We start from the raw sequence: 57,671 nt of genomic DNA, 5'->3' as shown, positions 1-57,671 counted from the left end.
ACACAGTCGTTTTACAACGCCCAGCCCCAGCCCAACGCCTTTGTTGTCGCCACTTTGAATGCGATAAAAGTCGTTAAATATTTTCTGTTGTTCTTGTTCTGTGATACCCGGGCCTGTATCCCAGACTTCAATGCGAACACTGTGGCTGCGGCGGCGACAAGCCAGCAGGACGCGACCATGCTCAGTATATTTGACGGCATTGGACACCAGATTCTGCACGATACGGCGAAGATAGGTAATATCGCTGTGGATCACCTGGTGGCTGGTTCTAACATGCAGCGCCAGACCTTTTTCCTGACACAAAATGGCATATTCACTGGCCAGGGGCGACATGATCTCATCGATGTCAAAATGACGAGGTGTGGGTGTCATCGCGCCCTGTTCCAGTTTAGCAATGTCCAGTAGCGCAGACATCAGATGAACGGTCGAATCCAGGCTGGCACCCAGCTTTTCCAGATTACTGCGGTCGTTACCTTCGAGCTTTTCCTCATTAATCGCAGCCAGGTAAAGGCGAGCGGCATTCAGCGGTTGTAAAATATCGTGGCTGGCCAGCGCCAAAAATCGGGTCTTACTGTCATTGGCGCGTTCAGCCTCTTTTTTCGCGGCAACCAGGGCTTGCTCCGTTTCCTCCCGGCTGGCAATCTGGGCTTTAAGATCCTGGTTTATCAGACGGATCTCTTGTGTTCTTGCCTCAATGCGGTTTTCGAGATCCATGTTGATCTCTTCCAGTGCGTTCTGCGTGTCGATGTGGCTGGTGATGTCAGAGAAACTGGTGACAAAACCACCTTCTGGCAGCGGGTTACCCGTCATTTCGAACACTTGCCCGTTGCTGCGATGTCGAATGAAATGGTGCGATGTGCCATTTTTCAAATGCTGCACACGTTTTTCGACCAGTTTTTCAAGCTCTCCCGGGCCACATTCGCCGCGTTCAGCGTTAAAGCGGATCACTTCCTCAATACTCTGGCCTACCTGTAAAAAACCATCCGGGTATTCAAACATTTCATGATAACGACGGTTCCAGGCAACCAGGTTGAGGTCTTTATCCACCACTGAAATTCCGTGGCTGAGATTTTCCAGTGAGGTGAAAAGCAGGTTCTGGTTGAACTGCAATGCCTGGGTGGTTTCATCGAAAAAGTTGACCACTTCTTCAAAGGCAAGCTGTTTACCTGAGGAAACGGCATGGATCAACGCACGGGCAGAAGAGGCACCCAGCACGCCAGTGAGTGCTCGCTCACAAAAAGCAATAAAATCCGCGCTCGGATAGGCATTGCTGTCTTCAATATCGTGATTGATGGCATAGTGGCTGAGTAACTGCTGACTGCGCTGGATCCCTAAAAAGGTTTGCAGTAGCACGGTAAAGTCATACACCGTCGCTTTGACGTCTTTGTTGAGACGTTTGGCGGCGCTGGCCTGTTCCCAGGGGCTGACAAAGGCGGCTGCCTGAATTTTATCTATCAGACGCTCATATGCACCCAGAGAGAAGCTGATATAACAGCTGATATTGGCCAGCAGTGCTAGCAAGGTGCCGCGGGTGATGATGGTCTGACGGGTTTCAAAGTCCAGACTGCTGCCGGCTTCTATCACCGGAAACATCAGGAATAACATCCAGCATAAAAAGCCGGCCAGCAATCCGGCATACACGCCATAGGCGTGGCCTTTACGCCAGTATAGTCCGCCCACAATGGCCGGAAGTAACTGAGTCACCAGAGAAAAAGCCACCAGGCCCATGTTTGCCAGGGCTTCACCATGGCCAAACCACTGCTGATAGAGGAACGCCAGGACCAAAATGGCGGCAATGATAAAGCGTCGGATCAGCAGAATACGGGTTTTATAGTTGCTGGTAAGGCGATTCTTTTTAAACTTACGTTTTAGCAGCAGCGGCAGCACGACATCGTTAGAGAGCATGGTACTGAGTGTCAGTGTTGCCACCACTATCATGGCTGTGGCGGCGGATAATCCCCCGATAAACACAAAGGTGGTGATCAGCGGGTGACCCTGCATCATGGGCAGTGCCAGTACAAAGCTATCCGCAGCCACGGCCTGACCAATATTAGGATGAATGGCGGCGCTTGCAATGGGCAGTATCATCGCCGCTATCAGGATGAGGTACAATGGGAATGCCCAGCGTGCGGTACGCAGATGACGACTATCCTGATTGTCGACTACGGTTACATGGAACTGCCGGGGCAGACAGATGATGGCGGCGGCGGCCATCAGTGTCTGGCCGATAAAGTTGAAATTGGAAAAATCAAACCCCTGCCAGTGTGCAAACAACGTCATATCGGCGCTATTTTGTGACAGTAATGCCTGTATGGCTATGACGGCAACGGCCATCAGTGCCAGCAATTTAATCAAGGATTCAAATGCGACGGCGAGCATTAATCCGGAGCGATATTCGGTCACATCGACTTTGCGGGTACCAAAAAAGATGGCAAACAGTGCCATCAGCAAAGTCCCGGTCATGGCCAGCATACCCCCTGAGATCGGGGTGCCCTGTTGTAACAACAAAAAGCTGCTGCTCAGTGCTTTGAGTTGCAGTGCAATATAGGGAATGGTGGCCAGCAACGCTATCATGGTCACCATGACCGCTGTGGTCTGACGCTTACCGTAGCGTGCCGAAATAAAGTCGGCGATAGTGGTGATATTCTGCTTTTTACTGACCAGGATCAACTTGCGCAAAAAGCCCTGACCAAACATAAAAAGCAGCGCTGGGCCCAGTAAAATGGGCAGATAGTGCCAGCTGCTGGTTGCGGCGGTTCCTACTGAGCCATAATAGGTCCAGGAGGTACAATAGATGCCCAGGGCTAAGGCGTAGACAAAAGGATGGTGACTGATCCGTGTCGCAGCCGGCGTGGTTTTATCTCCCCAGTTGGCCAGCCAGAATAGTAAGCCGATATAGGCGATGGCAACGAGGATCAAGGCAGCCGTCATAATGAACCCTTGTGTTAATGCTTGTTATTGTCTTTATGTCCTTAAAGTAGCATCACTTGCAGAGAATCCAAAGTGGCATAATCATCTGATTTTAAAAAATTATTCGATTTTTATTGAGTTAATTAGACTAATGTCTTATCTCCTGAATATGTGTCCCTGAATTTGCTAACTTCCCCTGTTATAATTGTTTAACTATTTGAATTTATTTAACTTAATGGTATTTGAAAAACCTTTATTCAGCAGTTTACGTAAACGTAACTTAGTCGTTACGACTAAGGTCTCAATTTCATCTTGACGGGCCATTGCTACAGTCAAAAGGTCATTAACACCAGCACATCGGCGACAGGTGTGTGAAAGGGGACTTATCATGGCTTTTAAAAGTGAAGAACAAGCAAAAGCATATTGGTCAGAGAATCTAGCCTTAATGTTTAAGCTATTAGTAGTGTGGTTTGTGGTGTCTTTTGGATGCGGCATTCTGCTGGTTGATGTACTCAACGAGGTCCGGTTCTTCGGATTTAAGTTGGGTTTTTGGTTTTCGCAGCAGGGCGCAATTTATACCTTCGTTGCTTTGATTTTTGTCTATGTATTCAAAATGGATGCGCTGGACAAAAAATACGGCGTGGATGAATAAGGAGCGCTATGATGGATGTTCAAACTCTCACCTTTATAATTGTTGGGCTCAGTTTTGCCCTCTACATCGGCATTGCCATCTGGGCCCGTGCCGGTTCAACCAATGAATTCTATGTTGCCGGCGGTGGTGTACCGCCTGTGGCAAACGGCATGGCAACGGCCGCGGACTGGATGAGTGCTGCGTCGTTTATCTCTATGGCCGGTATAATCTCATTTGCCGGTTATGATGGCGGCGTTTATCTGATGGGCTGGACCGGTGGTTATGTACTGCTGGCATTGTGCCTGGCGCCTTATCTGCGCAAGTTTGGTAAATTCACTGTGCCCGATTTTATCGGCGATCGGTATTATTCACAGGTGGCACGGGTTGTGGCCATTTTGTGTGCAATTTTTATCTGCTTCACTTACATCGCGGGACAAATGCGTGGTGTCGGCGTAGTGTTCTCTCGCTTCCTCGAAGTTGACATCGAAACCGGTGTGTATATCGGCATGGTTATCGTGTTCTTCTACGCCGTACTCGGTGGCATGAAAGGCATTACCTATACTCAGGTTGCACAATACTGTGTACTGGTCTTTGCCTACTTAGTGCCTGCTATCTTTATCTCTTTGATGATGACAGGTCACTTACTGCCGCAAACCGGCTTTGGTGGTACTCTGGCGGATGGTTCCGGAACCTATTTGCTGGATAAACTCGACGGGCTCAGTACCGAGCTCGGCTTTGCGCAATACACCGAAGGCTCCAAGAGTATGATTGACGTGTTTGCTATCACAGCGGCGCTGATGGTCGGTACTGCTGGTCTGCCACATGTTATCGTACGTTTCTTCACCGTACCCAGAGTAAAAGACACTCGTATTTCTGCGGCCTGGACCTTAGTCTTTATCGCCATTGTATACACCACAGCACCGGCTGTTGCATCATTTGCTCGCGTGAATATGATTGATACGATCAATGGTAAAGATGGCAGTGGTACGGCGTATGCCGAGGCGCCACAGTGGGTGAAAAACTGGGAAAGAACGGGTCTTATCACCTTCAATGATAAGAATGGCGATGGCAAAATGTTCTACTCAGCAGGTAAAATTGACGACCCGGCGAGCCGCAATGAAGTGAAAATTGACCGTGACATCATGGTACTGGCGAACCCGGAAATTGCCGACTTACCAGCCTGGGTGATCGCACTGGTGGCAGCGGGTGGTATCGCAGCGGCACTGTCGACCACAGCGGGTCTGCTACTGGTTATCTCGACCTCGGTCTCTCATGATTTACTCAAACGCACCCTCAAACCGAATATCAGTGATAAGCAAGAACTGCTGGCGGCACGTTTGTCGGCAATGGTGGCCATTGCAATCTCTGCCTACTTTGGTATTAACCCGCCCGGATTCGTGGCGTCGGTGGTGGCCTTTGCCTTTGGTCTGGCGGCGGCAAGCTTCTTTCCGGCGATCATCATGGGGATCTTCTCCAAGCGTATGAATAAAGAGGGCGCCATCAGCGGTATGGTGTGTGGTATCGGTTTCACCGCGGCTTACATTATTTACTTTAAGTTTGTCAGCCCGGAACTAAATACGCCTGCTAACTGGTTGTTTGGTATTTCACCAGAGGGGATTGGCATTATTGGTATGTTAGTGAACTTTGGTATTGCTGCCATAGTGATGAAGCTGACGGCTGAGACGCCACTTGAAGTGAAGCAAATGGTTGATGGGATCCGTAATCCGAAAGGATCTTCTGCAGCACACGCGCATTAATACTCACTCTATCGGATAGCGAAGAAACCAACTACTTCATGGCGAAAGCTGTGGAGTAGTTGTCATTTTTGGGAGGGATTATGACGGCTCATGTTCAGGATGTGCTGACCTTTGTGCAGCAGCAGGCGCCATTTGGTCAGTTGGCCGACAGCGCGACGGAGTACTTTGTTGAACATCTGGAAGTCATCTACGTCAGCGCGCAGAATCAGGCACAGTGGTTCAAAAGCGATCTGCCTCAGCTGTATCTGGTACGCTCCGGTCATTTCGATCTGCGCTCCGAGAACGCGGAGCTGATCACCCGGTTAGCCGAAGGGGACTATTTTGGCTACCCTTCGTTGCTGACGGGTGAGCCGATCAGCAATCAACTGGAAGTGGTTCAAGCCGGGCTGGTGTATGTGTTGCCACAGGTGGCGTTTGATTTTCTGCGCCGAGAGTACAAACCTTTCGAGCAGTATTTTGTGCGTGCCCACGCCAAACGCTTATTGTCCAATCATTATAAAGAGTCGACGACTAGCTGGTCGGAGCGTCCGGTCAGTGGGCTGATGAGCCGGGCGGCGGTAACGCTGGATCCGCAGGCCAGTATTCAGGATGCTGCCAAAGTCATGAAGAAAAATCGGGTTTCTTCAATCATGGTGACGCAGGACAAGCAGCTCGTGGGGGTTGTGACTGACCGCGATTTGCGTAATCGGGTGCTGGCAGAAGGGGTCGATCCAGCCAGGGCGATCCGTGAGATCATGACGGTCAAACCTAAATATATTTTTGAGAACAACCGCATCTTTTCGGCACTTCACCTGATGCTGAAACATAATATTCATCACCTGCCGGTGCTCAACGAAGATCGCACCCCTATGGGTATGATCACCAGCACCGATCTTTTACGCCAGCAAAAAAGCGATCCGGTACAGTTAATTGGGCGGATCTATAAAGCACGCAGCTATAGTGAAGTGAAGCAACTAGCCAAGGAGATCCCGGATCTGTTGAGTGAGTTTGCCAATAAGATCGAAGATATTTCTTTGATAGGGCAGCTACTCAGTGGGTTGAGTGATGCTTTGACCGGGCGTTTGATCGACTTATACCAGCAGCAGCATGGTACTGCACCCACCCCATTTGCCTGGATCTGTTTCGGCTCTCAGGCTCGTGAAGAGCAAACCCTGCATTCCGATCAGGACAATGGCCTGTTGCTGCCCGAGGGTGTTACCGATGAGCAAAGAGCGTATTTTGCGCAGCTCGGATCGTTTGTATGTCAGCAGCTGGATGAATGCGGGATCCGCACTTGTCCGGGAAATATCATGGCGAGTAACCCGGCGTGTCGGGGCACACTCAGTGAATGGTGCGAGCGATTTACAACCTGGATCCATGAGCCGACACCCCAGGCCATGCTCAATTGTAAAATCTACTTTGACCTGCGATTTATCACGGGCTCTGATCTGCTATTCGGACAATTTTTGCATCACCTCAACGACATCCCAAAAAACCAGCTGTTTTATGCTGCCATGGCCGCTGATATCAACGTGAATACTGTCCCGATTGGCTTGTTTCATCAGTTTAAACTGCAGCAAGACAAGCATAAGCATAAATACCTGGATCTGAAAAAGCGCGGTGTTGTGATCATCAACGATATTGTTCGTCTTTACGCGCTTCAAGCTGGGATCAGCAAAGCCAATACGTTACAGCGCTTAAAGGCGCTGAAAGGACGCAAGCTACTCAGTGATGAGGATATTGCCAATTTACAGGACTGCTGGCGATTTTTGACTCAGCTGCGTTTACGCACTCAGATTGATCGAGAAGGATTACCTGAAAACTGCATCAATCCTGGCCATCTGGGCTCACTGGAGCGGCATCAACTCAAAGAGGCCTTTCAATTGGTCAAACAAGCCCAGCAGGCATGTGCGTTTAAATTTGCCAGGGGCAGCTTGTGAACTGGTTATCACGGTTGCGAAACTGGCATGCCTATCGCCAGTTGAGGTTGACAGAGGCCAATTTGGTGGTGCTGGATCTTGAATTAACTGGCCTGGATCCGAAACGCGATGAGATTGTCTCGGCTGCCTGGGTGGAGATCCGACAAGGCCGGATCACATTGAACTCAGCGCGGCACGTGGTTAACAAGGAGGTACATCAGTTGGGACAAAGTCCGGTGATCCATGGTGTCGATGAACAGGCATTGCAGCAGGGTGATACGTTACGGGCTATATTGCAGCAACTGGGCAGCTTGCTTGAACAGCGCGTTTTGGTCTGTCATAACGCTTTGCTCGACTGGGGGTTCATCAAGCGGGCATTTGTCCAACACGACATTGAGACGCGGCCAAAGCTAATCCTGGATACCATGCAGATAGAGCGGGATCGATTGCTCAGACAAGGACAAACGCTTACGGCAGATTGTTTAACCCTGTCCGCCTGTCGCCAGCGTTATGGGTTACCACACGCTTCTGAGCATCATGCGCTGAGCGATGCGCTGAGTACGGCTGAACTGTTATTGGCACAAAATAGTCAATTTGGCGGAGCCCATGGCGCGTTGGTTAGACAACTGACATAATTATTTTTGCATATCTCTTACACATTTTTGCCTGGTCGATTACAATAGCGCCATCTTAATACGGAAGACTTGGGATTTTTATTCGTGTGCCGCGTATCAAAGTCGGCGTGCCACGCAATTGCCCCAATTTTTCACAACGAGGTGGATCTTCAATTTAATGACTATCAAACTGGCAATAAATGGTTTTGGTCGTATTGGTCGCAATATAGTGCGGGCTCTGTATGAATCTGGTCGCCAGCGAGACATTCAAATCGTCGCGATAAATGAACTTGCCGATCCGCAAGGTATTGCCCATTTGCTCAAATACGATACTTCGCATGGGCGTTTTTCTTTCCCTGTTCACCTTGACGCACCTTACCTGACAGTCGGCGACGATAAAATCCAGCTGTTTAGCGAAGCAGATCCTAGCCATTTGCCCTGGCATGCCCTGGATGTTGATGTTGTTTTAGAGTGCACCGGGGTATTTCATTCCCGTTTTCATGCTCAATCGCATTTGCGCGCAGGGGCAAAGAAAGTGCTGTTTTCTCATCCCGCCGACGCAGATGTTGACGCAACCATAGTGTTTGGTATCAATGATCAAGAGCTTCTCCCTGAGCACACCATAGTATCTAATGGCTCTTGTACAACTAACTGTATTGTCCCTGTCATAAATGTGTTGGATGATGCTTTTGGCATAGGCTCTGGCACCATTACGACGATCCATGCATCAATGCATGATCAACAGGTGATCGATGCATATCATCCAGATCTTCGTCGTACCCGTGCGGCAAGCCAGTCTATTATTCCTGTAGATACCAAGCTGGCGAGAGGGATCGAGCGGATCCTGCCAAAATTTCATGGGTGTTTCGAAGCGATTGCCGTTCGGGTGCCAACCATTAATGTCACCGCGATGGATCTGAGTGTTACGCTAAACAGTGATGTGACTATTGAGCAGGTGAATAATGCATTACAACAGGCCGCCAGAGGCCCGTTGCAAGGGATACTGGACTACACTGAGGAGCCATTGGTCTCGGTGGATTTTAATCATGATCCACATTCCAGTATCATAGATGGTACCCAAACACGCGTCAGCCAGAAGCGGTTGGCGAAATTGTTGGTGTGGTGCGACAACGAGTGGGGATTTGCAAACCGTATGCTCGATACCGCAGCAGCAATGACACAAGTTAATTAAAAACCAAGTATCGTTCTTGAAGGAGATGTCAATGTCAGTCATTAAGATGGCGGATTTAGATTTAAACGGCAAACGCGTTCTGATCCGTGAAGATCTTAACGTACCGGTGAAAGAAGGCAAGGTTACATCAGATGCCCGTATCAGAGCGTCTTTACCTACCATCAAACTAGCCCTTGAAAAAGGTGCCAAGGTCATGGTGATGTCTCACCTGGGTCGCCCAACGGAAGGGGAATACGATGCGCAGTATTCATTGCAGCCAGTCGTAGATTACCTAAACGATGCACTTGAGCAAAACGTGCGCCTGGTAGATAACTATCTGGATGGCGTAGATATCGCAGATAACGAAGTTGTGGTTTTCGAAAACGTGCGCTTCAATGTGGGCGAGAAAAAGAACGATGAGGCCCTGTCGAAAAAGCTGGCAGCGTTGTGTGACGTCTATGTAATGGATGCATTTGGTACCGCACACCGTGCACAGGCATCGACACATGGTGTTGGTTTATTTGCCGAAGTGGCTTGTGCAGGTCCGCTACTGGCTGCTGAACTGGATGCGCTGGGCAAGGCCCTTGATAATCCGGCACGCCCTTTGGTTGCTATCGTTGGTGGTTCTAAAGTGTCGACTAAGCTGACGGTACTGGATTCATTATCAAAAGTGGTTGATCAGTTGGTCACCGGTGGTGGTATTGCGAATACCTTTATTGCCGCGGCAGGCAACCCTGTCGGTAAATCTTTGTACGAACCGGATCTGATTGCTGAAGCGAATAAGCTCAGCGAAGCGGCACGTGCAAATGACGGTGATATTCCTGTTCCCACTGATGTGGTTGTTGGTGACGAGTTCTCTGAATCTGCTGTGGCCGAAATCAAAGATGTGGCGGAAGTGCGCGACACAGATATGATCTTTGATATTGGTCCGGAGACTGCCAATACTCTGGCTAAAATTATTGCCAACGCGGGTACTGTGGTCTGGAATGGTCCGGTAGGCGTGTTCGAGTTTGACCAGTTTGGCAATGGTACTGAAGCGATTGCAAACGCAATTGCTAAGTCTGGCGCTTTCTCAATCGCTGGTGGTGGTGACACATTAGCTGCTATCGATAAGTATGGCGTAGCCGATGAAATTTCATATATCTCGACGGGTGGTGGTGCGTTTTTAGAGTTCCTTGAGGGGAAAAAACTGCCAGCAGTCGCTATGCTTGAACAAAGAGCGAAAGCTTAATCAGGCAAATTGCTGTGGCCTGTGCCACAGCATCATGTTTTCGGGCCGACGTATTGGTCCGGTTTTGGGACTCTCTCACATTTAACTCCCGAAACAAATTGAGTGTGTAGCACTTAACATCTATCCCGTTCAAATCGATGAGTATGAACGCTGAACCGACAATATCAGCCTCACTCATCAACAATTGGAGAAAGCACAATGGCTTTAATCAGTATGCGTCAATTGCTGGATCATGCCGCAGAGCATGGTTACGGCGTTCCTGCCTTTAACGTAAATAACCAAGAGCAAATGCGCGCTATCATGGAAGCGGCAGACAAAACCAACAGTCCGGTCATTGTTCAGGGTTCGGCAGGTGCGCGTAAGTACGCAGGGGCACCGTTTATTCGCCATATGATTTTGGCCGCAGTCGAAGAATGGCCACATATTCCGGTTGTTATGCATCAGGATCACGGCACGTCTCCGGGTGTGTGTCAGCGTTCAATCCAGCTTGGTTTTTCATCTGTCATGATGGACGGTTCTTTGCTGGAAGATGGCAAAACACCCTCAAGCTATGAGTATAATGTTGATGTAACACGTCGCACGGTTGATATGGCACACGCATGTGGCGTATCTGTGGAAGGCGAGCTGGGTGTACTGGGTTCACTGGAAACTGGTGAAGCAGGTGAGGAAGATGGTATTGGTGCGGTTGGTAAGCTCACGCACGATCAGCTATTGACTGACCCAGAAGAAGCGGCTGACTTTGTTAAGAAAACGGGTGTTGACGCATTGGCTATTGCCTGTGGTACATCACACGGCGCCTACAAGTTCACACGTCCACCAACAGGCGACATTCTGGCAATCAACCGTATCAAAGAGATCCACGCCCGTATCCCGAATACACACCTGGTAATGCACGGTTCCTCATCAGTGCCTCAGGAGTGGCTGGCAGTGATCAACGAGTTTGGCGGTGAGATCCCAGAAACTTATGGTGTGCCTGTTGAGCAGATCGTCGAAGGTATTAAGCACGGCGTACGCAAGGTAAATATTGATACCGACTTACGCTTGGCTGCAACCGGTGCTATCCGTCGTCACCTGGCGCATAACCCGAGCAATTTTGATCCTCGTAAGTATCTTGCTGAAGCAACCAAAGCCATGACAGAGATTTGTGTTGCACGCTACGAAGCGTTTGGTACAGCAGGCCAGGCGGGTCGTATCCAGCCTATCTCACTGGACGATATGCATCTGAAGTATCTGTCTGGCGAGCTGGCGCCACAGATCAAATAAATACTAACTATTTAAACCCGGTTAGTAGCAAATGCCGCAGCCTTTTTGACTGCGGCATTTTTGTATCTACAGCCTGTGTCGCTCAAGTCGTGTCATTCACTTCATCGCGTAACAATGTTGTTCTATGATCACGCTGGGATCAGGATTATACCTAGTCGTCAGTGTTGGGATCAGATCTTGACTAAGTTGGAGTCTAATCTGGATCCTGAGATCGAGATCTTACTAAGTGACGTCTGGGATCTGGGTTTATCTGGCATTGGAATAGATCTAAAATCAATGAGTTAGTAGGTTTGCCTGTGTGGATCCATCAATTTAGTTAGTAAAAAAATGATCCCTCGAGGATCCGCTTGGTATAAATTTGATCTCAGGCAATCCAGCTTAGAAAAACTCTGATCCGGCGGTACGTCACTTGATCTCTGAACTAGAGCGTCTAGCTTTAAAGGATACTCTATTTTGCTCACATTCTTTTTATTGGGGTCATAGTATGAAGAAATGCTATATGGCAGCCCTTATAGGCTGTTCGGCGCTAATAGTTTGTGCCCAAACACAAGCTGAAGAACTCAAAGTATACGGACGTGCACATTTGGGTGTGGAAAACAGTGATACTGGCAGTGGATCAGACACTTCGGTAGAAAGCTATGCCTCCAGAATGGGGATCAAAGGGAGTGCAGATATAGACACCGGGATCTCAGCTTTCTATAAGCTGGAATTTCAGGTCGAAATGTCTGAAAACGACAATGATGGTAAGTCAGAAGAGAACATCACGGCACGTTCGCAGTACGTTGGGATTAAAGGCCGGTTTGGTCAGCTCTTGCTGGGTCGGGACGACACGCCAATGAAGAAATCTCAGGGCAAAGTTGACCTGATGAATGATTTCACAGCAGATATTAAAAGCTTCTTTGTGGGTGAAAATCGCCTCGGCGACACTTTGCAATATACGACGCCGTCACTCAATCATCTGAAATTCACAGTCAGTTACATTGCAGAAGATAACAGTAAGCAAAATGGTGAAAGCGGGTTGTCTATGGCGGCAAGCTACGGCGACAGCAAGCTGAAAAAAACCGCTATCTACGCCAGTGTAGCCCGTGATGAAGAGGTCGCAGGTCAGGACATTACCCGTGTCACGGTTCAGGGTAAAGTGGCCAAGGTTACTTTGGGGGCCAGCTATCAGCAAAGCGAGGCGGTTGGTAGTAACGAGACCGTGGACAGTTATATGGCCAGCGCAGCACTCAAGCTTGATAACGGCTATAAGCTGCTGGCGCAGTACCAAAATTCTGACGGTGCATCGGGTAAGCTGAAAGATTCCGGTGATGCGGCATCTATTGGGGTTGAGAAGAGCCTGTCTAAACAAGCCAGGATGTATCTGTGGTATACCAAGATAGACCTGGACAACAACCCTGATCAGGACCATATGGCGTTGACGCTGCGGTACGACTTTTAGAATTTCTTGCTGGCTCTGCATCGGTAAGGCGGAGCCAGACATAGTTACCTGGCACTTTGCACTGCTGTGTCGGTCCAGGCAAAATGAGCAGTATAAGAAGGCTGGTCCAGGCTTGATGAGCCCAGTTTAGGGGTTTTTATGGTGATAAGACCCCAGCGCAATGTAAATGAACTTAAATGGCCTGTATGTCATGCCTTACGCATCTTTTACAGCAGCACAACTGCGTTTGTCTTTGTAGTTAGCTTGAAACAAACCTGACTAAACAAGGATTTAAACGATTTCTCGTTTGAGTTTAAGTATAATTGCAACGAAACTTACGTTTTTTCAGTGTCATAGCTTTATGATCGGTTGGCCCTATTTTTTTCCCAATTGTCATCTTTTATCACTTGGCATTTCATAAAACTGTCATACTTAGTCATAATAATGAAACCCACTTCGGTAACGTAAGAGATAAATGGGAATGTCACGTAAAGTACTGGTAGTTGATGACGAAGCACCGATCAGAGAAATGTTGGTGTTTGTGTTGGAACAAAATGGTTTTCAGGCCATTGAAGCTGAAGACTATGATTCTGCAATTGCAGCTATGGTTGAGCCTTATCCTGATATGGTGTTATTGGACTGGATGTTGCCAGGTGGCAGCGGAATTCAGATCGCCAAAAAGTTTAAACAAAGTGAATACACCAGACAAATTCCTATTATCATGCTGACAGCACGTGGTGAGGAAGAAGATAAGGTCAAAGGATTGGAAGTGGGTGCAGACGACTACGTTACTAAGCCTTTCTCTCCAAAAGAACTAATGGCACGGATCAAAGCGGTGATGCGTCGTGTATCACCAACGTCACTGGAAGAAGCCATTGAAGTGCATGGCTTACGCCTTGATCCAATTTCACACCGAGTAACCTCTGCCGGCAACGAGCTGGAAATGGGGCCGACGGAATTCAGATTACTTCACTTCTTTATGACACACCCTGAGCGTGTATACAGCCGTGAGCAGCTGTTAGATCATGTTTGGGGCACCAATGTGTATGTTGAAGATCGTACGGTAGACGTTCACATCCGTCGCCTGCGCAAAGCGATTGCACCACTGGGTCACGATCGTCTGGTACAAACAGTACGTGGTGCGGGTTATCGCTTCTCAAGTAAGCTGTAAAGCATCCGGCGCTATGGTAGGCTAGCCATGGCGCATTCTCTTTAGGATCATTTTGTATGTATAGGGTGATTGATAAACAGGCGTTATTGAAACGCCTGTTTTTGTATTTTCTGCCATTAACCCTGATTGGGATCTTATTAGGCGCACCGTTTGTCTTACTCTTTATCGGTGCCATGGTGCTGTTGATCTGGCATTACCAGCAGCTGTATCGGCTGAGCGACTGGTTGATCAATCAGCGCAGCTTTAACCCGCCTGAGGGATCGGGTGCCTGGGAGCAGATCTTTGAAGGGATCTATCAGTTACAACACCGCAATCGCAAAAAGCGAAATGAACTGGCGGAACTGATCCGACGTTTCCGTGAAGGTGCCGAAGCGGTGCCAGATGCCGTGATAGTGATGCAACAGGATCTCAGTATTGTCTGGTGTAACCAACTTGCACTTAAAGTGCTTGGTCTGCAATGGCCAACGGATCATGGCCAGCGTCTCGATAACCTGATCCGCGATCCTAAGTTCGTTAAATATATGCAGGCTCATGATTTTCATGATCCCCTGGAGATGGAGTCCGGGCATGGGGGTGAGCGCGTTTTAGAATTTCGAGTTATGCCTTACGCTGAGCAGTTAATGATGGTGGTGCGCGATATTTCCAGGCTGAAACAGCTTGAGCAGATGCGCAAAGACTTTGTTGCTAACGTGTCTCACGAACTGCGTACTCCTCTGACGGTGGTCACCGGTTATTTGGAGATGATGGAAGGCGATCAGATGCCGCCTCCGGCAATGTGGAACAAAGCGCATCACACTATGATAGAGCAGTGTAAGCGAATGGACAGTCTGGTTAATCAGCTACTCTCACTGTCTCGTATTGAAGGGCAGCGTAATCAGGACAACGACAAAGCGGTGAATGTGCCAGCCATGCTGACACTCATTCAGACCGAAGCGAATTCACTGAATCAGGACAAGCATCATGAGATTGAGTTTAGTGTCGACCAGGCACTGGACATCAAAGGATGTATTGATGAACTTCGCAGTGCCTTTTCCAATTTGGTGTTTAATGCCATTCATTACACTAAACCTGGTGGCAAAATCACGGTTAACTGGTACCTGGATGGCGAACGGCCACGCTTTTCTGTCATCGATAATGGCGATGGTATTGCACCTGAGCACATTAACAGACTTACTGAACGATTCTACCGGGTCGATAAGGCGCGCAGCCGTAAAACGGGTGGTTCAGGGTTAGGTCTGGCTATCACTAAACACGTCTTGTCTCGCCATGATTCACACCTGGAAATCGACAGCACACTTGGCAAGGGCTCGTGTTTCTCATTTGCCTTTGAAAAAGAAAAACGTATTTTTATGACAAATGCTGAAAGTCATAAAAGTTTCATTTGAGAGTAATTTTATTGTCATTTGTTTTCTGCACAATGTGCTCAGAAATTAAATGGGAAGAACAATTGGAGTGACCCCAATGAAATTTAAAAGCTTAGTTGCCGCAATGGGTGTGGCTGTAACAACACTGGTATCTGCTCAAGCCTCTGCACTTGATAAGAATCTACCTGAGTACAACAAAACCAGCGGTATCTCAGGTAACTTTTCATCTGTGGGCTCTGACACGCTGGCTAACATGATGACGTTCTGGGCAGAAGAATACAAACGTATTTACCCTAACGTAAACATTCAAATTCAGGCAGCAGGTTCTTCTACAGCGCCACCGGCTCTGACAGAAGCAACAGCAAACTTCGGCCCTATGAGCCGTAAGATGAAGTCGAAAGAAATCGAAGCGTTTGAAAAGCGCTATGGTTACAAGCCAACTGAAGTACGCGTTGCTATCGATGCACTGGCTGTCTTTGTACACAAAGATAACCCAATTCAGGGTCTGCGTATCGATCAGGTGGATGCGATTTTCTCATCAACACGTAAATGTGGTGCTTCTGAACAGGTTGAGCGCTGGAGCGACTTAGGCCTGTCTGGTGACTGGGGTAGCAAAGACATACAGCTGTATGGTCGTAACTCAGTATCAGGTACTTACGGTTACTTTAAAAAGAAAGCCCTGTGTAAAGGTGACTTCCGTAACAACGTGAATGAACAGCCAGGTTCAGCCTCTGTAGTACAGTCAATCTCCTCATCAGTGAATGCGATTGGTTACTCGGGCATTGGTTACAAGACATCAGGTGTGCGTACTGTACCACTGTCTAAGAAAGGCGATAACTTTGTTGATGCGACTTTAGACAACGTTGCAAAGGGCAAATACCCGCTGTCTCGTTTCCTATACCTTTACGTGAACAAGCACCCGAACAAGCCGCTTTCTCCAATTGAAGCAGAGTTCCTGAAAATGGTGCTGTCGAAAGAAGGTCAGAAGATCGTAGAAAAAGATGGGTATGTACCACTTTCAAGCCAGCTTGCAAGTAAAGAACTTAAGAAGCTAGGCCTGCTATAGGCATTGCATGGAAAGAAAAAACCGCTCACTGAGCGGTTTTTTTATGCCTGTTTTTCGACAAAAATAATGATACCAATTTGCTTAATTAAGTGTTCTATTTTGAGGCGAGAAAATATGGTCGATAACAAGGCAAAAATTTTGCTATTTAGTTGTTCTAAATGAGAAATTTTTAACGCCGTTAGCGTCATATTTGCTCCTTCAAATTGAACAGGTATTAAGTGTAATTGGTATGATTAATACAGCGTGCTATTGCGCTGCTGCTGAGTGAGTTGCTCAGCCTGTGCTTTGCATTGATTAAAGGACTCGATGCAACCATCGCTGCACACCTGCATAGCCAGAGACTGAGGGTTAGCACGTTGCTCACAACTTTGCTCACATTGATAGTTTTGCTGTGCGCACTGATTCAGTTCTGGGGAGTTAGTATTGCTACAGCCTGCCAGTAACAAGGCAATCATTGATATCTGTGGTTTCATGAAACAAGTCCTGCAAGAGAGTATTTAAAGTGAGGATCCCGCGTAAGCTCACAAGGTGATACCGGGGATCCTATTCATTGTTATGCTTCAGTTAGGACCTGGATATTGTCGATTAGTCTCACCTTATTCAGGTAAGCGGCAGCCAGGATCACAAACTCACTGTCTTCCAGTGTAGCAGGTTTTAGGCTGTCTCTTTGGGCGATAGAAAAGTAATCGGGTGTCAGGCCAGCTGCTTCGAGTGTCGAGCTGGCGCCTTGCTCCAGTGCTGCGAAATCTCGGGCTCCCTCTGCCAGCTGTTGAGCTGTGTCATTGAGAGTTTGATAGAGTACTTTTGCGGTGTCTTTTTCTTGCTCCGACAGGTAGCCATTGCGAGAGCTCATGGCTAAACCTGAGATCTCTCGCTGAGTTGGTACTCCGATGATTTCAATGGGCATGGATAAGTCACGCACCATGGTTTTTATCACCTGAAGCTGCTGGTAGTCTTTTTCACCAAAGCAGGCAAAGTCAGGTTGAACCAGGTTAAAGAGTTTGGTCACAACTGTGGCCACTCCTCTGAAATGACCGCTGCGGCTACCACCGCAATAGCCCTCGGATACACCTGGCACATCCACGTAACTTTGTGTTGCAAGGCCGTTTGGATAGATGACGTCAACACTGGGCGTGAAGACAATGTCGGTGTCCAGCTCGGCCAGTCCTTGTTTGTCCTGCGTCAGCGTGCGTGGGTATTTATCTAAATCTTCATTGGCTCCAAATTGCATCGGATTGACAAAAATACTGACCACGACTTTGTCGGCCAGTGTTTTGGCTTTTTCTACCAGTGAAAAATGTCCCTGATGCAGATTGCCCATGGTGGGCACAAATGCAATGCTCTGACCTTGTTGTCGCCAGGCTTTAATTTGACTGCGCAGAGATTTGATTTCTGTAATTGATTGCATTAGTTAAACTCATGTTCCTGAGAGGGAAATGCACCACTTTTAACATCAGTGCAGAACTTTTCGACCGCAGCGGGCATATTGCCTGTCTCTGCGAGGAAGTTTTTCGAGAACTTAGGAATATAGCCAGCTGAAATTCCAACTAAATCATGCATAACCAAAATCTGACCATCGGTGTCTTTACCTGCACCTATACCAATCACTGGGATAGTCAGCGCTTCGCTGATGCGTTTGGCCAGTGCTGATGGGATACATTCTATGACCAGTAACTGAGCGCCTGCCTGCTCCAGCGCAATGGCATCAGCGACCATTTTTTCTGCCTGGGCTTCTTCACGGCCCTGGATCTTGAAACCACCAAAGACGTTCACCGATTGCGGAGTCAGACCTAAATGACCACACACTGGAATGCCTTGTTGTGTCAAAAGTCGAATCGAGTCTAGCAGCCATTCACCGCCTTCCAGTTTGACCATATTAGCGCCAGAACGCATGAGCACTGCTGCGTTCTCGCACGCTTGTGCCGGGTTGGCATAACTCATAAAGGGCATATCGGCCACCACAAACAACTCTTTGCTACCGGCACGCACACAGCGCGTATGATATGCAATATCCGCTGTGGTTACAGCCAGGGTATCTTCGCCACCTTGCAGCACCATGCCCAGAGAATCGCCAACCAGAATGACGTCAACGCCGCTGTCATGGAACAGCTTTGCAAAGCTGGCATCGTATGCAGTGAGTGCTGTGATTTTGGTTCCTTCACGTTTTTTCTTGGCCAATGTTGAAACGGTTACTTTAGCCATATTTCCCCCTTTGTGATCAATTCAAAGCTGAGCGTAGTGTGTCGCCCAGATCTTACTATGCAATCGATTTAGTCATGCGATATTGGGCGATAGCGGTCAGCCCATTTCGTGGCAGTGAAGTGGCAATATCTGCCAGCAACAGCCCATTTGGTAAGGTGAGTTCGGGTGCAATTTCTAGCAGTGGAAAGACCACAAACTCGCGTTCACACAAGCCGTAATGCGGCACGATTAATCGCTGTGTGTCTATCTGTTCATCGTTGTATAGCAGGATATCTAAATCTAATGTACGCGGCCCCCAGCGCTCTGCTTTTCGGACCCGGCCATGCTGCAGTTCAATCTGCTGTAGCAGATCGAGCACTTCTATGGCGGGCAGGTCCGTCATAAGTTTAGCAACGGCATTGACATAATCAGGCTGGTCCTGTGGACCCATAGGCTTTGAGGCATAAAAGCTTGATACGCTTGCCAGCGTGAATGATGAGGATGCACTCAGCGCATCCATCGCATTGCGTAACTGTGCCTCAGGGGCGTTCAGATTTGCCCCTAATCCAATATAAACTGTGTTCATGATTCTGGGTTTGGTTTTCTACGCGGTTTATTTCTGGGGCGACGGCGGCGTCTTTCCGAGCCACCAGAGCGTTGACCCAGTGCCTTCACCATCTCTTTTTGTCCATTGACGTCCTGTTGCAAATAATCAGTCCACCAGTGTGCCAGCTCCTGCTGGTCGGTTTCGCCACTTTCTACCCGCAACAGCAAGAAGTCATAACCGGCTTTAAATCTCGGTTGCAGACTAAGACGGTAAGCGCGCTGGCCACCGCGTTTATCGAGACGTTGCTGGATATGCCAGATATCTCTCGCACCCAGCGTAAAGCGTTTTGGAACGGCAATGTGGCGGGCGTTTTCTGCCAGAACCTGGCTGATGGCCTGCATAAAGGCATCATACTCGTTCATGCCCTCGGCTATTAATGCATTACTGCGGTCTCGTAGCGGGAACCATAGCAGTGCTGCATAGATAAAGGCCGGAGTGACTTTCTTATCGGCGTTAATTCGCTCATCTGTATTGGCAAACATTTTTTGGATAAATGTGCTTTCAAACTCACTGTCTGCATTGTCCAAAATCGTATCAACAGCCGGGAAAAGTTGTTTAAACAGGCCATATTTTCTGAGCATCAGGAAGTTAGCTTCAGCCTTACCACCTAAAAAGAGCTTCAGTGTTTCCTCAAACAAGCGTGCCGGTGGAATATTACTCAGCAGAGGGGCGAGTGCTTCAATTGGCGCTTCGGTTGGACCAGCAATGGTCATATCTAACTTAGTGGCGAAGCGCACGGCACGCAGCATACGTACCGGATCTTCTCTATAACGGGTTTCAGGGTCGCCAATCAGTTCAATTTTACGTTGCTCAATGGCTGCAATACCACCGGCAAAGTCCCGGATACTGAAGTCGTTAATCGAGTAGTAAAGTGCATTGATAGAAAAGTCACGACGCTGTGCATCTTCTTCAATGGTGCCATAGACGTTGTCGCGCAGCAGCTGGCCCTGATCGCTTGACTGGCTGGTTGGATCCGGGTTGTCCTGTGCCTGGTGGTGTCCACGCATGGTTGCCACTTCGATGATTTCACGACCAAAAACGATATGGGCGAGTCTGAAGCGGCGGCCGATTAGCCGACAATTGCGAAATAACTTTTTGACTTGCTCAGGTGTGGCGTTGGTAACAACATCGAAATCTTTGGGTTCAATGCCTAACAAGATATCACGAATACAACCACCCACCAGATAGGCGTCATAGCCACCATCTTTAAGTCGGTACAAAACTTTGATTGCATTGGGGCTAAATTGTTTGCGCGAGATAGCATGTTCACTACGTGGTATTAACGCAGGTGTAGCACTACATGTCACGGTTCCTACCGGATCCTTGCCTTTAACTATCTGACGGCAAAGTTTTATAATTTTGGAAATAATAACCACTCTCCTAACGACCCTGAACAATCCAAATTGCGTGCAATAAAGCGTGCATAATGCACCTATATTCACCATACGGCCATAGAACTTGTTTTAGTTTGTATAGTGTAGGCGAATTAACGAGGCCCGCTATCATATACTCAAATGGGGTCAAATTGAAGGAGCGGAGACGTATTCATGATTAAAAATCCGACATTAGATCGACAGTCAAGGCAGACACGAAACGATGGGGGTGGGCTCAGGCCGTTAACCCAGTGAAATCATAGTGTCCGTCGGCTTGCAGCGAGACCTGAATTTCACGGTGGCGTGGTAAGGCACGCAGTGAAAAATGCTGTTCAGCCCAGTGCAGAATATTGTTCACCGAATCACCATGTAACTCACTGGGAACAGGCAGGCCCAAAAAACCAAGTGCAGCACACAACGCAGGCTGTGGCTTGGTCGTGTTGATGGCGGGCGCATGGTTTTGCTTTGACAGTTTAAACCCCGGTTGTGCCACTGCTAACGACACATGTGCGTATTCTGGGGCCTGGTAACCCAGCTGGCTAAACAGGCTTATCTGACGAGCCGTCGGTTCCAGTAAATCGGAACCACGTACGACACGCGTAATTTGCTGCTCAATGTCGTCAACCACCACGACCAATTGATAGGCAAACAGGCCATCCCGACGTTTTACAATATAGTCTTCTTCGGCCAAAGAAGCAGGCAGATTGACTTGCCCCTGCAACAGGTCGTCAAATGAATACACTGGCTGGGTTTGTATTAGTCTGAGGGCATTGCCGTCGGGTGCAATATGGCGGTCCCGACAATGATTGTCATAAAACCCACCACGTTGCTTGAGTGCCTTGCGGGTACAGCTACACGGGTAAGTGAGTCCGGCATTGTTAAGCTGAGCTAAGATATCTCGATATAACGCATGACGCTGGCTTTGATAGACGACTTCGCCGTCCCAATGCAAACCATATGCTTCTAGGGTTCTGAGGATCTCGTCCGCGGCACCTGGGACAACTCTGGGTGTGTCTATGTCTTCCATTCTTACCAGCCATTGGCCCAGATTGATTTTGGCGTCCAGGTAACTGGCAAGGGCGGCTATCAGAGAGCCGAAATGAAGAGCACCGGAGGGAGAGGGAGCAAATCGACCACGATAGCTCCCAGACAGATAATCGCTATTAAACTGGGGTAGCATAGCTAAGACGAGCGTGTGTTAGCCTCGACCTTGTTGTTTTTCTTTTATTTCAGCAATTGATTTACAGTCTACGCATAAGTCCGCAGTCGGGCGGGCTTCCAGGCGGCGAATGCCAATTTCAATGCCACAAGAATCACAATAACCGAAATCATCGTCTTCGATCAGTTGTAGTGTTTTTTCAATTTTCTTGATCAGCTTACGTTCGCGGTCTCGGGTACGTAGTTCCAGAGAGAACTCTTCTTCCTGTGCCGCACGGTCAACTGGATCAGGGAAGTTTGCCGCTTCATCTTGCATGTGGTTTTTGGTGCGGTCAACTTCGTTACGAAGATCGCTACGCCACGCTTCCAGTAATTTTTTGAAATGCGCACGCTGTGCGTCATTCATATATTCTTCACCCGGCTTTTCCTGATAAGGTTCTAAACCGGCTTGAGCCAACAACCCTAGTTTTTTCTGGTCTGGCATAGCATTCTCCTAAATCCTTAATAAACAACCCCAGCTAACGCCGGCGGCTATAGATAGCAAAATCTTTACCCCTTGGCAAACACTTTTTGCTTGTAAGACCACTCCCGGTTAGAAGGTATGATCGGCATCACAAAGTCTCGATTGACGGGGGTCACACTGACATTTGCAGCTATATGGAGGCAAATTTTTCACTTTCAAGCTTAATACTCATTATACTGCACTATTTATGCCCCAAGATCACTGTAACTGTGGCGTTCATTTCAATCCGGGCTGAAGGGGAGGGCCTGAGTCAGGTTGACCTCCTGCGTTGATACCTCGGCCCGGTAGGCGTAAATTTCTACCCCTTGTTGCAATGCCTCTGCAATCAGTAAGGCGTACTTATTGTCGATGTGTGCAGCCGGTTTTACACTGTGGATGCCATTGTGCATGACCACAAATAGTAAGACTGCGCGCATGCCTTGTTGTCGCATCTGGATCAGCTCACGCAGATGCTTTTGTCCCCGGGCTGTCTGGGCATCCGGAAAATAACCTTGTTCATTGTCCAGCAAAGTGACTGATTTTACTTCAATATAGCAGTCAGGCTTGTTGTCATCCTGGAGCAAAATGTCGATGCGGCTGTTTTCTGTGCCGTACTTTACTTCGCTGCGTAGTGTCTGATACCCCGTTAACTCCGAAACACCGTCACGCTCGATGGCTTCAATAGCCACCTTATTGGCCATTGCCGTATTGACACAGATCAGTGCACCGTTCTGGTTGGCCGTCAGTTCCAGCGAGTGAGGATATTTGCGTTTCGGGTTGTCACTGGTTGAGTAATATGCGCTGAAGCCGGGATCGGCGCAGCCGGTCATTTTACCTGTGTTTGCACAATGTACGGTGAACTCCCGTTGTGTGTCGTCTTGCAAGTCAACCAAAAAGCGTTTGTAGCGTTTAAGCAAGGTGGCTTTGGCCAGTGGGGCGTGAAACTTCATAGATTAATCGCATTCGTTTGGGGCATTTTGCCCGCTAGTGTACACTGCAAGTTACTAATAAGCGCAAGAGTGAAATCATATATGGCTGACAAATTTATTGTTCGACTGACGGATCAGGCCCCGGCTGCACATTGGGGTGGCAATGCGACTTTATCGTACGATCAGGATGGTGCCCTGGTGCATCTGAGCGAACACGACACACTAAAGACTATTCAAAAAGCGGGCCGCAGTGTGGCTCAGCAAGGGATCCTGGCTGTTGAATTACAGGGGGATGCCTGGTGCACTGAATCTCAGTGGGCATTTTATCAGGGCTTTGTAAGCCCGAAACAACTTGATGGTGTGACCTTCTGTGACAACGCACAGTCGGACCTGGCTGAGTTGCAGGCGCTGAAAACCGCTGCTATCTGGACCCGTCAGATGATCAATGGCACGGCTGAAGACATCTATCCTGAAAGCCTCGCGGGTAAAGCGGCTGAATTCATTCAGTCTCTGGCGCCTGAGCATGTGAGCTACCAAATCATTAAGGGCAACGCGCTGCTTGAGCATCAATGGATTGGGATCCATGAAGTGGGCCGTGGTAGTGAACGCCCACCTGTGCTACTGGAACTGGATTTCAACCCGACGGGTGACGAAGACGCACCGGTTGCCGCAGCCCTGGTAGGTAAAGGGATCACCTTTGACTCGGGCGGTTACTCAATTAAGCCCAGCGAGGGCATGCTGACCATGAAATGCGACATGGGTGGTGCAGCGACAGTAACCGCGGGTCTGGCCATTGCTATTCAGCGTGGTATCGACAAGCGTATCAAATTGTTCCTGTGTTGTGCTGAAAACTTGATTTCAGGCCATGCGTACAAGCTGGGTGATATTCTGACTTATAAAAATGGCACCACAGTTGAAATCGTCAACACTGATGCAGAGGGACGTCTGGTTCTGGCTGATGGCCTGATGGCTGCCGGCGAAACAGGTGCACCTTTGATCATCGATGCAGCAACACTGACAGGCGCGGCGCTGGTTGCGGTCGGTCAGGAGTACAATGCACTATTTGGCCTGGACAAAGAGCTGGTCAATGACGTACAGCAGTTTGCTCAGGAAGAGTTTGAGGCGGCCTGGCCGTTACCATTAGAAAAGTGGCATCAGAATAACTGTCCATCTGCGTATGCAGACACGGCCAATAGCCGAGCGCAAAAAGGTGGTGGTTTTGGTGGTGCCTCGAATGCAGCAGGCTTCCTGTCTCGCTTTGTGCCAAACGAAGGACAGGGCTGGGTGCATATCGACCTGGCGGCATCATTCCAGAATAATGCCGGCTCACAGTGGGCATCAGGCGCTACGACATTGGGCATGCGCACGGTTGCACGTACCCTGCAAGCGAAAGCCTGATAATCAGAGTAAGCAATAAAAAAAGCCCCGTTACGGGGCTTTTTTTATGACAGTAAGGCGGCGGCCAGGCGGACAAAGTCTGACGAGGTTAAAATACCCAGTAGTTTGCCCTTGTCGTCGGTCACCGGCATGCAGCCATGACGATTATCAACAAAAAACCGTACCACTTCTTGCAGGCTCTGTTGTGGCTGTACACTGGCAAAGTCGGTTGCCATGACTTCAGCAACCTGCTGTTGCTTTTCTTTGCGCTCCAGCGCGTTGGTGCCATAGGTGGCAATGATCCCCATGACTTTTGCGATCATGATCTTCTGTGTCAGCATACCAACCAGCATGCCATCGTCGTCTATCACAGGGATATGGCGAATGTTTTTCTCGCGCATCAGGTTGTGCGCATCGTTGAGTGTATTGGTTTTACTGACGGCCAGTGGATCGGGCGTCATTAAATCGGCTACTGTGGTTAACATAAGCACTTCCTTAAGCGAACATAATATCTTGCTTAAGTCTAGCCGACACTGGGTGTCAGTGAATGGTGCCAGATCAATTTTGTCTGGTTTTTACTCTGAAGTTTATTCTGAGGTTTGGGCTGAGTGTTTGACGGCAGCCAGTTGAATGTATTTGTGTTCAACCAGTTGTGACAGCGGAACCAGTTCAATGCCTTCGGTTGCCAGCTCGCTCAGTGCAGTGGCAAGAAATGCCCGGGTCTGTGGGTAGGGGTGCGCTATCCCGATGGCGTAGCCTTGCTGGTGGGCTAATGCCTTGAGCTGATCAAACTGCCTGCGCAATGCATCCGGATGAGTCTGATTGTCTAAAAACACATGGCGGGCGACATTGGCCACGCCATACAGGTTTGCCACATGCTGGGCCTGACTGAGCTCTGTAGTGCGGCTATCCAGAAAATACAGGCCACGTTTTTTCAGTAATTCCATGGTCCATTTCATCGGCTCAACGTATTGAGTTAATGCCGAGCCCATATGATTGTTCACCCCTTTGACCTGAGGCAGGGTAGCCAGGGCATGCCCCAGCGTGGTTTGCAGTTGCCATTTGCGCATATCCAGTGTCAGGGCGCCCGGCCCAAGGGCTTTGTCTTCCAAAGCCTGCATAGGAATGTGAAGCAACAGTTCACGGCGCTTGTGAGTGGCCTGGTAAGCAAAGCGTTGTGAAAATGGGGTATGCGGTAAAATGGCGTAACTCAGTTGGCCGGGCAAATCCAGCAGTTCTAAATCACGTTCGTGGTTTCCAATGTCATCAATGACGATGGCAACCTGGTTGCCATAGCTTGGTGCCGCACAGAGAAAAAGCACCACAAAGCCTAATATAAGTAAGCGCACTATCCTGAATTATTGTTGTAAATTATGGTTTTGTAATAGTTGTTCCGCTTCTTGCCAATGCTTATCAAGGTTGGCAATAAAGGTCTGTCTGATCTTTTTTTCACCAGCCATTATAGCGTCTTTGTCGAGTTCTAACAGTACTTGTTTGCTAAAAACCACATCTGGCTGGATCCCGGTGCCTTCGATAGATTGGCCCGAGGGAGTAAAATAGCGTGCTGTCGTCAGTTTCAGTGCTGTGGTGCCGTTACCTATGGGAATGAGCGACTGTACGGAGCCTTTGCCATAAGAGCGGTTACCCAGTATGAGAGCCCGACTGTTGTCTTGCAGTGCACCGGCGAGTATCTCAGCTGCTGATGCCGACTGCTCATTGATAAGCACCAACATGGGCGCACCGTTGAGTATATCGCCCTGGGCTGCAAAAAAGCGTTGGTTTGCATCGTAAAAACGACCCCGGGTACTGACAATAGTGCCGCTTTGTAAAAACAGATCTGAAATGGCGACGGCGCTGTTTAGTGTACCCCCTGGGTTGTCTCTTAAGTCGACAATGAGTCCTTTGAGCGGCTCACCCAGATGGCTGTTGAGCATACTGATGTGCCGGGCAAAATCATGATAACTATGATTGTTAAAGCTACTTAGCAGGATATAGCCAATGCCCCCGGACAACAGCTGGCTGGACACGCTGTGAAGCGTGATCTCTTGCCGCCTCAGGGCCAGTGTGACTTCTGCATTGGCGCGCTTTACGGTGAGCTGAATCGTCGAGAACTGTGCTTCACGCAGTAATTTTGAGACCTCAGCAATAGATTTTCTTTTTACATCATGAGTATTGATGGCCAGCAGCTTATCACCCCCTTCAATACCGGCTGCTTCCGCGGGTGAGCCGGGCAGAGTATCCACAATCACAACGCCGTCTTCGACTTCTTCTACTTCGATCCCGAGTCCGGTATAGCGACCATTGGCAGCGCTGAACAGGGCTTCAAGCTCATGTTCATCAAGGTACTTTGAATAGTCATCTAGCTGGGTAAGTAGCTCGCCAAAGTTGTCTTTTTTAACATGGCTGAGCGGCAAGTCTTCAACATAGTAAGTATGAATATGATACAGGATCTCATCAATTTGCTCGCTGGAAAGCTGTTTGGCGCTGAGTGGCAGGCACAATAAGCTGAGCATCAGGCCAAGCGTAATCAGCCATTGCCACAGTTGGTTGTTATTTGGTTGAACACATGGAGTCATCATATGCTGCTCCTCATTGGGGGCAGCATCGGTTAGTCAGTTAACTGGATCTGCACCATTTTACTGGATCAACAGCGCTTCCCTTATGCCGTATTTCGAAGTATAGACCAGGATCGGTTTGTCCGCCGCTTTGCCCTACCAGGGCAATGGGCTCACCAGGCATGACCTGATCACCAACGTCTTTAAGCAGGGTCTGCGCATGGCCATACAGGCTCATAAAGCCTTCCCCGTGATCTAATACGATGACCCAGCCAAAACCGTTCAACCAGTCGGCATAGACCACCTGCCCCGGCGCCACGCTATTAACGGGATCGCCATTGCTGCCGCGGATCACTACGCCTTTCCAGTTCATACCAACATGTTTGCGCTGACCAAAGCGGTGTTTCAGGCGGCCATCCAGCGGCCAGGCCAGTTTGCCTTTTAAGCGTTGTAAGCCTTGCAGCTGGGCCACATACTGTTCGGGGCTGGCTGCCTGCTCGGAGGCCAAGGCTTCCAGAGTTGTGATCAGGGTCTGCTCATTCTCTTCGAGGTAGGCGATTGCAGCCTTTGCCTGATTAAGCTTGTCGTTAAGTTTTGACAGGTGGGTTCTGCGGGCGTTTTGTGCCAACAACAGCTCGTCCTGACGGGCTTTTTGCTGGCCCTGTAAAGCGTGCAGTTGCTTCTTTTTGCGCTCCAGTTGCGCGCTGTTTTCTGCCAGTTTCGCAAATACAGACTTAAGCGCTTCGAGCTGAGCAATGCGGGCCTGATTAAAGTAGTCGTAGTAACTAATGGTGCGCTCCAGAGCTGCAGCATGCTGTTGGTTCAGGAGCATTTTGGAATAATCGTGACTGCCTGTCACATACGCGCTTTTGAGCTGTGCAGCCAGTAATCGCTGGAGGCGCTTTTTTTGCTGCTTAAGCTGTTCAGCTTCGCGCTGCAGTGTGTACTGCTGCTGCTTGTTTTCGCTGATCCCTTGCTCTGTCAATGCCAGTGCTTTGGCACTTTTGGCGATTTCCAGTTCAAAAGACTGCAGGGTGCTTTGCAGTGCACGAAAGCTGGCTTGTTGTTGCTGATACGCGACCTGACTCTTTTTGAGCTCGGCCTGCACCGCAGCCAGGTCGGCTTTGGTGCGGGTTTCGTTCGCCTGCCCGGTCAGGGGCAGGAGCAAACAGACCGAAAGTACAGCAAGCGTACGGTGCATAGTTTACTTCAGCCGCATGACAGGTGAACCAGTCATTTCCTCAGGCTGAGGCATGCCCAACAGGTGCAACATGGTCGGTGCCACATCGCTCAGTGTTTTGCCTGCCTGTGGTTCTGCATCCCGGCCAATGTAAATAAATGGTACCGGCTCACTGGTGTGTGCTGTGTGGGCCTGACCGGTTTTGCTGTTCACCATTTGCTCTGCATTACCGTGGTCAGCCGTAATGAGCGCCTCACCGCCAGTTTCTTCCAGTGCTGCTACAACACGGCCGATACAGGTATCAACGGCTTCACAGGCTTTCACGGCGGCTGCAAAGACACCTGAGTGACCCACCATGTCACCATTTGGATAGTTACAGATGATCACATCGTGCTCACCACTGTGAATGGCTTCGACTAGCTTATCGGTCAGCAGGGCGGAGTTCATTTCAGGTTGCAGGTCGTACGTGGCTACTTGAGGCGAGGGGATCAATTCGCGTTTTTCGCCGTCGAACAGTTCTTCACGACCACCGCTGAAGAAGAAGGTGACGTGGGCGTACTTTTCGGTCTCGGAAATACGCAGCTGCGTTTTGTTGTGTTTTGCCAGCCATTCGCCCAGTACATTGGTGAGTTTTTCCGGGGCAAAGGCGACGGGCGCGTTAATATCGGCCGCGTATTCCGTCATCATCACGAAACCACTTAACGCTGGGGCTTTTTGTTTGCTGAAACCGTCAAAGTCGGCATCCACAAACGCGCGGGTCATCTGACGGGCACGGTCAGCACGGAAGTTGAGGAAAATCAGCGTATCGCCATCGTTAATGGTCGCTGCTTCTTGTCCTTCTGCGGCAATCACGGTGGCCTTCACAAATTCATCGTTTTCGTCGCGCTCATACGCTGCGTTCAGGGCACTGACCCCATCAGCATAACGGTATTCAGCTTCGCCACACACCATCAGGTTGTAAGCGGCTTCAACACGCTCCCAGCGGTTATCACGGTCCATAGCATAATAACGACCTACGATTGACGCCAGACGGCCACAGCCCAGCTTGGTGAACAATGCTTCAATACGTTCAATCGATGCCTGTGCACTGCGCGGTGGCGTATCACGACCATCCAGGAAAGCGTGGAAGTAAACCGCTTTGGCACCACGCTTGGCGGCAAGTTCGATGGCTGCAACAATATGGTCTTCATGGCTGTGTACGCCACCCGGGCTCAACAGTCCCATCAGGTGGACGGCTTTACCGGCGGCAACCGCCTTGTCGATGTTCTCAACCAGTGCCGGGTTGTGCTCAAACTCACCATCATTGATGGCTTTGGTAATGCGCGTAAAGTCCTGATAAACAATACGGCCAGCACCCAGGTTGACGTGGCCGACTTCAGAGTTACCCATCTGCCCATCCGGTAATCCTACATCCAATCCTGACCCAGAGATCAGCGTACGTGGACGCGTTTGCCATAGCTCATCCAAAACGGGGGTGTTCGCCGCCAGAATTGCATTGCTCTCGGCGTCTTCGCGGTATCCCCAGCCATCGAGGATCATTAATACCAGAGGTTTTTTCTTTGCAGTCATTTGGGCTCCTGAATCGTGCACGAAATCTGGTCATAGGATACCTTGTTTTATATGAATATTCAGCCCTCTGGGCGTGATTTATCCTCAACCACTTTAAATTTCATATAACTAACAAACCCGAGTTGAACCTTGCTGCAGAGCTTTGGGCGTGGGTAGCCAGCGATTGCTTGCAAAGTCAGGCATTATGTCACAGATGTTTGTACCAGCGCCCGTAAGAAAGTATACTCGCGAGCAATTTCATTTTCCTGGTTGGTAAAGACAATATGGAACAATACATCGAGTTTTTAGGTAGAAACCCCATTCTCAGCATTATCTGGCTGGTTTTGGCGGCTATGTTGGTCTCAAGCTGGTTGAAAGGCATGTTTTCCAAGATCCGTCAGATCAATCCGCAGCAGCTTACTATTTTGGTAAACCGTCAGGATGGCCAGGTGTTTGATATGCGTGCGGCGAAAGAGTTCAACGGCTCACGTATCGCAGGTAGCGAGCACATGAATGTGGAAAAAGCCAAACAAAATGATTTCGCAGGACTTGAAAAGTTCAAAACTAAGCCCATTATACTGGTGTGTAACACTGGCATGACCGCATCTGGCATTGCCAGCAATATGTACAAAGCTGGCTTTGAGCAAGTGTACGTGTTGTCGGGTGGATTTGGTGCCTGGCAAACTGCTGGCCTGCCAACAGCCTCGGGTAAATAGGAGTAAATATGAGCCAAGTTGTTATTTATACAAAGGATTACTGTCCTTACTGTCATCGCGCAAAAGCGTTGCTGGACAGCAAAGGTGTCACATATACCGAGTATGATATCGGCGCGCAACCCGAGCTGCGTGAAGAGATGATCAGCAAAGCAAATGGTGGTCACACGGTGCCACAGATCTTCATTAAAGAGCAGCACATTGGCGGTTGCGATGACATGATGGCGCTTGAATCACAAGGTAAGCTGGACGCCTTACTGAGTTAAAATTTATTGCACCCAGGTTACGGGCCCGAGGTGCTACCCCACTTAAAATAAAGACGAATAATTAGGAAGAACAATGACAGAGCAAAACAACGCAGCTGCTGCAGAAGAACAAGGTCCACAATTTAACATTCAGCGTATCTACACCAAAGATGTGTCGTTCGAAACGCCAAACTCTCCGGCTATTTTCCAAAAAGAGTGGACACCTGAAGTAAAGCTGGACATGGACACGCGTTCTGCCAAGCTGGACGAGGGTGTATATGAAGTTGTTCTGGCACTGACTGTCACTGCGTCATTGGGTGAAGAAACTGCATTCCTGTGCGAAATCCAACAAGCTGGCATTTTCTCTATTGGTGAGCTGGAAGAGCTGCAAATGGCGCATATGCTAGGTGCATTCTGCCCGAACATCCTGTTCCCTTACGCGCGTGAAGCGGTTGCAAGCCTGGTTAACCGTGGTACTTTCCCACAACTAAACCTGGCGCCAGTAAACTTTGATGCGCTATTTGCTCAGTACATGCAGCAACGTGCCGCGCAAGAGCAACCTGCTGACGCATAAATGATGAATACAGCACAATCAGCTGTGACCGTATTAGGGGCGGGGTCGTATGGCACCGCCCTTGCTATTTGTTTCGCCCGCAACGGTCACCAGGTTACTCTTTGGGGACGTGACAGCACTGCCATTGCGCAGTTAGCCAGCTCGCGTCAGAATGCCCGTTATTTACCGGATATTGACTTTCCTGAGTCACTGCAACTGGAAGCCGACCTGACTCAAGCCGTTCAGGCCAGTCAACTGGTTCTGGTGGTGGTACCCAGCCATGCATTTGCGCAAACACTGGAAGCTATAAAGCCACATTTGTTGCCGGGGGCGAAAGTCGCCTGGGCAACGAAAGGATTGGAACCGAATACCGGCCGACTACTTCAGGATGTGGCATTGGATGTACTCGGTGAGCAGGTTCCGCTGGCCGTGTTGTCCGGGCCAACTTTTGCAAAAGAAATGGCTGCCGGGTTACCGACGGCCATTTCAGTGTCGTCGCGTTGCGAAGCGTTCCGCGGTGAACTGGCTAAGTTGCTCCATTGTGGTCGCTCGTTCAGGGTGTACAGCAATGATGACTTTATCGGTATTCAGCTTGGTGGCGCGGTAAAGAATGTGATTGCCATTGGTGCAGGCATGTCTGATGGTTTTGGCTTTGGTGCCAATGCCAGAACTGCATTGATCACCCGCGGGTTAGCAGAGCTATGCCGACTCGGATTGTCTCTTGGTGCACGCTCGGAAACCTTTATGGGTATGGCGGGGCTTGGCGATCTGATCCTCACTTGTACCGACAACCAGTCTCGCAACCGACGCTTTGGTCTGGCACTGGGCCAGGGCAAAAATGTCGAAGAAGCGATGCAGAGCATTGGTCAGGTGGTGGAAGGGTACCGCAACACCAAAGAAGTGTATCTGCTGGCAAAGCGCACAGGTATCGAAATGCCGATCACGGAGCAGATCTATCAGGTGCTGTATCAACAAAAAGATGTCAAAGAAGCAGCCATGGCGCTGCTTGGCAGAGAGCAGAAGTCGGAGTAATCAGGCTTCTGATAATAAAAAAACCGAGCCCGTGAGCTCGGTTTTTTTGTGGTTCCGAAATGGTCAGGCGATCTGTTTTTCTGCCAGCGTCAGTTCCATCGTTGCCTTGAGCAACCGATACAAGTTGATTGACGCATCGATTTCTTCTTTGCGGTTGGTCAGACTTTCGATGTTCAGTCCCAGCGGAACATCCAGTTGTGCACAACTACGCAGAATGGAATCCAGATTTTCACGACAAATGCGGATCGACTCACTCAGCGTATTGTCTGCATCCAGCATGCGCCATTTGGTTGCCTCGGGCACTGAGATCCCAAGCCATTCCATAAATTGCAGTGTCTTCTCACCCCCGCACGGGGTAAAAGTCAGGATCAGTCGCTTCGGCTCAATACCTTGCTGTTTGCAGGTACGGGCATAGCTGGTGATCAGGTCTATGGTTGCCTGAGCATTATAAACAGCCTGAGAAATAAAGAACTCACAGCCCTGAGCGGTTTTTTCAATCAGCCGTTCATGCTCATTGCGTTTCGATGCATGACGTTCTGCAATGGTTACACCGCCCAGAAAAAAGTCTGCCTGGTGCGCAGCCAGGGCCTGATAAGCGTCTGGCAGTGGCAAGTTAATTTTACCCTGTGATGAAGGAGAGCCAACCAGGACCAGGTTGTTCAGGCCAAATTCCTGTTTGGTGTTGCTAAGCCACTGGTTAAATTCGTTGCTGTCACGTTGTGCCACACTTTTGTAGGTGATCACGTCCAGTTGTGACAGCGACTTAACCAGGCGGCTGTACTCGCATGGGTCGACGGTTTCCTTAAACGGAAAAGGGCGTGGTACATTGGTGCGACTGCTTTCATCCTGAATGTCGTAAACGATCACGCCGTCGTATTCAATTTCATGCAGGCGATCCAGCAGCTTAGTCGCAATACGTTTAACCTTATCCTGCTCCGTACCAGATTTGGGCGGAGTCGTTCCAATCAAATATACCCCTTGGTTCGGGTCTAAGATTTTCTCTTGTAGTGATAACGCCATGGTCCAGATTCCGGCAAAAACTCAGTGTATGGGATCTAATATAGTAGCCATTTAGACGTCTAGATAGATTTTTTTCTTGAAACAAATTCAATACAGATGAATTTCTCTCATGGTGTTTTCATGATGTTGGAGCAAGCCATTGTTTGCCAGTCGGTTTATTCAGGGCCGTCTAGTTCATATTTCTTTACATTATTTGGGCGCGTAAAGATGAATTAAGGTGGGATTGCGGCATAATTGGGAGCTATACGTCCCAATAAGAATGGGGCCAAGAATAAAAATCACTACAAATTTAAGGGAAGCTTATGAAATTTAAACTACTGGCGACCAGCCTGGCTGTGTCACTGGCTCTGGCCGGCTGTACCGCTACACAACAATCGGCGCAGCAGACGCCAACCAGCATTGAGGCGCAGGCCAGCAATAAAGTATTTGCACAAGACTATGTTCTTGAAGAGCTGGATAATGGCTTACGTGTGATGGTGGTGAAAACTGACTACCCAGACGTTGTGTCACTGCAGATCCCTGTCTCTGTTGGCTCGCGTAACGAAGTCGAGCCGGGACGAACCGGATTTGCTCACTTCTTTGAGCATATGATGTTTAAAGGCTCTGAGAAGTTTCCACAGGATGTCTATGCCGACATTCTGAAAAACTCCGGAGTAGATAACCGTGCTTATACGACCAATGATTACACCAACTACCATTTGAATTTCTCAAAAGAGCACCTGGATAAGGTCCTTGAGATCAAAGCGGATATTTTTCAAAACCTAAGCTACAGTGAGTCTCAGTTCCGTACCGAAGCGCTGACGGTCAAAGGCGAATACCTCAAGAACAACGCCAGCCCGATCCGTAAGCTGTTAAGTGCGGTGCGTAAAGAAGCATTTGATAAGCACACCTACAAGCATACCACCATGGGCTTTTTTGAAGACATTGAAGCCATGCCGGATCAAATGGAGTATGGTCAGATCTTTTTTGAGCGTTTCTATAAGCCAGAGTACGTGTCTATCGTGATTGTGGGTGATGTCGATCCGCAGGAAACCATGGCAATGGTTAAAAAGCACTGGGGTGGCTGGCAGCGTGGTAACTATGTTGCCGATATTCCGGTGGAGCCGAAGCAGCAACAAGCCAGATATGTGCATGAACACTATGAAGGGTTGCCGGGCCACTGGTTGCTGGTTTCCTATAAAGGGGCAGCATGGGAGCCTGAAAAGAAAGACCGTGCCGCATTGGATCTGCTCTCACAGCTTTATTTCTCTGAAAACTCGGAGCTTTATCAGGAGCTGGTAGTCGACAAGCAAATCGCCAGCCAGATGTTTTCATACAACCCCGAGACAAAAGATCCGGGTCTGCTGCACGTGTTTGTGAAGGTCAATGAAAAAAGTGACTTAGCTGTGGTACGCGATGCCATCAATCGCACTTATGCTAACGCGCGCACTGAGCTGGTTGACAGTGATAAGCTGGCTGCACTGAAGTCGAACCGCAAATATAGCTTTGCCAACGGCCTGGACTCGTCGCAGGCGATTGCCAGCATGCTGGCGGAATATATGCATTTCGAGCGCGATCCTGAAGTGATCAACACCTTGTATGCGACCAGTGATTCCATCACCGCTGAAGACATTCGCGATGTCGCCAACCGTTATTTCGTTGACAGTGGCCGTACTACAGTGACGATGTCGGCATTGACCAAAGTCGCTGGGTTTGACAAAGAAGTTGAACTGGATGCTCTGGTGTCGCAACAAAGCCAACCAAAACAACAGAAATTCACCGTACTGGATAAAACCAATGCTTCACCTTTGGTTGATGTGAATCTGCTATTTTACACGGGAGCAGCCGCGGATCCTAAAGGCAAAAAAGGCGTGGCCGCCCTGACTGCTGCCATGATTGCCAATGGTGGCTCGCAGAGCAAGTCTTATAAAGAGATCCAAAAAGCCCTGTATCCCATTGCCGGCAGCTTTGATTATCAGATTGACAAAGAAATGCTGTCACTGCGTGGCCGGGTGCACAAAGACAATGCGGCACAATGGTATGCCTTGATCAGTGAGCAGTTACTCAATCCGGGCTTTCGAGAAGATGATTTTAAACGTCTGAAAAAAGAGCTGATCGACAACATCAAAGCGGGCCTTAAAGCATCAAATGATGAAGAGCTGGGCAAAGAGGTGTTGTATCATAAATTGTATCAGGGCCATCCGTACGAGAGTTACAACCTGGGCGATTTGTCCGATCTCGAAGCATTGACTCTGGAAGACGTGAAAGCTTTCTACCGCAGCCAGTTTACGCAGGCAAAACTGAACGTGGGGATCACTGGTGCACTGGATGAGCAGCTTAAAGCACGTATGCTCAATGATCTGGCTAAGCTACCCAAAGGGGAAGAGTCTCGCCTGACGATCCCGGATGCGCCAGCATTGGAGGGTCGACATGCCACTATCGTTGAGAAGAGCGCGAAATCGACCGCGGTATCGTTTGGCTTCCCAATAGATACTATCCGCAGCAGCAAAGACTGGACTGCCTTATGGCTGGTGCGCTCATACTTTGGTGAGCACCGTAACTCAAACGCTTACCTGTTCCAGCGCATCCGTCAGGTGCGTGGTATGAACTATGGTGACTATGCTTATATTGAATACTTCCCGCGTGGTATGTTCCAGACTAAGCCCGATGCCAACCTGGGCCGCTCTGAGCAAATTTTCCAGGTATGGTTACGTCCGTTGCGCTCTAATAACGACGCCCACTTTGCAACGCGGGTTGCACAGTTTGAGCTGGATAAGCTGATCAAAGATGGCATGACGGAAGGAGATTTCGAGGCGACTCGCAACTTCCTGAGTAACTTTGTGCCGCAGATGGTGGCCAGTCAGGACCGTCAGCTGGGTTATGCGCTGGACAGCCAGTTCTATAACACGGATGAGTTTGTGACCTATGTGCGCGACCAGCTGGCATCGCTGAGCGTGGAAGACGTCAATCGGGTGATCCGTGAGAACCTGCAAAGTGACAACATTCACTATGTCTTTGTGACCGGCGATGCGGCTGATATGAAAACGCGCCTGGTCAATCAGACGGAGTCGCCGATGCATTATAATGCAGAAAAACCGCAAGCGCTTATCGATGAAGATAAGCAAATTGCCAACTACAAACTGGCCATTCCAGCTGCCAACATCGAGGTGATGAAGGCCGAAGCGGTCTTTAAGTAACCTGCCCGGCAGAGCCCATGTCGGGCTCTGTATCTGTCAGGCGGATCAGCGATCCGTCTGCTTTCCCATCCGCAAATTGCCGTTTCGGGTTATAATTAATAACAAATTGATGCAAGAAGCATTTGACTATCGCTGCTAATTTAACGCGTAGCAGGGTAAGATAGACAAAGGCCTTGGAATTATTGAAAAAGTGCAGTTTATGAGACACGAGATCTGGCAAAAGCTTCGTCAGGAAGCCACCGAATTAGTTGACCGCGAGCCGTTGCTCGCCAGCCATGTTTATTCAAGTATTTTAAATCATGAATGCCTGGGGGCGGCATTGAGCTTTATTGTGGCAAACAAGCTGGCAGACGCCGTGGTGTCTGCGTTTACCATTCGTGAACTATTCGACCAGGCCTTTGTAGACTGCGACCGTATGTTGACCCATGTGGCGCATGATATAAAAGCGGTTAAAGATCGTGACCCGGCTGCCGATAGCTATCTTAACGTTATTTCAAACCTTAAGGGCTTTCATGCAATACAAGCACACCGACTCGCCCATTGCTTATGGCGACAAGACAGAAAAGAGCTCGCGCGTTTTATCCAAAGCCGTACATCCGAAGTATTTGGTGTTGATATCCATCCTGCTTGTCAAGTCGGCCATGGCATTATGTTTGACCATGCGACTGGTATAGTCATTGGCGAAACCGCAGTAATAGAGAACAACGTCTCTATTTTGCAATCGGTTACTTTAGGGGGAACCGGTAATGAACAAGGCGATCGTCACCCCAAAATACGCGCAGGCGTATTGATCGGCGCAGGTGCTAAAGTGCTGGGCAACATTGAAGTGGGTGAAGGCGCACGGATAGGTGCAGGCTCAGTGGTATTGAAAGCAGTGGGCCCACATACGACAGTGGTGGGCGTGCCCGCGAAAGTGGTTGGTAAACCCCCCTGTGCTTGCCCGGCAGAATCGATGGACCAGAATTTTCTGGATGAAGATTTGATAGCCCGTAACGAATCACATACCAGTGCGATGCTCTAGCATCTGAATGAGTAAGCTGGCAGTGCTTTATGGATAGCCTGAGCCAAAAGTGTTTGTGGATGTTACTGGGGGCTGCCATTGCGGCTCCTCTAACCTGGTGGTTTACATCAGATGACCCAGTACAGCCTGCTACTGCGGTTTTGGCTAACGCTGGCGATACGACCCAACACGCTGCCCCTTTGCGCTCAGGGCAGGCTCAGCTGGATAGTGCCTCTGACCCGGCCAGCAGCACCGAACTGATAGCGCTGCAACAGCAAATTCTTCAGTTACAAGAAGAGCTGGAACAGGTCCAAAACCATACATCATCAAAGCCAGAGCAGTCCGCCCAACAACAATCCCCTTCATCAGGCAATATTAACCGTCAGCTGGCCGAGATATTTCAAGCTGAATCGCGGGACCCTGTCTGGGCCGATGAGTTGGAATTGCAGCTTGGGGACTTTCTGTACACCAGTGATCTCAGTACATACTTTACTTACGACAGTTATGGCTGCAAGCGCCATGTCTGTCAGCTCAGTTTTGTGCCGCGCAGTGAGGATATCGATGCCATGCAGTGGCAACGCCTGAATGATAGCCTCTTTAATAGTCCCTGGATAAAGCAATTTAAGGTCAGCTCAGCGCAGCAAACGGCGCAAGGTATGCTGGTGCATTTTAGTACCAAAAGTCTGCGTGAGCTGGCCACTGAGTACTAATTGTCTTCGCGATTTGGCTCGGCCGCTGTGACATCAATGACCTGGGTTTGCAAACGACCATCGTGCAATTCTGTGGTGAGTATATCCCCTGCAGCCACATCCCGGGTTGACTTCACCACTTTTTCACCTGATTTAGTAATGCTGTAGCCCCGTGACAAAACCGCCAGCGGACTAACACTGTCGAGCCTGGCTGCGAGTAAGGCCAGTTGCTGCGTATGTTGTTGCTGTGAAGCCTGCATTGTCCGGGTGAGCTTTTCTTTCAGGCTGTCCAGGTGTTGATGTGCGTATCGCAACTTTTGCTCTGGATGAAACTGCGCCAAGCGATGTTGTGCCAGGGTAACGCGACTTTGAGCGCGGTGTTGCTGGTGGTTCATTGCCCTGTGCAATCGGCTACTCAGTTCATCTACTTTTTGTGCCTGTTGCATCAGCTGTGCCTGCGGGTGTTGGAGTAACAGCCGCTGATGAGAGTTTTGCAGCTGCTGAGCATGATGGGTCAGATAGCGCTGCATTGCGCTGCTCAGGCGCTGTTTCTGTTGACCCAATTGAGCTTGAATTTCTGCCCCATCCGGGCTGACCAGCTCAGCGGCGGCTGAAGGGGTTGGGGCACGCAAGTCGGCGACATAATCACTGATGGTGGTATCGATTTCATGCCCAACGGCGCTGATCACTGGCAACTGACTGGCGAAGATGGCCCGTGCCACGGTTTCTTCGTTAAAGCACCACAGATCTTCGAGCGAGCCACCGCCACGACCAACAATGAGTACATCTACTTCACTTCTAAGATTCGCCAACTCAATTTGTGCGGCGATCTGATGATGTGCTTCCTGACCTTGTACTTGAGTTGGGTAGATCACCACCTCCAGCTGGGGGGCTCGTCGTTTTAGGACCGACAGAATATCACGCACAGCTGCACCAGTGGGGGAGGTCACGACGCCCACCCGGTTTATGCGTGCTGGCAGTGGTTGCTTATGCTGGCTACTGAATAAACCTTCACCGGCCAGGCGCAGTTTAAGTGCATCAAACTGTTGTTTTAGCAGGCCTTCACCTGCGGGTGCCATCTGTTCGACGATCAACTGATAATCACCACGGGGTTCATACACAGACACCCGGGCCTGTACCAGTACCTGTTCACCATTTTGTGGCCGGTAGCGGCAGTAGCGGTTGTTACCACGCCACATGGCTGCTTTTACCTGGGCTTTGTCGTCTTTGAGTGAGAAATACCAATGCCCGGACGCCGGGGCGACAAAGTTGGAGATTTCGCCCGTCAGCTGTAAAGAAGCGAACCCCTGTTCCAGCAAATTGCGGATCTCTCGATTCAGGCGCGACACCGAATAAACTTTTTCTTGTTGTGGCAACGACATACTCAGCTCCATAAAAAATTCACGAACACTCTAGCATATTTTTGCTAAATTTTATTTACTCGCATAAGGAACGCTGATAAAATGCGCACGCAATTCCTTATACTCAGTTTCACTTGAGAGATGCCGCACACATGCTAAGAATTGCAAAAGAAGCCCTTACCTTTGACGACGTACTTTTAGTACCCGCTCATTCAACTGTTCTACCACACACTGCGAACTTAAAAACACGCCTGACTCGTGGTATTGAACTTAATTTGCCATTAGTTTCTGCCTCTATGGATACAGTCACTGAAGCACGCCTTGCAATTGCACTTGCACAGGAAGGTGGCATCGGATTCATCCATAAGAATATGACCATTGAAGAACAAGCGCGCAATGTACGTAAAGTAAAAGCGTACGAAGCGGGGATTGTCTCTTTTCCGGTTACCGTGACCGCAGATAAAACCATTGCTGATACGTTAGCATTGGCTGAAGAAAATGGTTTCTCAGGCTTCCCAGTGGTTGGCGAAAACAACCTACTGGAAGGCATCATCACCAGCCGTGATATGCGCTTCGAAACTAAACTAGACAAGCCTGTGTCATCTGTGATGACGCAAAAAGCGGAGCTGGTGACGGTAAAAGAAGGTGCATCACGCGAAGAAATCCTGGGTTTGATGCATGAGCACCGCATCGAGAAAATCTTATTGGTTGATGACGCTTTCAAACTGAAAGGCATGATCACCGTTAAGGATTATCAAAAAGCGCAAGAAAAACCAAACGCATGTAAAGACGAGCAAGGCCGTCTTCGCGTAGGTGCAGCTGTGGGTGTAGGCGCAGGTACTGATGAGCGTATCGCTGCGCTGGTTGCTGCGGGTGTTGACGTACTGCTTATCGATACTTCGCATGGCCACTCTCAGGGCGTTATCGATCGTGTTAAAGCAACCCGTGAAGCGTATCCGGATCTGCAAATTGTGGCGGGTAACGTCGCAACAGCAGACGGCGCAATTGCACTGGCGGATGCCGGTGTAGATGCAGTTAAAGTGGGCATTGGCCCAGGTTCAATCTGTACTACACGTATTGTAACTGGGTGTGGGGTTCCTCAAATTACAGCAATTTCAGATGCCGTTGATGGCCTGAAAGGACGTGACATTCCGGTGATTGCTGACGGCGGTATCCGCTTCTCAGGTGACATTGTTAAAGCCCTGGTTGCTGGAGCATCGTGTGTCATGGTTGGTTCTATGCTGGCTGGTACTGAAGAAGCGCCGGGTGAGGTTGAACTATATCAGGGCCGCTACTACAAGTCATACCGTGGTATGGGCTCACTGGGTGCGATGAACCAAAAAGAAGGCTCATCGGATCGTTACTTCCAAAAGAGCAACTCTGCTGAAAAACTGGTTCCGGAAGGCATTGAAGGCCGCGTGGCTTATAAAGGCCCAATCGCGACCATCATCCACCAACAAGTGGGCGGGATCCGCAGTGCCATGGGCCTGACAGGATGCGCGACTATTTTAGAGCTGAATACAAAGCCGCAGTTTGTCCGCGTGACCTCTGCTGGTATGGGTGAGTCGCACGTCCATGACGTACAGATCACCAAAGAGGCTCCAAACTACCGCATGGGTTAATCCCGGCGGGTAAAAATGGGCTGGCGGTTGCCGGCCCTTCTTAATTTTAGTGTCTGCTTTTATAAGGCGGATACAAACAAACACAATGCGTTGGGCAGGCAAACTTGCCCGGTCATTTAGGTAAAGTACTTTTACTATGCTTTACTAGTTTTATCGCTTCCTAACAAACGAGATTATCAATGAGCAAAGACATCCATGATTCCCGTATTTTGATCTTAGATTTTGGTTCTCAATACACTCAATTGATCGCCCGCCGGATCCGTGAGATCGGCGTTTACTGTGAGCTATGGGCCTGGGATGTAACCGAGGAGCAGATCCGCGAATTTAATCCGCAGGGTATCATTCTGTCAGGTGGTCCGGAGTCAACGACTTTAGAAGGCAGCCCGCGCGCGCCTGAATATGTGTTCAATGCCGGTGTGCCTGTACTTGGTATTTGTTACGGCATGCAAACCATGGCGTCACAGCTGGGTGGTAAAGTACACAGCTCAGATAAGAAAGAGTTTGGTTACGCGAAAGTAGAAAAAGTGGGTAACTGCGCCCTGTTTGAAGCGATTGAAGATCATATCGAAGATGGCATTGGCAAACTGGACGTGTGGATGAGTCACGGTGACAAGGTTATCGAGATCCCAGAGCAGTTCATCACTTCTGCAAAAACAGAAACCTGTCCGCATGCAGCCATGTCTTGGGAAGAGAAACGCTTCTACGGCGTGCAGTTCCACCCGGAAGTAACCCACACGCAACAAGGTCTGCGTCTGCTAGAGCGCTTTGCGACGGATATCTGTGGCTGTGAAAAACTGTGGACACCAAGCCAAATCATCGAAGATGCGGTTGCACGTATTAAAGAGCAGGTAGGTGACGACGAAGTGATCCTGGGCCTGTCGGGCGGGGTTGATTCATCTGTGGTTGCTATGTTGATCAACCGCGCTATCGGCGACAAGCTGACGTGTGTATTCGTTGACAATGGCCTGCTACGCCTTAACGAAGGCCAGCAGGTGATGGACATGTTCGGCGATAAATTTGGCCTGAACATCATTAAAGTGGACGCAGAAGACCGCTTCCTGAATGCCCTTAAAGGCATTGATGATCCGGAAGATAAGCGTAAAGCAATTGGCCACACCTTCATTGAAGTATTCGACGAAGAAGCGGGCAAGCGTGTTAACGCAAAATGGCTGGCACAAGGCACTATCTATCCGGACGTGATCGAATCTGCGGCGTCAGCCACAGGTAAAGCACACGTTATCAAGTCTCACCACAATGTGGGTGGTTTGCCAGAGGACATGGAGCTGGGTCTGGTTGAGCCGCTGCGTGAGCTGTTTAAAGACGAAGTACGTAAGATTGGCCTGGAGTTAGGCCTGCCGTACGACATGCTATACCGTCACCCGTTCCCGGGTCCAGGTCTGGGTGTTCGTGTACTGGGTGAGATCAAGAAAGAATACTGCGACCTGCTACGTCGTGCCGATGCTATCTTCATTGAAGAGCTGCACAAGGCTGACTTGTATCACAAAGTGTCTCAGGCCTTCACTGTGTTCCTGCCGGTACGTTCAGTGGGCGTAATGGGTGACGCACGTAAGTACGACTGGGTTGTCTCACTGCGCTGTGTAGAAACCATCGACTTTATGACGGCACGCTGGTCACACCTGCCGTATGAGTTCCTGGGTCAGGTTTCAAACCGCATCATCAACGAAATCGACGGTATTTCTCGCGTAGTATATGACATTTCAGGTAAACCACCTGCGACGATCGAGTGGGAATAAGTACTCACCAGGCACCTGATATAGGTTAAGAAAAGGGCGGATAGGGTAACTATCCGCCCTTTTTGCTGATAAAATCAGCAAACGATCAGAAATGTGATATTTTCTCTTTACCTTTTCAAATTGCTCATTATAATGCGTCGACATTGCAGGGGCGTAGTTCCAATTGGTAGAACAGCGGTCTCCAAAACCGATGGTTGCGGGTTCGAGTCCTGCCGCCCCTGCCACTTCCTTCTCGACTTCTCGTTAATTCCCATATTTAATACAATTCAGATTGCAGTCATTACGCGCATATTCTAGAATTCTCAGCATTTAATCTTCTCGGTGTTTTTACATGCATGCAGCTCAGGCTCAGTTACTTGGTGTAATGCCACTTAAACTTAAATCGGCGTTTGATCCCAATCCACAGCCAGCCAAACCAGCCCCAGTGTCTGTTGAACATGAGCCGCTCTTGCTGAATGAGCAGCTGCAACAGGATCTGTGCAGAGCCGCCAATGTTGGTGAGTTAAGTGTCGTGAAAGGTGATGCTGTAAATTGGGCCTGTAACGGGCAACAAGCACAACTGATTGTGCCGGATGCGCAGCTGACAGGTGAGCAAAAACGCATCTTGTGGCAGCAGATCTGGAGCGCACAACAATGAGCGTTGCTATCCTGTCGGATCATCTGGCCAACGTACCACTGCAACAGCTCATGGACATTGAACAGGCCTGTCATAGCCACCCCTGGACCATCAAGACGATGCAGTCGTGTTTGAGCGGTCGTTACTTTAATGCTGCCCTGTATCTGGATGAGCGCTTAGTGGGGTTTTATGTAGGTGAGCGCGCTGGACCTGACTTTACACTGATGGATATTTGTATCACTCCCGCTTGTCAGGGGCAGGGTCTGGCCTGGCAGTTGCTGGTGCATTTCATGACAAGGTGCGAGCAAGATAACGCCGAAAATATCTTTCTGGAAGTACGGGTAAGTAATGAGGCTGCCATTGGCTTATATCATAAGGCGGGTTTCACTGAGATGGGCGTACGCAAAAATTACTACCCCAGCACAGAAGGCAAAGAAGACGCGGTGCTGATGGGCAAAGTACTCTTTAACCCTGAACTGGCGGATGGGTGATCACACTATTCCGTGCGCTGCACAGAGTCAGGCGTGCTCCTGTTCAAGGGTGTACTTGATGGCCTGAGTGAGCGTTAGCATTGCATATTCCCATTTTGTAGGGTTGTCTTCGCGCAGGCAAGTTTCCAGGTCGCCGGCAGCATTATGAATATTAGTAAAACCAAAACATCCGGCACTGCCTTTCAGGCTATGCGCCAGTGCTCTGAGTGATTCCCACTCCTGAGCGCCAAAAAAGTGTTCCAGTTGCGTCAGCTGATCGGGTAGCTTCTCAACATAGTTGCGACTGATCTGCTGGTATTTTTCACTTTTCAGTAACGAGTTCCACTGCGAGCTTTTGTCTTCTTCCAATTGCAAATACTTAAGCAACACGGCTCCGAGCTTTTCACGGTCGATGGGTTTGGCGAGCGTGGCATCGCAACCCGCCGCCAGATAGGTGTCTATATCATGTTTCATGACATTCGCGGTCAGCGCAATGATTGGACCATCATAAGCAGCATGTCGGAGCATTTCAGTGGCTTCCAGCCCGCCCATGACCGGCATTTGCATGTCCATCAGAATGAGATCGTAATCGTTCACCAGCGCCATCTCCACAGCTTGTGCGCCATTGCTGGCTATATCCGGGTTGAGTCCCCAGGCCCCTAATAGCAGCGTCAGTAATTCCTGATTATCCGGATTGTCTTCAGCAAGCAGAATGTCAGCCTCAAGCTGAGTCTGATCAAGTTGCAAGGTAGAGACCACGTGGTCATGTGTCAGCTGCGCTTCGTCTTCGATCCACGCAAACGCACTGTGCGAGTGGTTGGCTGCAATGGTGATGATAAATCGACTGCCAACACCCTGAGCGCTTTCTACGCTGACATCACCACCGAGTAACTGGGCCAGGTTCTTAGAGATACAGAGCCCCAGGCCGGTACCACCAAAACGGCGAGTGGTGGTGGAGTCTGCCTGCTCAAAGGGTTTAAATACCCGCGACATTTCACCCTGCGACATACCAATGCCACTGTCTTTAACTTCAAACTCAAACAGGGCGGTATCTGAGCGATAACGGGCGCTGATCTCAATGCTGCCTGTTTCGGTAAACTTCACCGCATTCGTTGCGATATTCAATAAAATCTGCTTGAGTCGGGTTTCATCACTGAACAGCTGCTGAGGCAGTGGCAATGCATAGTGCATTGTAAAGTCCAGCTGCTTTTGTTCTGCCATGGGCGCAATGATGGATTCCACATCCTTGAGCAAGTGAAGTAACTCGATAGGATCTCGTTCAACAGCCAGTTTCTCGGCCTCTATCTTAGACAGATCAAGGATATTATTTATTAGCTCAAGAAGGTGCCGTGAATTACGTAGAATGGTATCCAGATGCAGAGCTGAATTAGTGGCATTGGGGGAGTGCAGCATCTGCTCGGTGAACCCCATGATGGCGGTTAAGGGGGTGCGGATCTCGTGGCTCATATTCGCTAAGAAACGGCTTTTTAGCTGACTGGCCTGCTCAGCTTCCGCAATCGCCACTTCGAGCTGCTGGTTCATCTCTTCGAGTGCCCGGGTGCGGTTTTCGACTTTTTCTTCCAGGTGTAATTTGTAATCCTCCAGCTCTCCTTGGAAATCCCGGATCTGTTTGATCATGTGATTAAAGTCATCAAACAGTATCCCGACTTCGTCATCATCGTGCGCGGGCAAGGCAACAGAGAGATCCCCATCCCCAACGCGATGGCTGGCTTCGCCAAGTAGTTCGATAGGAGTCAGCAGCAGGTTTCTGACCACGATAAAAATCAAAATTGGCAGGGTGATCACAGACAGTATCACGATCAGGGCTGTTGTCAGGCTGATTGCTTTACCCGACTGATATAAAATCGTTTTTGGGATGGTAGAGATATAGTAATAGCCGCCACTGAGCTGTGCGCTATAGGTCATACGGCGGAGGTTGTCGATGGATGGTAATACCAGCGAGTCGAGCTTGCCTTTATCTGCCAGCGTATTGATTTGAGCCATCTCTTCAACGCTCAGAAAGCTTTGATTAAAATGACTGTCGGAGCTAAATAACACCTCACCGGAGGCGGATACCAGCAGGTTTAAGGTGTTGTCATAGGGTGCTTCAAGAATACTGCTGCTGATAATTGAAGGGGCAACCTGGACGATAATATAGCCCTCTCGCTGAGGACGGTTGAGGTTGAAATCCACCCCGTAGATTTGCTGTACAAAGTACAGTTGTGTGCCACCATTATGTGACGCTTGCATAAATTGTTGCTGGCGCAAATTACTTTGCCTGACCTGAGCAAAAAAGGGATAAGACTGAGGTGCCCGGTTGAGATTACTGGCATAGAAAGCATGACTCTGGCCACGTTCATCAACCAGGTTAATACTGAGAATATCTGGGTAGGCCTCGGTGTAACTGGCAAACACATCCATGAGTGCCCCTAAGCGCTGGGTTTTTTCCTGACTGGCTACCTCAGGCATACTCAAAAAGTCACTGAGCACTGGTGAAGTCGATAGCAACTTGGTGGTGGACTGATAGATCTCCATGTAGTTGAACATTTTTTGTTGCTGCTGTTCAACAAAGCGGCTGACAATGAGTTTTGCCTGTTTTTGAGTAGAACTGGTGACGTTGGTAAGCGTAAAACCACCGAGCAATAGCAGTGGCAGTATCACCAAAGGGGTGATATACCATAATAGCCTGATACTCAGCTTACTTGTTTTCATCCGTGTCCAATTCCATCTATCAACGCGGTGGAGAGCCACCCGACTATGACCACAAACCTGTCCAATTTAATCTGCTGTTGTGGAGCATGTTACCGATTTTTGCGTCAAACGGCTATTGTATAATATAAATTAACTGAACTTTATTTACCCAAATTAGGTGCCCGCGATCCTGTTGCGGGCACACTGAGATTAACTGTCTGCGCGGCTCATAAACTTAGATTCTGCCGTGTTAATCTTAATCTTATCACCCGTGGAAATATGCTCAGGTACCTGCACAACCAGACCTGTTGTCAGGGTAGCTGGCTTAGTGCGGGCACTGGCCGATGCGCCTTTGATTGATGGTGCTGTTTCTTCGATCACCAGCTCAACGCTTGAGGGCAGATCCAATGAAACCGGCGTGCCTTCAACAACCACAATCAACAGACCTTTGGTTTCTTCGTTGATGAACAGGACCTGCTCAGCAATCGAATCTTTGTGGATATGGTATGGGGTATAATCCTCTTCATCCATAAACACATATTCTTCGCCATCAATATAAGACAGCATAGCAGGACGGCGGTTTAAATCAGCCAGTTGCAGCATTTCTTCCGCTTTAAACGTTTCATCTACTTTACCGCCATTGACGACATCGTACATACGCATACGGTACAAACTGCCGCCAGCACGGCCTTGTGGTACTGAGCGCTCAATGTCTCGGACGATCATAACGCGACCATTATAATCAATCGCGGCGTGTTTTTTAATTTCACTGGCTTTAGGCATAAAATGCTTCCTGTTAGTCTAAACTGAGCGAGAAGTTAGCATGAAGTCGGTATCTCGCCAAGTGCTGTGTTCCCAATCTACTTGTTCTGCAAAGGAACGACGAATAAAGACTAAAGCGAGTAGAGACTCGACATCGCCTGGTAATTCAGTCCAAAGTGCTTATTAAACCAGTTGTTGACATACTCGTTATGGGGTGCCAGTTTGGCGCAGCGCAGGACATTTTCACCACTGGCAGCAGCCAGTTTATTCTCACAATAGGTTTGCTGCCAGGCCTGGTCTAAATCTGCCTTAAACTGGGTTCGTAACTCAGACAACTGCTTATCCAGGCGTGAACTGACATCCAGAAAATGGGCCTTCTGGGGCGACAAATCGAGATCCGGGAAATCGGCATAATGGCTTTGCGTGTAATGCACCTGACTATCGTCGACCTTGTGCTCTATATGTTGTCCACCTATGTAACCCAGATACATCATGTCCAGACTAAAGTGCTCGGTAAACTCAGTCACGGGGTACTGATATACTTTTGCAACTTCCACGTCCATGAGCATACCCGGTTCGTTCGGATTGGGCTGTTGTTGCTCTAGTGTGTAGTGCTTTTGCCGGTTTACCAGTTCAGTCTTGCGGGTGTGTTTGAACGCGGCGTGAACCTTAAGTGTGAATGTTTCTGTGCCTTGCGGGTGGTACCAGAGGCTATCTCTGAAAGCGTCATTCAGCTGGGAGAGTGCAGTTTGCAAGCGTTGCTTTTGTATACTGGTATCATGAACCTGCACCGAGAGTACCGGCTCAATACGGATCTCAGAATACAGGGCCTTGTCGGTGACAGTATCATCGGGCTGGATTGTTAAGTTCCAGGCTTGACAATATTTACGATAAAAGCGCTGCAGAAAAAGGCGGTCCTGGCCTTGAGCGGCTTTGAGTTTGTCACATTGTCGCGTGGCGTTGGCCTGTAATTGATCATGATAGTGTACAAAGCTGTTGCTGAGTCTGGCATTGGCAATTAAAAATGCATACCGCATTTCAAAGTAACGAAACTGATCCGGGTAGGCAGAACCTGACAATTGCTGGGCTTCTTGTTTAAGCCAGGTATTTGCGTACCTGAGCTCTTCGCTTTGTGTATCGGCCATGGGGCCGACTGGCTCAATATGCCAGCTGATCTGATTGCGTAATAGCGCCTCAAGTTTGAGCGCCGCGCCGGTATAATTGCCGGCTAAACGCAGCATACGTACATCTATAAGCCCGCGGTCGATGATTTTATTGCGTGCTAAGGTCAGTCCCTGACGCGCCTCGATATCCTGGGGATCTTCAGCCAGGGCTTGTTCATAGAACTCTGCTGACTGATCATACATACCCGCTTCATATAACTTGTTTCCCTTCTGCACTAAGCTCTTACAGCCGGAGAGTATCAGTGTACCGGCAATAATGGTTGCACATAGTTTACGTGTATTCATCGTTCCTTCCTTGTTCACTTTAAAAGTTATACCAATGAGCATCAAAAGAACGCTCATCATGAGATGAGCAAACCTCAGCGAAAACCAGAGTTGTTCTAAATGAGGTATCTTTCATCGCCGCTAGCGACAGAGTGAATGCCTCAAATTGATTATGTTTTGACGTATACGGCTATTGTATATCATGCGCCATGTCACTAGGCTATGACAATCGGCACCAATGATTACTTTTTAGGGCCAAGTACCCGTCGCTCGGCGATGTGTTTTGGTTTAGCCGGTGCCTCTGAGAGCACCCAGACAGGGCGTGTGACGAACAGGTTATTGGGATAAACGACCTTGTGTCCGTCAACATGACGCAGTACCACATTCATCAGTCCCATCTCGACAATACAGCCTTCAATGAAGTTCGCACCGTCAATGACCCGGACCCAGTTGCCAAGCCTATAATCATTTTGTACAAACATGATCAGGAAGGCTGTGAGGTTGCTAAGTAAAGACCAGGCAGCAAACATAGCGACACCGAGCATCGCAAATAGGGAAGACCCCAATACCAGCAAACCCCGCAATTCGATACCCCAGAACACCAGCAACAGACACAGCAACACCGCTCCAACCAAACCTTTTAACAGCAGTTCGGCACGTTGTTGACGATGCAGATCAATTTTCCCGCGAGTGATCTTGTGAAGCACTTTGATTGCTAACTTGAGTAGCAACGGAAACAGAAAAATGAAAAGTAGGGTGACGATCAATTTATACTCAGCGAGTAAAAACGTCGTAAGGGTGTCTGGCATGAGGTATACCCATTTATGTACAAATAAAACAGGATGATATCAGGGAAATTTGACAGGTTAAAAGCGGTTTTTGACCGTAAATAACCATTGTACTGAGTCAATGTTGTCAGGTCCATCGAGTGGTGCGGCAACGTCCAGATGCAGAACCAGCCCCGAATTCGCGCGGCTTGGAGCAAGTCGAAGCCCCAGACCCACATTTTTTAAAAACTGACCCTGGATCTGATGTGTTAAAGCGTGCTGCTGCTGTGGTGTCAGTATGCGTGATATCTCCGGGTCATCGTGCAAAGGGGGTGGCAGAGCCCGACCGTCTACTCGGCCAATATCAAAATACGCCGCGCCACCAACTTTAAATAGATGTAGTAAATCGTATTCCCAGTAATAGCGCTTTTCAAGGTTGAGTAGAATTCGGCGATTCCCCTGCAGGTAATTACTTGGGTACCCTCTGAGACCCGTTTCTCCCCCTAAGGTGATCTGTTGATCGGCACTCAGGTGTTTGCCATATTGGACTTCCAGTTGTGCATACCAGGATTGTCTGAGGCTGGTATTGAGGTAGTACTGAAGCCGTGAACTGATCATTAAATTCTCGGCCTGATTATCGCGTTTATTCCAGTAACCATTTAAATTGAAAGCGAAGCGAAGCAGGCTGTCTTCAGATGTGAAGTGGGCCTTACTTGCGTTGAATGACCCCACCCAACGGCTATCATCATCACTTAGGCCGCTGTCTGAATAGCCAATCAGGGCATTGATATTCCACCCTAAGTTCAAATCTTCGGTGCGATAAATAGAATCAAAATTTCGCACTTTGATATAGGCATCTTCAAACCACTGTGCCTGAATATAGGGGTAACGTACAGTGCGGTCTTCAGCTATCGGTAAGGTGGTTGCACGTATCGGGGCAAATTCTTGCTTTTCATCCTGATACCCCAACAGAAGTCGTCGTGTCCAGTCGTCGTCAAGTGCGAAAGCGCGACCAATGTAGAGATTGGTTATTTCACTCAGCTGCTCGTATTCGGAAATCTCCTCGCCCAGGTTGTAAAGAGACTCAACCCTGCGATTACTTAAGTTACTGACACCATAGCTGAAGGGGGTGGAAATCGAAAAGAATGGATAGGCAATGCCAACATAGTGCACTTTGCCGTCATCATTGTCCGCATATTCCACTCGCCCCTGATAGCGGCTAGAGAGAATTTGTGGATCGTCGTAAACAAATAAATATCCACTGCGGTCAGGGTCGGAGATATGCGTCAGTGATAAGCGTTTGCCATAACCCAATAAGTTAGATTCACGAAAACCAAGGCGGCTTGAATTGTCACCACCACTGCGGCTGAAACTGATGTCGGGCAACAATGTCCAAAGATCACGTGTGACGACAGTAACAGCCACTTCCCCGTCACAGGTTTGCTCAGCGAAGATTCTTGCATCGTAAATATAGGGCTGTTGACGCAGTAACCGTTCTGACTCTCGTAGTAGCTTTGGATCATATTCACTGCCCTGAGTAAACAGCAGTAAATTCCGGATCACCTCAGGTTTAGTGGTGGCATGCGCTCGGTTCGCAAAGCGAAACACAGCATTGTCTTCTTCTGGCAAAGAGGTATCAAAGACGTTGAGCTGTTTTAGGTCAATGCTAACAACCGAGGCATTTTGTACATCGGGCAGAGAGTCTTCACTGTCTAGCTGACGGTGAAGGTTGTTGTCTTCGGGCGTGTCCGGGCGGAGATTGCTACAGCTCTCCATTGCACTATTTGGCGTGCTGGCTGCTGCCTCTGGAGAGTGCGTCGCCACCGTTGCGAGTATTGAAAGTATAGAAACGCGAACAACCCAACCCATAGAACAGCCTGTAGTGAATGAACGTACTTTTAATTATGGCCTATGTTAGCCATAGCTGCTCAACTAAGTCTATATTATTGTTGTAAATTTAACCGGAATAATGTAACCAGATCTGGCAAATGTTCAGTCGCACCAAGGCCTTCCGGCATGATCCAGATGCTGTCGCTGTAGTGTTCAAAATTGAGGTTATAGGGGTGGCCTGCATAACTAAAACGCCATTGGTGACGATCCGCACCAAGATGAAACTCAAGTAAAGTAATGCCATCAAGGTGCAAGAAAATTTGCCCCCACAGCTCGAATTCATCTGCATCAGGTAGAGAAGCGGGGGTAACGATAATGCAGTTCTGATCTGGCTGGTGGTTTATGTGGGTTGTCACGGTTACTCCAGTTAATGAGTCAGGTTAATCGGTATCGAGGTAGTTTCGGATCAGTTGCATAAAAGGCGCTCCATACTTGCTCAATTTGGTAAAGCCCACACCGGATACTTTCAGGAATTCACTATCATTCGTCGGGGTGAGCTGCGCCATTTCCGCCAGCGTTTTATCACTAAAGACAACATAAGGCGGCACGTCATCCTGATCGGCGAGTTCTTTGCGCAGGCTACGTAATTTTGCAAACAGCTTCTTGTCGTAATTGAACTGAGCCAGTTTATCCTGATAAACATGTTTGGCTTCAAGACGTGGCTGAGCAAGTTGCAATGCGTATTCACCACGCAAAACCGAACGCGCGCCTTCGGTGAGCCTGAGTGCGGCACCCTGGGTGATATCTTGTGCAACTAGCCCATGGTGTATCAGTTGTCTCAGGATACTCAGCCAGTATTCATTGCTGTGTTCTTTGCCAATGCCATACGTACTCAGCGTGTGATGCTGGTTATCTCTGATCCGTGCAGTATTTGCGCCACGCAGTACATCCACAATATAACCGAGCCCAAAACGCTGCTCAGCCCGGTAAATACAGGATAAAGCTTGCTGAGCAACTAAAGTGCCATCAAAGCGCTTGGGTGGATTCAGGCAGATATCACAGTTGCCACAGGGCTCGCGTTGATATTCACTGAAATAATTGAGCAGGATCTGGCGTCGACAGGTTTGTGCCGAGGCAAAGCTGGCCATAGAATTAAAACGTTGCTCTTCGACCCTACGGCGATGCTCGTCCTCAATATCTTCAAAAAAGCGTTTTACCCGGCCAATATCCGCCGGATCGAAATACATAATGGCTTCTGCAGCCAGGCCATCACGTCCTGCTCGACCCGTTTCCTGATAGTAAGCTTCAATGCTTTTGGGAATGTCATAATGCAAAACATAGCGCACATTTGATTTGTTGATACCCATACCAAATGCCACGGTTGCAACCACTATCTGAATATCGTCACGAGAAAAAGCATTTTGTACGAACTGGCGTTGCTCGTTGGTCATGCCTGCGTGATATGCCGCAGCGTTAAAACCGGCCTCGACCAGTTTTTCGGCGATGTCATCCACGCGTTTACGACTTGAACAGTAGACAATACCACTTTGCCCTTTTTGCGTGCGCAGATAGCGCATCAATTGTGACAGAGGTTTGAACTTCTCTTCTATGGTGTAGCGAATATTCGGCCTGTCAAAACTACCGGTGTGGATAAACGGCGTGATCAGGCCGAGTTGCGTGACAATATCGCTGCGGGTTGCCAGATCGGCGGTTGCCGTCAATGCCATCATAGGGACTGCGGCAAAACGCTGCTTTAACTCATGCAGGCGACAGTAGTGCGGTCTGAAGTCGTGCCCCCAATGCGATACACAGTGTGCTTCATCAATGGCGAACAAACCCAACTTGAGGTGACTCAGACGTTCAATAAACTCACTCTGGAGTATTTTCTCTGGCGCAACATACAATAGCTTGATTTCGCCCTGATGCAGACGTTGATAGATAGCTTGCTGCTGCGCGCGATCAATACTGTTATTGATGAACTCGGCGGAGATACCCAGCGCCTTGAGTTGTGCAACCTGATCTTGCATTAAAGAGATAAGCGGTGAGACCACAATGCAGGTGCCAGGCAATAACAAAGCAGGTACCTGATAGCACAGAGATTTACCACCTCCGGTGGGCAGTAATACTAAGCTATCGCGCCCGTCCAGGCACGCCTGAATGACGTCGAGTTGTCCGTCACGAAAGTCACTGTAGCCAAAAACTTCTTTCAGTACGCCGTGCGGTGTGTCGATTGAGTGAGTTGCAAGATTTTCCATCGAGCGCATTTTAGTGGGTTTTACGCCAGATGTCTTTTGTTTTTGATCACAGGAAAATCATACTGGCGGGTACAGATTGCGGTATACTGCGCGCTTGGCATCTATGGGAATGAGTAGATACCAATTTTGATTGTGCTTGGGAGAAGTGAATGGGAGCGAGTAGTGAAACTAAGCAGGGGTATACCTTTGCCGTTTTAGCGTTTTTAATGTGGGGACTAGCCCCTATCTATTTTAAATCACTGGATCAGGTTGATGCGCTTGAGATCCTGATCCACCGTGTGGTCTGGTCTGTACTCTTTATTGCGCTGATCATCGCTATAAAGCTGAATTGGTCAAAGGTGATGACCGTGCTACGCCAGCCTAAGCTGATGCTGATGTTGACCCTTACGGCTTTGTTGCTCGGATTTAACTGGGGTTTATTTATCTGGTCGGTGAACAATGGTCATATGCTGGATGCGAGCCTGGGCTACTATATTAATCCCTTACTGAATGTACTATTAGGTATGCTGTTTTTGCAGGAGCGTCTTCGACCTCGTCAGCAGTTTGCGGTTGGCCTGGCATTCGTTGGGGTGGTGTTGCAGCTGGTAAGTTTTGGCTCGTTTCCTGTTATTGCGTTTTCACTGGCCGGTTCCTTCGCCATATATGGCTTGTTACGCAAGACCATGGCGGTAGAATCTTTACCGGGATTATTAATCGAAGCCGTTATTTTGTTGCCCATTGCACTTGGGTACTGGTGGTGGTTAACACCTAGTGAGACCAGCAACATGATGCTCAATGACTGGCACACTAATCTTTTATTGATCAGTGCGGGTGTGGTTACAACCTTGCCGTTATTGTGTTTCACCGCAGCTGCAAAGCGGATCCCTTATTCAACGTTGGGTTTCTTTCAGTACATCGGACCAAGCCTGATGTTCATTTTGGCGGTGGTTTTTTATGGTGAAGTGTTCAGTGCGGAGCGGGTTTTAACGTTCGCGTTTATCTGGTCGGCTTTGGCGCTATTTAGCTTTGACTCCTACCGAACGGGCAAAGCACAGCGTCGTCTGGCAACATCCTAAAAGTCTGGGGCATCGATTGAGTCGGTGCCCCCAAGGCTCATTAGATGTCGTCGTCCGCTTCCACAGCGACGGCTTCGACTTCTTCTTTATTTGCGCTCACCTTAGAACGGCCAAACAAAGTATGGAACTTAGTCTTACAGGTGGTCAGTTTGAGGTATTTGGTCCAGGTCTTTTCCATGGCATTTTCCGGGGTCCCTAATCCCCCCATAACCTCCACAAAGTGTTGCTGAAATTCATTTTGCGGATGACTGGCTTTAGTGTATAAGCTTTTAAGTAACGCACCATGGTTTTCCAGAATATCAGACTCTTGCAGGGTAAAGTGTCCGCTTCGAGAAAACCCCCGGGGAAAGTTAATATCATCATAGAAGTGTTTTGTTGTAGCAAAAGCTTCTTTCAAGGTCGCTAAATTTTGACTCATGGTGAAATCCTCAGCATTGTTTGGCAGGAGTATGGACCATAGTGTGGAAATAATTAAACGAGTTTTTTTTATCGTAAGGGGGCTATGTGGACATAGATCTATTAAAAACATTTGTCGAAGTCGTAAAGACCCGTCACTTTGGTCGCGCAGCGGAGAATTTATACATTACTCAGTCTGCCGTTAGCTTTCGGATCCGCCAGTTAGAACAGAGCCTTGGCGTCAATTTATTCATTCGTCAGCGCAATAATATTCAACTGACGGCACCGGGGGAACGTTTATTACCCCATGCCAATATGATCCTGACCGGCATGCAGCGTGCGAAAGTCGATGTTGCGCTTGCGAACAACATGCATAAGCAGCTTTCGCTAGCAGGTACGCCGAATATTTGGGATGCCTTTTTGCAGTTTGGTATTAACCACATTGTGACTGCTATGCCTGGGGTCTCTTTGGTGGCTGAGGTCAAGGCACAGCAAGAAAGTACACGGTTATTACTGGAACGAACGCTCGACATTGCGGTGTTGTTTGATCCACCGAAAGTTGATGAGCTGGTGGTAAAGCAAATTAAGCATCTGGCCATCATCCCTGTTAGCACAATGGCGCAGACAACAGATGAAGACTTTTTTGATAAGCAATATGTTTACGTAGATTGGGGAACGGCCTTTTCATTGTGGCATGCGAAACAGTTTACTGGCAGCACACCGCCTTATTTCAGAACCAGTACCGGCCGTATTGCTTTGGATCTTATTATGCAGTGTGGAGGATCAGCATTTATACCCCGTGCATTGGCAGTCGAATCGATAGAGAAAAAGCTGTTGTTTCATATTGAATCAGTAGAACAAAATGCACGCGAGATCTATGTTGCCTATCACAAGGATAATGAACAGCTAGAGCAAATAGAGATGATTGCCAGCCTGCTGGCATCTTTACCTGATTAGGTTACAGATTATTGAATTATTTATGATGCCTAGCTGACAGTTTAATGTCACTTTTATTTTGAGTGTAATATTTCTGTCACTTATCGCTGGCAGACTGCGCCTGTCTAAAAAATTACGTGTTGCGATACTTGAGGAAATACACATGAAATTATCCAAATCAGCATTATTTGTTTCTCTTTTCGGTGCTTTGTCTGCGAGCGCTTACGCTGATGTTGATGTATATGGTAAGGCGAATCTGTCTATACAGAGTTCAGATGAAGGTGAAGGCTCATTCACGGAAGTGAAAAGCAATGCATCACGCTTTGGTTTCAAAGGCTCTGAAAAACTGGATTCTGGCCTTGAAGTTATCTATAAGCTGGAGTTCCAGGTCGATGTCTCTGACGCAGATTCAAAAGGCGAAGATGACAATATCACGGCACGTAACCAATACGTCGGTCTGAAAGGTAATTTTGGTGAGGTTGTTATTGGCCGTAATGACACTGCATTTAAACAGTCACAAGGCAAACTTGACCTGTTCAACGACCTTGAAGCAGATATTAAGAACCTGTTTAAAGGTGAGAACCGCCTGGGCGATTCAATTTCTTATAAATCAGCAAGCTTTAATGGCTTTAAAGTATTAGGTACATTTATTGCTGAAGACAGCACTGATGGTGAAAACGGTTTCTCAGCAGCACTGACTTATGGTGATGCAAAATTAAAGAACACTAACTTCTATGCTGCGGTTGCAGCTGATAGTGAAGTAAAAGGCTACGACGCAGTACGTTTCTCAGTACAAGGTAAGGTCGCAGACTTTAAACTGGGTGCAATGTACCAGATGCAAGAGAAAGTAGATGGTTCTGACGAAGCTGACGGTTACATGGTAAACGCAGCATACGGTTTTGGTGCAAACACTCTGAAGCTGCAATACCAGGTTATTGACTTTGATAAAGGCGATAAAGTAGATGGCATCTCTGTTGGTATTGACCACAAACTGAACAAAGCGGCAAAGCTTTACGCCTTCTACTCAAGTGTTGATGAAGACAATGGTGTAGAGGAAGATTACTTGGGCGCCGGTATCGAATACAAGTTCTAAGTATATACGCGACCTAAAAGCATATTGATAAAGGCCAGTCAGAAATCCCCTGACTGGCCTTTTTCGTATTATTGATCTCGATTTAGCTCTGTTTAGTGGTGTTTTGTGTAAAAAACACCTGTTTAGTACAATTAATGTCCGAACGCACTGTTTTTCTCACTTTTCTTCAAAAAAAGGGGTTGCATCGTTTTTCGATTTCCCTATAATGCGCATCCACCGACACGGGGCACAACGCTGAAAAGCAACGAGCCAGCGAGTAGGGAGTCAAATAAAACTTGATT

51 protein-coding genes and 1 tRNA gene (1 of these 52 running past the window's edge) are annotated in these 57,671 nt (G+C 48.8%); 27 read left to right on the top strand and 25 right to left on the bottom strand.

Annotated elements, in window-relative coordinates:
• Positions 1-2,931 carry the 5' portion of a PAS domain-containing hybrid sensor histidine kinase/response regulator gene (locus CWB99_RS03640; RefSeq protein WP_138550653.1) on the bottom strand. It extends 498 nt beyond the left edge of the window, so the window shows 2,931 of its 3,429 coding nt (coding positions 1-2,931); its start codon is at positions 2,929-2,931; its stop codon lies off the left edge, out of view.
• A gap of 367 nt (positions 2,932-3,298) precedes the next feature.
• Here CWB99_RS03640 and CWB99_RS03635 point away from each other — a divergent pair, with 367 nt between their 5' ends.
• From CWB99_RS03635 to CWB99_RS03585, 11 genes are all read left to right on the top strand, one after another.
• Positions 3,299-3,562, top strand: coding sequence for a DUF4212 domain-containing protein (locus CWB99_RS03635; protein WP_010383473.1), 264 nt, complete (start codon positions 3,299-3,301; stop codon positions 3,560-3,562).
• A gap of 11 nt (positions 3,563-3,573) precedes the next feature.
• Positions 3,574-5,298, top strand: coding sequence for a sodium:solute symporter family protein (locus CWB99_RS03630; RefSeq protein WP_138550870.1), 1,725 nt, complete (start codon positions 3,574-3,576; stop codon positions 5,296-5,298).
• Positions 5,299-5,378: 80 nt separating this feature from the next.
• Entirely contained in the window at positions 5,379-7,217 is a 1,839-nt protein-coding gene (locus CWB99_RS03625) for a DUF294 nucleotidyltransferase-like domain-containing protein (RefSeq protein ID WP_138550652.1), read from the top strand.
• Positions 7,214-7,831: a 3'-5' exonuclease gene (locus tag CWB99_RS03620; RefSeq protein ID WP_138550651.1), complete on the top strand. Its 618-nt coding sequence runs from the start codon at positions 7,214-7,216 to the stop codon at positions 7,829-7,831. The genes CWB99_RS03625 and CWB99_RS03620 overlap by 4 nt, the downstream gene beginning before the upstream one ends.
• 157 nt (positions 7,832-7,988) lie before the next feature.
• Positions 7,989-9,002, top strand: a complete 1,014-nt coding sequence (epd, locus tag CWB99_RS03615; protein WP_138550650.1) for an erythrose-4-phosphate dehydrogenase — start codon at positions 7,989-7,991, stop codon at positions 9,000-9,002.
• Positions 9,003-9,033: 31 nt separating this feature from the next.
• Positions 9,034-10,212, top strand: coding sequence for a phosphoglycerate kinase (locus tag CWB99_RS03610; protein ID WP_138550649.1), 1,179 nt, complete (start codon positions 9,034-9,036; stop codon positions 10,210-10,212).
• A 198-nt stretch (positions 10,213-10,410) separates the two neighbouring features.
• Positions 10,411-11,475: a class II fructose-bisphosphate aldolase gene (gene fba, locus CWB99_RS03605; protein WP_054014697.1), complete on the top strand. Its 1,065-nt coding sequence runs from the start codon at positions 10,411-10,413 to the stop codon at positions 11,473-11,475.
• A gap of 499 nt (positions 11,476-11,974) precedes the next feature.
• On the top strand, positions 11,975-12,916 hold the full coding sequence (locus CWB99_RS03600) for a porin (protein WP_249331654.1): 942 nt from the start codon (positions 11,975-11,977) through the stop codon (positions 12,914-12,916).
• Between the two features lie 460 nt (positions 12,917-13,376).
• Positions 13,377-14,066, top strand: a complete 690-nt coding sequence (gene phoB, locus CWB99_RS03595; protein WP_010383464.1) for a phosphate regulon transcriptional regulator PhoB — start codon at positions 13,377-13,379, stop codon at positions 14,064-14,066.
• A 56-nt stretch (positions 14,067-14,122) separates the two neighbouring features.
• Positions 14,123-15,451, top strand: coding sequence for a phosphate regulon sensor histidine kinase PhoR (phoR, locus tag CWB99_RS03590; protein WP_138550647.1), 1,329 nt, complete (start codon positions 14,123-14,125; stop codon positions 15,449-15,451).
• A 76-nt stretch (positions 15,452-15,527) separates the two neighbouring features.
• Positions 15,528-16,496, top strand: coding sequence for a PstS family phosphate ABC transporter substrate-binding protein (locus CWB99_RS03585; RefSeq protein WP_010383461.1), 969 nt, complete (start codon positions 15,528-15,530; stop codon positions 16,494-16,496).
• Positions 16,497-16,537: 41 nt separating this feature from the next.
• Here the strand turns inward: CWB99_RS03585 and CWB99_RS23965 are convergent, their stop codons facing one another.
• The 9 genes from CWB99_RS23965 to sfsA all read right to left on the bottom strand — a co-directional run bounded on the left by CWB99_RS23965 (position 16,538) and on the right by sfsA (position 23,267).
• Positions 16,538-16,684: a hypothetical protein gene (locus CWB99_RS23965; RefSeq protein ID WP_171045250.1), complete on the bottom strand. Its 147-nt coding sequence runs from the start codon at positions 16,682-16,684 to the stop codon at positions 16,538-16,540.
• Positions 16,685-16,729: 45 nt separating this feature from the next.
• Complete coding sequence (locus tag CWB99_RS03580; RefSeq protein ID WP_138551396.1) at positions 16,730-16,969, bottom strand: hypothetical protein; 240 nt, start codon at positions 16,967-16,969, stop codon at positions 16,730-16,732.
• A gap of 80 nt (positions 16,970-17,049) precedes the next feature.
• Positions 17,050-17,904, bottom strand: a complete 855-nt coding sequence (panC, locus tag CWB99_RS03575) for a pantoate--beta-alanine ligase (protein ID WP_138551395.1) — start codon at positions 17,902-17,904, stop codon at positions 17,050-17,052.
• Positions 17,904-18,698 carry a 3-methyl-2-oxobutanoate hydroxymethyltransferase gene (panB, locus tag CWB99_RS03570; RefSeq protein WP_138551394.1) on the bottom strand — a complete coding sequence of 265 codons (795 nt, stop codon included), beginning with the start codon at positions 18,696-18,698 and terminating at the stop codon, positions 17,904-17,906. Before panB ends, panC begins: the two co-directional genes overlap by 1 nt.
• A gap of 55 nt (positions 18,699-18,753) precedes the next feature.
• Positions 18,754-19,263 carry a 2-amino-4-hydroxy-6-hydroxymethyldihydropteridine diphosphokinase gene (gene folK / locus CWB99_RS03565; RefSeq protein WP_138551393.1) on the bottom strand — a complete coding sequence of 170 codons (510 nt, stop codon included), beginning with the start codon at positions 19,261-19,263 and terminating at the stop codon, positions 18,754-18,756.
• Positions 19,260-20,591 carry a polynucleotide adenylyltransferase PcnB gene (pcnB, locus tag CWB99_RS03560; RefSeq protein ID WP_138551392.1) on the bottom strand — a complete coding sequence of 444 codons (1,332 nt, stop codon included), beginning with the start codon at positions 20,589-20,591 and terminating at the stop codon, positions 19,260-19,262. The genes folK and pcnB overlap by 4 nt, the downstream gene beginning before the upstream one ends.
• Positions 20,592-20,892: 301 nt before the next feature.
• Positions 20,893-21,837 carry a tRNA glutamyl-Q(34) synthetase GluQRS gene (gene gluQRS, locus CWB99_RS03555; protein WP_138551391.1) on the bottom strand — a complete coding sequence of 315 codons (945 nt, stop codon included), beginning with the start codon at positions 21,835-21,837 and terminating at the stop codon, positions 20,893-20,895.
• An 18-nt stretch (positions 21,838-21,855) separates the two neighbouring features.
• The gene (gene dksA / locus CWB99_RS03550; protein ID WP_054014689.1) at positions 21,856-22,299 is read right to left on the bottom strand and encodes an RNA polymerase-binding protein DksA; all 444 of its coding nucleotides are present in this window, start codon (positions 22,297-22,299) and stop codon (positions 21,856-21,858) included.
• Between the two features lie 260 nt (positions 22,300-22,559).
• A complete protein-coding gene (gene sfsA, locus CWB99_RS03545) occupies positions 22,560-23,267 on the bottom strand; it encodes a DNA/RNA nuclease SfsA (RefSeq protein WP_138551390.1) in 708 nt (235 codons plus the stop codon).
• Between the two features lie 81 nt (positions 23,268-23,348).
• Between sfsA and pepB the strand changes: the two genes are divergently transcribed.
• A complete protein-coding gene (gene pepB, locus CWB99_RS03540) occupies positions 23,349-24,644 on the top strand; it encodes an aminopeptidase PepB (RefSeq protein WP_138551389.1) in 1,296 nt (431 codons plus the stop codon).
• 44 nt (positions 24,645-24,688) lie between these two features.
• On the opposite strand, the gene CWB99_RS03535 is transcribed toward pepB, so the two are convergent.
• The 5 genes from CWB99_RS03535 to gpmM form a co-directional block, all read right to left on the bottom strand.
• Positions 24,689-25,108 carry a CBS domain-containing protein gene (locus CWB99_RS03535; protein ID WP_138551388.1) on the bottom strand — a complete coding sequence of 140 codons (420 nt, stop codon included), beginning with the start codon at positions 25,106-25,108 and terminating at the stop codon, positions 24,689-24,691.
• 102 nt (positions 25,109-25,210) lie between these two features.
• Entirely contained in the window at positions 25,211-25,960 is a 750-nt protein-coding gene (locus CWB99_RS03530) for a divergent polysaccharide deacetylase family protein (RefSeq protein WP_171045262.1), read from the bottom strand.
• Positions 25,961-25,981: 21 nt separating this feature from the next.
• Complete coding sequence (locus CWB99_RS03525; RefSeq protein WP_138551386.1) at positions 25,982-27,202, bottom strand: S41 family peptidase; 1,221 nt, start codon at positions 27,200-27,202, stop codon at positions 25,982-25,984.
• A gap of 37 nt (positions 27,203-27,239) precedes the next feature.
• Positions 27,240-28,379, bottom strand: a complete 1,140-nt coding sequence (locus CWB99_RS03520; protein ID WP_138551385.1) for a murein hydrolase activator EnvC family protein — start codon at positions 28,377-28,379, stop codon at positions 27,240-27,242.
• A 3-nt stretch (positions 28,380-28,382) separates the two neighbouring features.
• The gene (gene gpmM, locus CWB99_RS03515; RefSeq protein ID WP_138551384.1) at positions 28,383-29,927 is read right to left on the bottom strand and encodes a 2,3-bisphosphoglycerate-independent phosphoglycerate mutase; all 1,545 of its coding nucleotides are present in this window, start codon (positions 29,925-29,927) and stop codon (positions 28,383-28,385) included.
• Positions 29,928-30,190: 263 nt separating this feature from the next.
• On the opposite strand from gpmM, the gene CWB99_RS03510 reads away from it, so the two are divergent.
• The 4 genes from CWB99_RS03510 (at position 30,191) to gpsA (ending at position 32,449) form a co-directional block, all read left to right on the top strand.
• Positions 30,191-30,622 (top strand): rhodanese-like domain-containing protein, encoded by a 432-nt coding sequence (locus CWB99_RS03510; protein WP_138551383.1) that lies wholly within the window; start codon positions 30,191-30,193, stop codon positions 30,620-30,622.
• 8 nt (positions 30,623-30,630) lie between these two features.
• Positions 30,631-30,885, top strand: coding sequence for a glutaredoxin 3 (gene grxC, locus CWB99_RS03505; RefSeq protein ID WP_054014682.1), 255 nt, complete (start codon positions 30,631-30,633; stop codon positions 30,883-30,885).
• A 73-nt stretch (positions 30,886-30,958) separates the two neighbouring features.
• Positions 30,959-31,438 (top strand): protein-export chaperone SecB, encoded by a 480-nt coding sequence (secB, locus tag CWB99_RS03500; RefSeq protein ID WP_138551382.1) that lies wholly within the window; start codon positions 30,959-30,961, stop codon positions 31,436-31,438.
• A gap of 3 nt (positions 31,439-31,441) precedes the next feature.
• Positions 31,442-32,449 carry an NAD(P)H-dependent glycerol-3-phosphate dehydrogenase gene (gene gpsA / locus CWB99_RS03495; protein WP_138551399.1) on the top strand — a complete coding sequence of 336 codons (1,008 nt, stop codon included), beginning with the start codon at positions 31,442-31,444 and terminating at the stop codon, positions 32,447-32,449.
• Between the two features lie 63 nt (positions 32,450-32,512).
• Here gpsA and CWB99_RS03490 read toward each other — a convergent pair whose 3' ends face one another.
• Positions 32,513-33,469, bottom strand: a complete 957-nt coding sequence (locus CWB99_RS03490) for a methylenetetrahydrofolate reductase (RefSeq protein ID WP_138551381.1) — start codon at positions 33,467-33,469, stop codon at positions 32,513-32,515.
• Between the two features lie 302 nt (positions 33,470-33,771).
• Here CWB99_RS03490 and CWB99_RS03485 point away from each other — a divergent pair, with 302 nt between their 5' ends.
• The 3 genes from CWB99_RS03485 to CWB99_RS03475 all read left to right on the top strand — a co-directional run bounded on the left by CWB99_RS03485 (position 33,772) and on the right by CWB99_RS03475 (position 38,355).
• Positions 33,772-36,645 carry a M16 family metallopeptidase gene (locus CWB99_RS03485; RefSeq protein ID WP_138551380.1) on the top strand — a complete coding sequence of 958 codons (2,874 nt, stop codon included), beginning with the start codon at positions 33,772-33,774 and terminating at the stop codon, positions 36,643-36,645.
• Positions 36,646-36,844: 199 nt separating this feature from the next.
• Positions 36,845-37,666 carry a serine O-acetyltransferase gene (gene cysE, locus CWB99_RS03480; protein WP_138551379.1) on the top strand — a complete coding sequence of 274 codons (822 nt, stop codon included), beginning with the start codon at positions 36,845-36,847 and terminating at the stop codon, positions 37,664-37,666.
• Positions 37,667-37,695: 29 nt separating this feature from the next.
• Positions 37,696-38,355, top strand: a complete 660-nt coding sequence (locus CWB99_RS03475; RefSeq protein WP_138551378.1) for a hypothetical protein — start codon at positions 37,696-37,698, stop codon at positions 38,353-38,355.
• On the opposite strand, the gene xseA is transcribed toward CWB99_RS03475, so the two are convergent.
• Positions 38,352-39,716, bottom strand: a complete 1,365-nt coding sequence (gene xseA, locus CWB99_RS03470) for an exodeoxyribonuclease VII large subunit (RefSeq protein WP_138551377.1) — start codon at positions 39,714-39,716, stop codon at positions 38,352-38,354. The genes CWB99_RS03475 and xseA overlap by 4 nt on opposite strands.
• A gap of 131 nt (positions 39,717-39,847) precedes the next feature.
• On the opposite strand from xseA, the gene guaB reads away from it, so the two are divergent.
• From guaB to rimI, 5 genes are all read left to right on the top strand, one after another.
• Positions 39,848-41,317, top strand: coding sequence for an IMP dehydrogenase (gene guaB / locus CWB99_RS03465; RefSeq protein WP_138551376.1), 1,470 nt, complete (start codon positions 39,848-39,850; stop codon positions 41,315-41,317).
• 179 nt (positions 41,318-41,496) lie between these two features.
• Positions 41,497-43,071, top strand: coding sequence for a glutamine-hydrolyzing GMP synthase (guaA, locus tag CWB99_RS03460; RefSeq protein ID WP_046006173.1), 1,575 nt, complete (start codon positions 41,497-41,499; stop codon positions 43,069-43,071).
• A 147-nt stretch (positions 43,072-43,218) separates the two neighbouring features.
• A tRNA-Trp gene (locus tag CWB99_RS03455) sits at positions 43,219-43,295 on the top strand.
• 107 nt (positions 43,296-43,402) lie between these two features.
• Positions 43,403-43,708 (top strand): hypothetical protein, encoded by a 306-nt coding sequence (locus CWB99_RS03450; protein ID WP_138551375.1) that lies wholly within the window; start codon positions 43,403-43,405, stop codon positions 43,706-43,708.
• Positions 43,705-44,178 carry a ribosomal protein S18-alanine N-acetyltransferase gene (gene rimI, locus CWB99_RS03445; RefSeq protein ID WP_171045249.1) on the top strand — a complete coding sequence of 158 codons (474 nt, stop codon included), beginning with the start codon at positions 43,705-43,707 and terminating at the stop codon, positions 44,176-44,178. The genes CWB99_RS03450 and rimI overlap by 4 nt, the downstream gene beginning before the upstream one ends.
• Before the next feature lie 27 nt (positions 44,179-44,205).
• On the opposite strand, the gene CWB99_RS03440 is transcribed toward rimI, so the two are convergent.
• The 7 genes from CWB99_RS03440 to recQ all read right to left on the bottom strand — a co-directional run bounded on the left by CWB99_RS03440 (position 44,206) and on the right by recQ (position 53,910).
• Positions 44,206-46,869, bottom strand: a complete 2,664-nt coding sequence (locus CWB99_RS03440; RefSeq protein WP_138551374.1) for an ATP-binding protein — start codon at positions 46,867-46,869, stop codon at positions 44,206-44,208.
• Positions 46,870-47,058: 189 nt separating this feature from the next.
• Positions 47,059-47,631 (bottom strand): elongation factor P-like protein EfpL, encoded by a 573-nt coding sequence (gene efpL, locus CWB99_RS03435; RefSeq protein WP_138551373.1) that lies wholly within the window; start codon positions 47,629-47,631, stop codon positions 47,059-47,061.
• A 110-nt stretch (positions 47,632-47,741) separates the two neighbouring features.
• Positions 47,742-49,079 (bottom strand): tetratricopeptide repeat protein, encoded by a 1,338-nt coding sequence (locus tag CWB99_RS03430; protein WP_138551372.1) that lies wholly within the window; start codon positions 49,077-49,079, stop codon positions 47,742-47,744.
• A gap of 221 nt (positions 49,080-49,300) precedes the next feature.
• Positions 49,301-49,867: a mechanosensitive ion channel domain-containing protein gene (locus tag CWB99_RS03425; protein ID WP_138551371.1), complete on the bottom strand. Its 567-nt coding sequence runs from the start codon at positions 49,865-49,867 to the stop codon at positions 49,301-49,303.
• Positions 49,868-49,924: 57 nt separating this feature from the next.
• Entirely contained in the window at positions 49,925-51,694 is a 1,770-nt protein-coding gene (locus tag CWB99_RS03420; RefSeq protein WP_171045248.1) for a ShlB/FhaC/HecB family hemolysin secretion/activation protein, read from the bottom strand.
• A gap of 74 nt (positions 51,695-51,768) precedes the next feature.
• Positions 51,769-52,071: a DUF3630 family protein gene (locus tag CWB99_RS03415; protein WP_138551370.1), complete on the bottom strand. Its 303-nt coding sequence runs from the start codon at positions 52,069-52,071 to the stop codon at positions 51,769-51,771.
• A gap of 24 nt (positions 52,072-52,095) precedes the next feature.
• Positions 52,096-53,910: a DNA helicase RecQ gene (gene recQ / locus CWB99_RS03410; RefSeq protein WP_138551369.1), complete on the bottom strand. Its 1,815-nt coding sequence runs from the start codon at positions 53,908-53,910 to the stop codon at positions 52,096-52,098.
• A gap of 149 nt (positions 53,911-54,059) precedes the next feature.
• On the opposite strand from recQ, the gene rarD reads away from it, so the two are divergent.
• Positions 54,060-54,965: an EamA family transporter RarD gene (rarD, locus tag CWB99_RS03405; protein ID WP_138551368.1), complete on the top strand. Its 906-nt coding sequence runs from the start codon at positions 54,060-54,062 to the stop codon at positions 54,963-54,965.
• A 40-nt stretch (positions 54,966-55,005) separates the two neighbouring features.
• Here rarD and CWB99_RS03400 read toward each other — a convergent pair whose 3' ends face one another.
• Entirely contained in the window at positions 55,006-55,383 is a 378-nt protein-coding gene (locus CWB99_RS03400; RefSeq protein ID WP_138551367.1) for a DUF413 domain-containing protein, read from the bottom strand.
• 86 nt (positions 55,384-55,469) lie between these two features.
• Between CWB99_RS03400 and CWB99_RS03395 the strand changes: the two genes are divergently transcribed.
• The gene (locus tag CWB99_RS03395; protein WP_138551366.1) at positions 55,470-56,318 is read left to right on the top strand and encodes a LysR family transcriptional regulator; all 849 of its coding nucleotides are present in this window, start codon (positions 55,470-55,472) and stop codon (positions 56,316-56,318) included.
• Positions 56,319-56,460: 142 nt separating this feature from the next.
• The gene (locus tag CWB99_RS03390; protein ID WP_138551365.1) at positions 56,461-57,390 is read left to right on the top strand and encodes a porin; all 930 of its coding nucleotides are present in this window, start codon (positions 56,461-56,463) and stop codon (positions 57,388-57,390) included.
• Positions 57,391-57,671: the final 281 nt, after the last annotated feature.

Source organism: Pseudoalteromonas rubra (assembly GCF_005887095.1).
In the GTDB taxonomy this organism is placed as follows: domain Bacteria; phylum Pseudomonadota; class Gammaproteobacteria; order Enterobacterales; family Alteromonadaceae; genus Pseudoalteromonas; species Pseudoalteromonas rubra_E.
The sequence above is the reverse complement of the archived record's forward strand: the minus strand, read 5'-3'. Positions and strand labels throughout refer to the sequence as shown.

Coding starts and splice junctions, on each gene's coding strand:
- CWB99_RS03430 (WP_138551372.1), bottom strand. CDS start 49,079: ATGAATACACGTAAACTATGTGCAACCATTATTGCCGGTACACTGATA.
- rarD (WP_138551368.1), top strand. CDS start 54,060: ATGGGAGCGAGTAGTGAAACTAAGCAGGGGTATACCTTTGCCGTTTTA.
- CWB99_RS03520 (WP_138551385.1), bottom strand. CDS start 28,379: ATGCACCGTACGCTTGCTGTACTTTCGGTCTGTTTGCTCCTGCCCCTG.
- sfsA (WP_138551390.1), bottom strand. CDS start 23,267: ATGAAGTTTCACGCCCCACTGGCCAAAGCCACCTTGCTTAAACGCTAC.
- fba (WP_054014697.1), top strand. CDS start 10,411: ATGGCTTTAATCAGTATGCGTCAATTGCTGGATCATGCCGCAGAGCAT.
- CWB99_RS03400 (WP_138551367.1), bottom strand. CDS start 55,383: ATGAGTCAAAATTTAGCGACCTTGAAAGAAGCTTTTGCTACAACAAAA.
- gpmM (WP_138551384.1), bottom strand. CDS start 29,927: ATGACTGCAAAGAAAAAACCTCTGGTATTAATGATCCTCGATGGCTGG.
- CWB99_RS03485 (WP_138551380.1), top strand. CDS start 33,772: ATGAAATTTAAACTACTGGCGACCAGCCTGGCTGTGTCACTGGCTCTG.
- panC (WP_138551395.1), bottom strand. CDS start 17,904: ATGCAATCAATTACAGAAATCAAATCTCTGCGCAGTCAAATTAAAGCC.
- CWB99_RS03630 (WP_138550870.1), top strand. CDS start 3,574: ATGGATGTTCAAACTCTCACCTTTATAATTGTTGGGCTCAGTTTTGCC.
- xseA (WP_138551377.1), bottom strand. CDS start 39,716: ATGTCGTTGCCACAACAAGAAAAAGTTTATTCGGTGTCGCGCCTGAAT.
- recQ (WP_138551369.1), bottom strand. CDS start 53,910: ATGGAAAATCTTGCAACTCACTCAATCGACACACCGCACGGCGTACTG.
- CWB99_RS03440 (WP_138551374.1), bottom strand. CDS start 46,869: ATGAAAACAAGTAAGCTGAGTATCAGGCTATTATGGTATATCACCCCT.
- panB (WP_138551394.1), bottom strand. CDS start 18,698: ATGGCTAAAGTAACCGTTTCAACATTGGCCAAGAAAAAACGTGAAGGA.
- CWB99_RS03425 (WP_138551371.1), bottom strand. CDS start 49,867: ATGCCAGACACCCTTACGACGTTTTTACTCGCTGAGTATAAATTGATC.
- epd (WP_138550650.1), top strand. CDS start 7,989: ATGACTATCAAACTGGCAATAAATGGTTTTGGTCGTATTGGTCGCAAT.
- efpL (WP_138551373.1), bottom strand. CDS start 47,631: ATGCCTAAAGCCAGTGAAATTAAAAAACACGCCGCGATTGATTATAAT.
- grxC (WP_054014682.1), top strand. CDS start 30,631: ATGAGCCAAGTTGTTATTTATACAAAGGATTACTGTCCTTACTGTCAT.
- CWB99_RS03525 (WP_138551386.1), bottom strand. CDS start 27,202: ATGATGACTCCATGTGTTCAACCAAATAACAACCAACTGTGGCAATGG.
- cysE (WP_138551379.1), top strand. CDS start 36,845: ATGAGACACGAGATCTGGCAAAAGCTTCGTCAGGAAGCCACCGAATTA.
- phoB (WP_010383464.1), top strand. CDS start 13,377: ATGTCACGTAAAGTACTGGTAGTTGATGACGAAGCACCGATCAGAGAA.
- CWB99_RS03600 (WP_249331654.1), top strand. CDS start 11,975: ATGGCAGCCCTTATAGGCTGTTCGGCGCTAATAGTTTGTGCCCAAACA.
- CWB99_RS03475 (WP_138551378.1), top strand. CDS start 37,696: ATGGATAGCCTGAGCCAAAAGTGTTTGTGGATGTTACTGGGGGCTGCC.
- CWB99_RS03635 (WP_010383473.1), top strand. CDS start 3,299: ATGGCTTTTAAAAGTGAAGAACAAGCAAAAGCATATTGGTCAGAGAAT.
- CWB99_RS03390 (WP_138551365.1), top strand. CDS start 56,461: ATGAAATTATCCAAATCAGCATTATTTGTTTCTCTTTTCGGTGCTTTG.
- CWB99_RS03585 (WP_010383461.1), top strand. CDS start 15,528: ATGAAATTTAAAAGCTTAGTTGCCGCAATGGGTGTGGCTGTAACAACA.
- CWB99_RS03625 (WP_138550652.1), top strand. CDS start 5,379: ATGACGGCTCATGTTCAGGATGTGCTGACCTTTGTGCAGCAGCAGGCG.
- secB (WP_138551382.1), top strand. CDS start 30,959: ATGACAGAGCAAAACAACGCAGCTGCTGCAGAAGAACAAGGTCCACAA.
- CWB99_RS23965 (WP_171045250.1), bottom strand. CDS start 16,684: ATGACGCTAACGGCGTTAAAAATTTCTCATTTAGAACAACTAAATAGC.
- CWB99_RS03420 (WP_171045248.1), bottom strand. CDS start 51,694: ATGGGTTGGGTTGTTCGCGTTTCTATACTTTCAATACTCGCAACGGTG.
- guaB (WP_138551376.1), top strand. CDS start 39,848: ATGCTAAGAATTGCAAAAGAAGCCCTTACCTTTGACGACGTACTTTTA.
- CWB99_RS03510 (WP_138551383.1), top strand. CDS start 30,191: ATGGAACAATACATCGAGTTTTTAGGTAGAAACCCCATTCTCAGCATT.
- gluQRS (WP_138551391.1), bottom strand. CDS start 21,837: ATGCTACCCCAGTTTAATAGCGATTATCTGTCTGGGAGCTATCGTGGT.
- guaA (WP_046006173.1), top strand. CDS start 41,497: ATGAGCAAAGACATCCATGATTCCCGTATTTTGATCTTAGATTTTGGT.
- CWB99_RS03535 (WP_138551388.1), bottom strand. CDS start 25,108: ATGTTAACCACAGTAGCCGATTTAATGACGCCCGATCCACTGGCCGTC.
- gpsA (WP_138551399.1), top strand. CDS start 31,442: ATGAATACAGCACAATCAGCTGTGACCGTATTAGGGGCGGGGTCGTAT.
- CWB99_RS03490 (WP_138551381.1), bottom strand. CDS start 33,469: ATGGCGTTATCACTACAAGAGAAAATCTTAGACCCGAACCAAGGGGTA.
- CWB99_RS03610 (WP_138550649.1), top strand. CDS start 9,034: ATGTCAGTCATTAAGATGGCGGATTTAGATTTAAACGGCAAACGCGTT.
- CWB99_RS03580 (WP_138551396.1), bottom strand. CDS start 16,969: ATGAAACCACAGATATCAATGATTGCCTTGTTACTGGCAGGCTGTAGC.
- pepB (WP_138551389.1), top strand. CDS start 23,349: ATGGCTGACAAATTTATTGTTCGACTGACGGATCAGGCCCCGGCTGCA.
- CWB99_RS03450 (WP_138551375.1), top strand. CDS start 43,403: ATGCATGCAGCTCAGGCTCAGTTACTTGGTGTAATGCCACTTAAACTT.
- dksA (WP_054014689.1), bottom strand. CDS start 22,299: ATGCCAGACCAGAAAAAACTAGGGTTGTTGGCTCAAGCCGGTTTAGAA.
- phoR (WP_138550647.1), top strand. CDS start 14,123: ATGTATAGGGTGATTGATAAACAGGCGTTATTGAAACGCCTGTTTTTG.
- rimI (WP_171045249.1), top strand. CDS start 43,705: ATGAGCGTTGCTATCCTGTCGGATCATCTGGCCAACGTACCACTGCAA.
- folK (WP_138551393.1), bottom strand. CDS start 19,263: ATGAACACAGTTTATATTGGATTAGGGGCAAATCTGAACGCCCCTGAG.